This is a genomic window from Mesorhizobium sp. WSM4306 (assembly GCF_007003975.1).
Taxonomy (GTDB): Bacteria; Pseudomonadota; Alphaproteobacteria; order Rhizobiales; family Rhizobiaceae; genus Mesorhizobium.
Genome location: NZ_VFTC01000028.1, coordinates 1 through 54419 on the forward strand (window position 1 = coordinate 1; position 54419 = coordinate 54419).

Annotated in this window: 61 protein-coding genes and 1 tRNA gene (1 of these 62 running past the window's edge); 26 read left to right on the forward strand and 36 right to left on the reverse strand. The window is 61.8% G+C overall.

The annotated features are described in order from the left end of the window. The 4 genes from FJV77_RS33330 to FJV77_RS32500 form a co-directional block, all read right to left on the reverse strand. Positions 1-888, reverse strand: an 888-nt coding sequence (locus FJV77_RS33330; protein WP_281408603.1) for an Ig-like domain-containing protein, incomplete at its 3' end; no start/stop codon positions are given. Between the two features lie 10 nt (positions 889-898). Beyond that, positions 899-1486, reverse strand: coding sequence for a hypothetical protein (locus tag FJV77_RS25875; RefSeq protein ID WP_142869423.1), 588 nt, complete (start codon positions 1484-1486; stop codon positions 899-901). 522 nt (positions 1487-2008) lie between these two features. Continuing rightward, positions 2009-2554 carry a hypothetical protein gene (locus FJV77_RS25880; RefSeq protein ID WP_142869424.1) on the reverse strand — a complete coding sequence of 182 codons (546 nt, stop codon included), beginning with the start codon at positions 2552-2554 and terminating at the stop codon, positions 2009-2011. Continuing rightward, positions 2551-2709, reverse strand: a complete 159-nt coding sequence (locus tag FJV77_RS32500) for a hypothetical protein (protein WP_185970430.1) — start codon at positions 2707-2709, stop codon at positions 2551-2553. The genes FJV77_RS25880 and FJV77_RS32500 overlap by 4 nt, the downstream gene beginning before the upstream one ends. A gap of 817 nt (positions 2710-3526) precedes the next feature. On the opposite strand from FJV77_RS32500, the gene FJV77_RS25885 reads away from it, so the two are divergent. Together FJV77_RS25885 and FJV77_RS25890 are read left to right on the forward strand one after the other, a co-directional pair. Next, a complete protein-coding gene (locus tag FJV77_RS25885; protein WP_142869425.1) occupies positions 3527-4030 on the forward strand; it encodes a hypothetical protein in 504 nt (167 codons plus the stop codon). Positions 4031-4382: 352 nt separating this feature from the next. Then, the gene (locus FJV77_RS25890) at positions 4383-4688 is read left to right on the forward strand and encodes a hypothetical protein (protein ID WP_142869426.1); all 306 of its coding nucleotides are present in this window, start codon (positions 4383-4385) and stop codon (positions 4686-4688) included. A gap of 4 nt (positions 4689-4692) precedes the next feature. On the opposite strand, the gene FJV77_RS25895 is transcribed toward FJV77_RS25890, so the two are convergent. The 10 genes from FJV77_RS25895 to FJV77_RS25935 all read right to left on the reverse strand — a co-directional run bounded on the left by FJV77_RS25895 (position 4693) and on the right by FJV77_RS25935 (position 10737). Further along, on the reverse strand, positions 4693-6027 hold the full coding sequence (locus FJV77_RS25895; protein WP_142869427.1) for a hypothetical protein: 1335 nt from the start codon (positions 6025-6027) through the stop codon (positions 4693-4695). Next, complete coding sequence (locus FJV77_RS25900; RefSeq protein WP_142869428.1) at positions 6017-6247, reverse strand: hypothetical protein; 231 nt, start codon at positions 6245-6247, stop codon at positions 6017-6019. The genes FJV77_RS25895 and FJV77_RS25900 overlap by 11 nt, the downstream gene beginning before the upstream one ends. A 131-nt stretch (positions 6248-6378) precedes the next feature. Next, positions 6379-6597 (reverse strand): hypothetical protein, encoded by a 219-nt coding sequence (locus FJV77_RS25905; protein WP_142869429.1) that lies wholly within the window; start codon positions 6595-6597, stop codon positions 6379-6381. Further along, positions 6581-7837 carry an HK97 family phage prohead protease gene (locus tag FJV77_RS25910; RefSeq protein WP_142869430.1) on the reverse strand — a complete coding sequence of 419 codons (1257 nt, stop codon included), beginning with the start codon at positions 7835-7837 and terminating at the stop codon, positions 6581-6583. Before FJV77_RS25910 ends, FJV77_RS25905 begins: the two co-directional genes overlap by 17 nt. A gap of 12 nt (positions 7838-7849) precedes the next feature. Beyond that, on the reverse strand, positions 7850-8776 hold the full coding sequence (locus FJV77_RS25915) for a phage major capsid protein (RefSeq protein ID WP_185970431.1): 927 nt from the start codon (positions 8774-8776) through the stop codon (positions 7850-7852). Between the two features lie 214 nt (positions 8777-8990). Continuing rightward, positions 8991-9194 carry a hypothetical protein gene (locus FJV77_RS25920; RefSeq protein WP_142869432.1) on the reverse strand — a complete coding sequence of 68 codons (204 nt, stop codon included), beginning with the start codon at positions 9192-9194 and terminating at the stop codon, positions 8991-8993. A 190-nt stretch (positions 9195-9384) separates the two neighbouring features. Then, complete coding sequence (locus FJV77_RS32505) at positions 9385-9558, reverse strand: hypothetical protein (protein ID WP_185970432.1); 174 nt, start codon at positions 9556-9558, stop codon at positions 9385-9387. Next, positions 9555-10340: a hypothetical protein gene (locus tag FJV77_RS25925; protein WP_142869433.1), complete on the reverse strand. Its 786-nt coding sequence runs from the start codon at positions 10338-10340 to the stop codon at positions 9555-9557. The genes FJV77_RS32505 and FJV77_RS25925 overlap by 4 nt, the downstream gene beginning before the upstream one ends. Continuing rightward, positions 10337-10528 (reverse strand): hypothetical protein, encoded by a 192-nt coding sequence (locus FJV77_RS25930; protein ID WP_142869434.1) that lies wholly within the window; start codon positions 10526-10528, stop codon positions 10337-10339. Before FJV77_RS25930 ends, FJV77_RS25925 begins: the two co-directional genes overlap by 4 nt. After that, on the reverse strand, positions 10525-10737 hold the full coding sequence (locus tag FJV77_RS25935) for a DNA-binding protein (protein WP_142869435.1): 213 nt from the start codon (positions 10735-10737) through the stop codon (positions 10525-10527). The genes FJV77_RS25930 and FJV77_RS25935 overlap by 4 nt, the downstream gene beginning before the upstream one ends. Before the next feature lie 245 nt (positions 10738-10982). Between FJV77_RS25935 and FJV77_RS25940 the strand changes: the two genes are divergently transcribed. Further along, entirely contained in the window at positions 10983-12245 is a 1263-nt protein-coding gene (locus tag FJV77_RS25940; protein ID WP_142869436.1) for a site-specific integrase, read from the forward strand. Positions 12246-12313: 68 nt separating this feature from the next. Here FJV77_RS25940 and FJV77_RS25945 read toward each other — a convergent pair. Continuing rightward, a tRNA-Gln gene (locus tag FJV77_RS25945) sits at positions 12314-12387 on the reverse strand. Positions 12388-12522: 135 nt separating this feature from the next. Beyond that, on the reverse strand, positions 12523-13455 hold the full coding sequence (locus FJV77_RS25950) for a lysylphosphatidylglycerol synthase domain-containing protein (RefSeq protein WP_142869437.1): 933 nt from the start codon (positions 13453-13455) through the stop codon (positions 12523-12525). Between the two features lie 287 nt (positions 13456-13742). On the opposite strand from FJV77_RS25950, the gene FJV77_RS25955 reads away from it, so the two are divergent. Together FJV77_RS25955 and FJV77_RS25960 are read left to right on the forward strand one after the other, a co-directional pair. Beyond that, entirely contained in the window at positions 13743-15083 is a 1341-nt protein-coding gene (locus tag FJV77_RS25955) for a Ppx/GppA phosphatase family protein (protein ID WP_142869438.1), read from the forward strand. Next, a complete protein-coding gene (locus FJV77_RS25960) occupies positions 15080-15826 on the forward strand; it encodes an RlmE family RNA methyltransferase (RefSeq protein ID WP_142869439.1) in 747 nt (248 codons plus the stop codon). Before FJV77_RS25955 ends, FJV77_RS25960 begins: the two co-directional genes overlap by 4 nt. 108 nt (positions 15827-15934) lie before the next feature. On the opposite strand, the gene FJV77_RS25965 is transcribed toward FJV77_RS25960, so the two are convergent. Then, the gene (locus FJV77_RS25965; protein ID WP_142869440.1) at positions 15935-17356 is read right to left on the reverse strand and encodes an MFS transporter; all 1422 of its coding nucleotides are present in this window, start codon (positions 17354-17356) and stop codon (positions 15935-15937) included. Between the two features lie 228 nt (positions 17357-17584). Here FJV77_RS25965 and FJV77_RS25970 point away from each other — a divergent pair, with 228 nt between their 5' ends. Next, complete coding sequence (locus FJV77_RS25970) at positions 17585-17830, forward strand: type II toxin-antitoxin system prevent-host-death family antitoxin (protein ID WP_112563531.1); 246 nt, start codon at positions 17585-17587, stop codon at positions 17828-17830. Further along, positions 17827-18282 carry a PIN domain-containing protein gene (locus tag FJV77_RS25975; RefSeq protein ID WP_142869441.1) on the forward strand — a complete coding sequence of 152 codons (456 nt, stop codon included), beginning with the start codon at positions 17827-17829 and terminating at the stop codon, positions 18280-18282. The genes FJV77_RS25970 and FJV77_RS25975 overlap by 4 nt, the downstream gene beginning before the upstream one ends. On the opposite strand, the gene FJV77_RS32510 is transcribed toward FJV77_RS25975, so the two are convergent. Next, on the reverse strand, positions 18252-18440 hold the full coding sequence (locus FJV77_RS32510; RefSeq protein ID WP_142880254.1) for a hypothetical protein: 189 nt from the start codon (positions 18438-18440) through the stop codon (positions 18252-18254). The genes FJV77_RS25975 and FJV77_RS32510 overlap by 31 nt on opposite strands. On the opposite strand from FJV77_RS32510, the gene guaB reads away from it, so the two are divergent. The 3 genes from guaB to FJV77_RS25990 are packed head-to-tail and all read left to right on the forward strand — an operon-like array spanning position 18427 to position 20960. Beyond that, positions 18427-19929, forward strand: coding sequence for an IMP dehydrogenase (guaB, locus tag FJV77_RS25980; RefSeq protein WP_142869442.1), 1503 nt, complete (start codon positions 18427-18429; stop codon positions 19927-19929). The genes FJV77_RS32510 and guaB overlap by 14 nt on opposite strands. Before the next feature lie 19 nt (positions 19930-19948). Then, entirely contained in the window at positions 19949-20518 is a 570-nt protein-coding gene (locus FJV77_RS25985) for a hypothetical protein (RefSeq protein WP_246691388.1), read from the forward strand. Positions 20519-20540: 22 nt separating this feature from the next. After that, complete coding sequence (locus FJV77_RS25990; protein ID WP_142869444.1) at positions 20541-20960, forward strand: MAPEG family protein; 420 nt, start codon at positions 20541-20543, stop codon at positions 20958-20960. 168 nt (positions 20961-21128) lie between these two features. Here the strand turns inward: FJV77_RS25990 and rnd are convergent, their stop codons facing one another. The 3 genes from rnd to FJV77_RS26005 all read right to left on the reverse strand — a co-directional run bounded on the left by rnd (position 21129) and on the right by FJV77_RS26005 (position 24907). Then, entirely contained in the window at positions 21129-22280 is a 1152-nt protein-coding gene (gene rnd / locus FJV77_RS25995) for a ribonuclease D (RefSeq protein ID WP_142869445.1), read from the reverse strand. 75 nt (positions 22281-22355) lie between these two features. Continuing rightward, the gene (locus tag FJV77_RS26000) at positions 22356-23600 is read right to left on the reverse strand and encodes an MFS transporter (protein ID WP_142869446.1); all 1245 of its coding nucleotides are present in this window, start codon (positions 23598-23600) and stop codon (positions 22356-22358) included. A gap of 101 nt (positions 23601-23701) precedes the next feature. Beyond that, positions 23702-24907, reverse strand: coding sequence for an MFS transporter (locus tag FJV77_RS26005; RefSeq protein ID WP_142869447.1), 1206 nt, complete (start codon positions 24905-24907; stop codon positions 23702-23704). 126 nt (positions 24908-25033) lie between these two features. On the opposite strand from FJV77_RS26005, the gene FJV77_RS26010 reads away from it, so the two are divergent. Continuing rightward, on the forward strand, positions 25034-25792 hold the full coding sequence (locus FJV77_RS26010) for a DeoR/GlpR family DNA-binding transcription regulator (RefSeq protein WP_142869448.1): 759 nt from the start codon (positions 25034-25036) through the stop codon (positions 25790-25792). A gap of 130 nt (positions 25793-25922) precedes the next feature. After that, positions 25923-27713: an aspartate--tRNA ligase gene (aspS, locus tag FJV77_RS26015; RefSeq protein WP_185970437.1), complete on the forward strand. Its 1791-nt coding sequence runs from the start codon at positions 25923-25925 to the stop codon at positions 27711-27713. 117 nt (positions 27714-27830) lie between these two features. Here aspS and FJV77_RS26020 read toward each other — a convergent pair whose 3' ends face one another. Beyond that, positions 27831-29021, reverse strand: a complete 1191-nt coding sequence (locus FJV77_RS26020; protein ID WP_142869450.1) for a hypothetical protein — start codon at positions 29019-29021, stop codon at positions 27831-27833. A gap of 404 nt (positions 29022-29425) precedes the next feature. Here FJV77_RS26020 and parC point away from each other — a divergent pair, with 404 nt between their 5' ends. Together parC and FJV77_RS26030 are read left to right on the forward strand one after the other, a co-directional pair. Further along, the gene (gene parC / locus FJV77_RS26025) at positions 29426-31678 is read left to right on the forward strand and encodes a DNA topoisomerase IV subunit A (RefSeq protein ID WP_142869451.1); all 2253 of its coding nucleotides are present in this window, start codon (positions 29426-29428) and stop codon (positions 31676-31678) included. Positions 31679-31955: 277 nt separating this feature from the next. Next, entirely contained in the window at positions 31956-33170 is a 1215-nt protein-coding gene (locus tag FJV77_RS26030) for an AI-2E family transporter (RefSeq protein ID WP_142869452.1), read from the forward strand. On the opposite strand, the gene FJV77_RS26035 is transcribed toward FJV77_RS26030, so the two are convergent. From FJV77_RS26035 to FJV77_RS26050, 4 genes are all read right to left on the reverse strand, one after another. After that, complete coding sequence (locus FJV77_RS26035) at positions 33158-34054, reverse strand: DMT family transporter (RefSeq protein WP_142869453.1); 897 nt, start codon at positions 34052-34054, stop codon at positions 33158-33160. The genes FJV77_RS26030 and FJV77_RS26035 overlap by 13 nt on opposite strands. Before the next feature lie 131 nt (positions 34055-34185). Next, positions 34186-34950, reverse strand: coding sequence for an arginyltransferase (locus tag FJV77_RS26040; RefSeq protein ID WP_142869454.1), 765 nt, complete (start codon positions 34948-34950; stop codon positions 34186-34188). 139 nt (positions 34951-35089) lie between these two features. Continuing rightward, positions 35090-35560, reverse strand: a complete 471-nt coding sequence (locus FJV77_RS26045) for an RDD family protein (RefSeq protein ID WP_142869455.1) — start codon at positions 35558-35560, stop codon at positions 35090-35092. 107 nt (positions 35561-35667) lie between these two features. Then, positions 35668-36360 (reverse strand): isoprenylcysteine carboxylmethyltransferase family protein, encoded by a 693-nt coding sequence (locus tag FJV77_RS26050; RefSeq protein WP_142869456.1) that lies wholly within the window; start codon positions 36358-36360, stop codon positions 35668-35670. Between the two features lie 200 nt (positions 36361-36560). Here FJV77_RS26050 and sthA point away from each other — a divergent pair, with 200 nt between their 5' ends. From sthA to FJV77_RS26065, 3 genes are all read left to right on the forward strand, one after another. Then, positions 36561-37949 (forward strand): Si-specific NAD(P)(+) transhydrogenase, encoded by a 1389-nt coding sequence (gene sthA / locus FJV77_RS26055; protein ID WP_142869457.1) that lies wholly within the window; start codon positions 36561-36563, stop codon positions 37947-37949. A gap of 101 nt (positions 37950-38050) precedes the next feature. After that, positions 38051-38692, forward strand: a complete 642-nt coding sequence (locus tag FJV77_RS26060; RefSeq protein WP_142869458.1) for a DUF47 domain-containing protein — start codon at positions 38051-38053, stop codon at positions 38690-38692. Between the two features lie 3 nt (positions 38693-38695). Then, positions 38696-39700 carry an inorganic phosphate transporter gene (locus FJV77_RS26065; RefSeq protein ID WP_142869459.1) on the forward strand — a complete coding sequence of 335 codons (1005 nt, stop codon included), beginning with the start codon at positions 38696-38698 and terminating at the stop codon, positions 39698-39700. A gap of 120 nt (positions 39701-39820) precedes the next feature. Here FJV77_RS26065 and FJV77_RS26070 read toward each other — a convergent pair whose 3' ends face one another. Together FJV77_RS26070 and FJV77_RS26075 are read right to left on the reverse strand one after the other, a co-directional pair. Beyond that, positions 39821-40006: a hypothetical protein gene (locus tag FJV77_RS26070; RefSeq protein WP_142869460.1), complete on the reverse strand. Its 186-nt coding sequence runs from the start codon at positions 40004-40006 to the stop codon at positions 39821-39823. 190 nt (positions 40007-40196) lie between these two features. After that, the gene (locus FJV77_RS26075) at positions 40197-40853 is read right to left on the reverse strand and encodes an alpha/beta hydrolase (protein ID WP_246691389.1); all 657 of its coding nucleotides are present in this window, start codon (positions 40851-40853) and stop codon (positions 40197-40199) included. A gap of 217 nt (positions 40854-41070) precedes the next feature. Here FJV77_RS26075 and FJV77_RS26080 point away from each other — a divergent pair, with 217 nt between their 5' ends. Continuing rightward, positions 41071-42258 carry an OpgC family protein gene (locus FJV77_RS26080; RefSeq protein WP_142869462.1) on the forward strand — a complete coding sequence of 396 codons (1188 nt, stop codon included), beginning with the start codon at positions 41071-41073 and terminating at the stop codon, positions 42256-42258. 15 nt (positions 42259-42273) lie between these two features. Here FJV77_RS26080 and FJV77_RS26085 read toward each other — a convergent pair whose 3' ends face one another. Further along, positions 42274-43353: a LacI family DNA-binding transcriptional regulator gene (locus FJV77_RS26085; RefSeq protein WP_142869463.1), complete on the reverse strand. Its 1080-nt coding sequence runs from the start codon at positions 43351-43353 to the stop codon at positions 42274-42276. Between the two features lie 146 nt (positions 43354-43499). Here FJV77_RS26085 and FJV77_RS32515 point away from each other — a divergent pair, with 146 nt between their 5' ends. Together FJV77_RS32515 and FJV77_RS32520 are read left to right on the forward strand one after the other, a co-directional pair. Beyond that, entirely contained in the window at positions 43500-43643 is a 144-nt protein-coding gene (locus FJV77_RS32515) for a hypothetical protein (RefSeq protein WP_185970434.1), read from the forward strand. Positions 43644-43707: 64 nt separating this feature from the next. Further along, complete coding sequence (locus tag FJV77_RS32520) at positions 43708-43851, forward strand: hypothetical protein (protein ID WP_185970435.1); 144 nt, start codon at positions 43708-43710, stop codon at positions 43849-43851. A 42-nt stretch (positions 43852-43893) separates the two neighbouring features. Here the strand turns inward: FJV77_RS32520 and FJV77_RS26090 are convergent, their stop codons facing one another. Together FJV77_RS26090 and FJV77_RS26095 are read right to left on the reverse strand one after the other, a co-directional pair. Continuing rightward, positions 43894-44268, reverse strand: a complete 375-nt coding sequence (locus tag FJV77_RS26090) for a DUF423 domain-containing protein (RefSeq protein ID WP_142869464.1) — start codon at positions 44266-44268, stop codon at positions 43894-43896. A 40-nt stretch (positions 44269-44308) separates the two neighbouring features. Next, positions 44309-45565 (reverse strand): multidrug efflux MFS transporter, encoded by a 1257-nt coding sequence (locus tag FJV77_RS26095; RefSeq protein WP_142869465.1) that lies wholly within the window; start codon positions 45563-45565, stop codon positions 44309-44311. Positions 45566-45716: 151 nt separating this feature from the next. Here FJV77_RS26095 and FJV77_RS26100 point away from each other — a divergent pair, with 151 nt between their 5' ends. After that, entirely contained in the window at positions 45717-46382 is a 666-nt protein-coding gene (locus FJV77_RS26100) for a GntR family transcriptional regulator (RefSeq protein ID WP_142869466.1), read from the forward strand. Between the two features lie 109 nt (positions 46383-46491). Further along, positions 46492-46725 (forward strand): DUF982 domain-containing protein, encoded by a 234-nt coding sequence (locus tag FJV77_RS26105; RefSeq protein ID WP_246691390.1) that lies wholly within the window; start codon positions 46492-46494, stop codon positions 46723-46725. 64 nt (positions 46726-46789) lie between these two features. On the opposite strand, the gene FJV77_RS26110 is transcribed toward FJV77_RS26105, so the two are convergent. Beyond that, positions 46790-46948 (reverse strand): hypothetical protein, encoded by a 159-nt coding sequence (locus FJV77_RS26110; RefSeq protein WP_142869467.1) that lies wholly within the window; start codon positions 46946-46948, stop codon positions 46790-46792. A 178-nt stretch (positions 46949-47126) separates the two neighbouring features. Between FJV77_RS26110 and FJV77_RS26115 the strand changes: the two genes are divergently transcribed. Beyond that, positions 47127-48098, forward strand: coding sequence for a glycosyl transferase family 90 (locus FJV77_RS26115; RefSeq protein ID WP_142869468.1), 972 nt, complete (start codon positions 47127-47129; stop codon positions 48096-48098). Positions 48099-48107: 9 nt separating this feature from the next. On the opposite strand, the gene FJV77_RS26120 is transcribed toward FJV77_RS26115, so the two are convergent. Next, a complete protein-coding gene (locus tag FJV77_RS26120) occupies positions 48108-49151 on the reverse strand; it encodes an aldo/keto reductase (RefSeq protein WP_142869469.1) in 1044 nt (347 codons plus the stop codon). A 247-nt stretch (positions 49152-49398) separates the two neighbouring features. On the opposite strand from FJV77_RS26120, the gene ppk2 reads away from it, so the two are divergent. Beyond that, on the forward strand, positions 49399-50319 hold the full coding sequence (gene ppk2, locus FJV77_RS26125; protein ID WP_142869470.1) for a polyphosphate kinase 2: 921 nt from the start codon (positions 49399-49401) through the stop codon (positions 50317-50319). Positions 50320-50504: 185 nt separating this feature from the next. On the opposite strand, the gene FJV77_RS26130 is transcribed toward ppk2, so the two are convergent. Both FJV77_RS26130 and FJV77_RS26135 read right to left on the reverse strand, forming a co-directional pair. Beyond that, complete coding sequence (locus FJV77_RS26130; protein WP_142869471.1) at positions 50505-51149, reverse strand: dihydrofolate reductase family protein; 645 nt, start codon at positions 51147-51149, stop codon at positions 50505-50507. Between the two features lie 425 nt (positions 51150-51574). Next, positions 51575-52270 carry a helix-turn-helix domain-containing protein gene (locus FJV77_RS26135; protein WP_142869472.1) on the reverse strand — a complete coding sequence of 232 codons (696 nt, stop codon included), beginning with the start codon at positions 52268-52270 and terminating at the stop codon, positions 51575-51577. Positions 52271-52446: 176 nt separating this feature from the next. On the opposite strand from FJV77_RS26135, the gene FJV77_RS26140 reads away from it, so the two are divergent. Next, positions 52447-52773, forward strand: a complete 327-nt coding sequence (locus FJV77_RS26140; RefSeq protein ID WP_023693250.1) for a DUF1330 domain-containing protein — start codon at positions 52447-52449, stop codon at positions 52771-52773. A 34-nt stretch (positions 52774-52807) separates the two neighbouring features. On the opposite strand, the gene hemB is transcribed toward FJV77_RS26140, so the two are convergent. Further along, on the reverse strand, positions 52808-53839 hold the full coding sequence (gene hemB, locus FJV77_RS26145) for a porphobilinogen synthase (RefSeq protein WP_142869495.1): 1032 nt from the start codon (positions 53837-53839) through the stop codon (positions 52808-52810). A 359-nt stretch (positions 53840-54198) separates the two neighbouring features. On the opposite strand from hemB, the gene FJV77_RS26150 reads away from it, so the two are divergent. Further along, positions 54199-54419: the start of an enoyl-CoA hydratase/isomerase family protein gene (locus FJV77_RS26150; protein WP_142869473.1), read on the forward strand. 817 nt of this gene lie beyond the right edge of the window; 221 of the gene's 1038 nt are visible here — the first part of the coding sequence; its start codon is at positions 54199-54201; its stop codon lies off the right edge, out of view.

The window sequence follows — 54419 nt, forward strand, 5'->3', positions numbered from 1 at the left end:
GACGACCGAGTTGTTGTCGCCGTCGCTGAGCGAGGCGTCGGCGATGTCGACGGTGACGGTCGGATTCTCGGTGTCGACCGCAACAGTGTCGGAGCCGCCAGCACCAGTGTTGCCGGCAAGGTCGGTGTAGCTGCCAGCCGTCACCGACACCGAGCCGGTGCCGGCGAAGCCGTCTGTTGCTGTAAACTTCGCCGTATAATGCGAAGCATCAACCATCACAAAATCAGTCAGCGTGCCGTGGGTTGTCGTAACGTCGGCTAAAGTGAAACCCGTCACCGGACCAACAAAAGTGAACGTCACGACCGAGTTGTTGTCGCTATCACTTAAGGCGGAATCGACAATATCGACGTATACAGGAACATGCCCGTCACTATCGAGAACGGTAATCCGCTCGATCGCGGAAACCTTGAGATTGATCGTGCTGAACGTAAATTCCGCCTGACCTGCTTGGCCAGTATTCGAGTTCGAATTTGCGGCAATGAAGGCACGAAATTGAGCAATTTCAGCGTTAAACGCCGTCATGAATGACGTATTGGCTAGTTGATCATTGCTTAGATAGATAGCAAGTGTATCGATCTCGGCAGTGCCTTTCGCAGCATTGCCGTTGCCGCCGTCATAGATGTCGTAGCCCGAAAAGGCTGTTTGTCCAGCGGTTGTCCCTGTGCCGTATACCAGGCTACCAAACTTGTACTGATTTTCCCACGCGCGATAGATGAGGGTGTCCGCTCCCGATCCGCCCAGGAGAGTATCGAAACCACTGCCTCCATCGAGCGTATCGGCGCCTGACCCGCCATTCAGGCGATCGCTTCCCGCGCCGCCCAAAAGCACGTCATCTCCGCTACCGCCAACCAGATTGTCGTTGCCGCTTGTGCCAAGTGTCGTCGCCATGCCCAGTCCCCTATCTTGCCAATTGTTCTTGTCGATCAAGAAGTGTCGACATCGACCTGCCGCTCGCAGCGGCGTCGCTCAAAAATTGTGAATCCATGGGGGGAAGTTCGCCTTCGCCGACAAACGGCTTGATCCCAGGCGAGAGCGCCAGATCAAATGAGTTCGCGTTCAGACCAATGACATGTGTACCAATGCCAAACGCCCAAGCCCGCGAGTTCGGCAAACACAGACTGGTGCGTGCTGAACTTTCGCAGGCAACAGCGGATTTCTTCCTATTGGTCGAGGTAGAAAACTCATCATCGATAGAGCAAAGTGCGGTTCCTGCTAAATCCTTGCTCAACACATCGAGAGATACGACGGCAAGGGGAGTGGAAATGAGCATGGTCGCATCTTCGGAAAACCTGTAGGCGCCATCACCGGCCTGTGGCGATTCGCAAAGCGACTTCGCAGTTCCGTCGCCGTCTGTGATTTGAGAAGACGCCATTTCACCCCCACTTACCCATACACAGATGCCCCCACATCCGTTTACCGACCGCACTGAAAGAAAACTGCTCCCTGTCAAAAACTCGTAGACGTCTATTGTCAGCGCATCATCCAAGAAGCCGCCGCGCTACGAGCGGTCCGCTCAGCTGGCCGTTTACAGACGGATGGCGGCTCGATGATGATGATGGCTGCGACGACATTGGTCGTCGCGCTGCGTCTCCCTACCCCTATCGCATTGTCTACTCGTTGGTTGCTGATCACGAGTTTTTATAGAATGCTAAATTAGGAGATTATTAACTCTGCCGAAGAGGAAGCGTCAACGTCCAACTTGGCAAAACAGTTAATAGTGGAGCCAAAATATTCGCGAGCAGCATGGCTGGGGAACCTGGATTCGAACCAGGACTAACGGAGTCAGAGTCCGCAAATTCTACATGCCGAATAGGACAATTTTCGCAGCAAAATCATAGTCATAGAGGCTGCAAAGCCCTAGCTCCATGTCGCATTGTGTTGCGAGCCACTACCATTGATTTACAAGGACTTCGCGCGACTATCGGCAACTCCACGCGACATGGACGCGACATAGAAAAGGCCCGGAAGCAACGAAGCCGCCGGGCCAAATTCGTCAACCAGTTTTCAGTTAATTATGGTCTGGCTGCTCCGGCATGTCTCCGGCGTCCTGCTCGCCGTCCTCAACGTGCCAGTCGTTCTCCGTTTCCTTCATGCTCAGTCGCTGGTCAATGTGTTCTGTCCAGCCCAGCGAAGGCTCCCCCTCGCTGTTCCATGACAGATGCTCCTGCTTCCCTTCGTTCTGCCAGCCGTTGGAATGCTCGTCGTCGCCGCCTTCCTCGTCGTCGCTGTCGTCAAGCTCGCGGTCGTCGTACACGCTTCCCCGGCCTTCGTGGAACGGGGAGTGAAGCGTCTGCGGCCCCCGCGTCGGCCAGCCCAGCCACGGCTCATCGTCGGCGGTTTCCTCAAGGTCCGGGTCCGGTGACAGATCATCGAGCATATCGATCAACGCCTCGATGGAGGTTGCCAGCGACTTGCGGCTGCTGCGGTCGATGATGAGCGTCAACGTCTCTGCCGCAGCGGCAGCGGCGTAGGCCTCGCCTTTCTTGGTGAGGCTGATGTCGTCGGTTGCCGTTGGTTGCGTCTGTGGGCTCGCTGTGGCCTCGTGCGGGGTCATTGGCCCATCTCCTGCTCAACTTGGCGCAGGACACGCGCGCCAGCGTCGTGGAGGGCATTGGACAGGCGGAGGAGTCTGAGGGCGAGATGCAGGCGCACAAAGCGCGTGCGGAGCGCCGCTGCGGCAAGCACCAACAGGATTGCAAGGTAGGTCATGGTCGTTTCTCACGGTTCGAACCGGCTTTCTACGGCCGGCGGAAAGCATTCCCGTGTGGAATACTTTCCATCATCGGCGGGCGGCGCCGTAGCCGGGGGGTAGAAACCAGCCGTGAGACTGGCCGAGACGCTTTTAGGGTTTCCCCCTGGACAGCACGCTCGCCCCCGGCCATAACAGTCGGGCAGAGCCGCGCCGCCAAGCGCGTCTGTCAGCTTTTCCAAGGCGGAAAAGCTAAGTCACCGCCGCCCTACGCCGCCAAGCGTCGGGCAAATTCCTGCCAAGGAATGCGGTCTATCACGGTCCGGGTTTCTACGCCCACGGACACGATGTTCTCATTCGCAGAAATCGTCAAGCCGCTCCCTCTTGCGGGGACAAAGCTGGCATTGCATCCTTCCAGAACAGACGCGAGGGGCATTTGAGGGTGACGGGCGAACCAAGCTCGATAAGCGACTGGTTGGCGCTGTCTAACCGGTACGAACGCACAGCATTGTCCATTGTCGATGACAAGCGGGCGTGTGGGCAGGCCGTATTTAATGCAGCCATCGCTACCGAATGCGCATTAAAGGCCTACATTTGGTACGTTCAGCGCTTCAATCAGTGGCCGTCGAAAGCCTCTCGTCCAGATCTTTATACACACAACCTTCGGGAGCTGAAGGACATAGCCGGAATCGCCATAAAGCGAAGCGACAGAAATGCGCCTTCTTGGCATGTTATGCTACAATGGAATAGAAATCAGGGGTACGACCCAAAACCGATGCCCCGAAAGGTCGCCCGCTCGTATGTTGAGGCAGCGTTTGGGGACGACGGAGTGGTCACATGGATACGCCAGCAATTGACGAACGTTTCCTAATTGCCGGGCAGGAATACGGCGATGCTCTGGCCGAGCTGGGCCTGGATCCGCATGCGCTATTTTGGGCCTACGATCGGGATGAAAAACGCCACGTATTGGTGTTGATCACTGATTTCTTCGACTTCAAAGGGCCGTTGGAAATATCGCGTCAATTGTTCCGGGCTTATAACGCGTCGGCCACTCCGCAAGAGATCGACCCTTTCGTAGTTCGCCTGCACAGCGTCAACCAAATGGTCGGAGGAAGTCTCAATAACTTCGTCTCAGGCGGGTGGACCTTCAACAAGATGGATAAGGTAACCGGGAAGCCAGATGGGTTGCCGATGGAGTTTGAAGCTTTTGCACAGCACGGCCTTGAGATCAAAAAGGGCTGGGTAATTCGCCACCGCAAGATTGGTCCGGCCCGAAAGTCGGTTGAACTAGGTCGCCGGTGGGATCGCTTCACTCGTAACGTTGATAAGGTTGCCGCGTAAAGTGGGCCAAAAGGCAATTGCAGATTAGACATCGCAGAATGTTAATTTGGCTTTTTGCGCATTTTGGATCGGCGAGCGGTCTTTGAAAATCGGCAAACTTGCCGGTTTTGGCCCCCCGGGGCCGGCTTGCGCGCGTGCGTCTTCTTGCGGGTTTACCGGAACGGCGGAGTGTCCCAGCGCGAATATTGTGTTCCGCTAAAATAAGGAACATGCTCCGGTTGCCGGGAGGAACTCCGGCATGGCCCGGTTGCGATCCCTCAAGTTTTCCCACGCAACCGGGCCGCCTCCCGGTCGATCCGCCGGTCCATTAGCATCCTCTTGACTAAGCGACGTGCCGCCCCAGAATCCGAATATGGGCAAGGGCGTCAAGGTGGGCGATGAAGTCGCGATCACGGCAACGGTGCGCCGACGCGTCACCGAAGACCGCATAAGCGTGTCGATCCCATCCTATGGTTTTCCGCATTCAATTGTCGATTCTGCCACAAAGGTGAAGCGCGGACAGGCAATCGAATTGACTGGCGATGTTCTGCGCGTGGATGAGGAGAAAGTGACGATTGATCTTCACCCGCCAGTCACGGTTGATCTCGACAAAGTTCGGCTTGTGACCAGCTATGTCGCACCGAAGCGCAAGCGGCCTCTGGTCGACAAGCCGGCGTAATCGATCATCGAGCGTAGAGGTACAGAGCCCCTCCAGTCAGGTTGCCGCCTGCTGTATTGAACACGCGGATTGCGTTGACGACGGAGGTGCTCGCAGCGAATTTGCTGTAAAGCCCCTGCTGGTTCTGCGCCACCTTGATGGCTCCACTGACGTTCGGGAAGATGCGGAGCGCAATGTCACGAGCCGCCGTTGCCGATGTAGAGTGGGTTCCGATAGCCGTGTTGTTGGTGGTCACCCCGGCCGACGTTATGTCGGCGTAATCACCTGACGTTGAGTAATAGGTCGAACCACCATCGATGCTAAATCTGATTGCCCTGAAGCCGCTGACTGACGTTGTAAGTGCCGTCCCGATGAGAACGAATTCCTGATAGGAGCCAAGGCCGGTAAAGTCGACTTGGGCAACGTCGCTTGCATAGGTCCAGCTTCCGGCCAGGGCGAATCCTGCCGATCCGGTTCCAGGCCCGCTTGCCACCGTTACAGTGACCGCGCCACCGGAGTTGGTTGCGACAATGCCGCTGCCAACGAAGTCGATTGAGGTCATGGCAGCGGTGAGCGTGGAGCCCTCGTCCTTTGCCGTGATAGACGATCCAGAGGTTGTTGGGGCCGAAAAGTTGATTGCTGTCGTGTTCAGCGTGCCGCCCCGATTGGACGTACACAGCCACAGCGTGTCGGCGTTCGTGGTGCCTTCCTCGACGGCGATCAGCGAACCCGGATGCTCATCATAGGTGTCGTAGTTGGACGAGCGGGCCGGCGAGGCACCGACGACGTAGATGCCGTTTTCAGCAGCGCTGGACTGATTTTTGACTAGCACCAGATCACCCGTCGCCAGCGTCACGCCGTCCAGTGCGTCCCCGTTGTTGAGGGCGGTCGAAATCGTGATGTTGGCCGTGGTGGCGACGCGCACGCGGTCGCTCGGTTCCGTGCTGGTGCCAGCGGTCGCCGATTCCATGATGGCACCATAGAGGCCCGGAGAGGCGCCGCTGGTGTAGCCGAAGAATATCTGGCCCGGCAGCACCGCAATCGTCGTGGCTGTTTCGGGTGATGCCCCGTTGGTGCTCTTGAGCGTGACGGTGTAGGAGGCGTCGCTGTTGTGGAAGACGAACGGTCGCTTTACCGCCGGCAGTGTCAGCGTGCGGGCTGCTGCAAGAGCAGCGCTTGGCTTGAAGGTATAAGCCGATCGGTATTGCGTCGAGTTCAGCGTGACATTGCCGGCCGAGAAGTCCACCGAATAGGCGTCGGTCGTGGCATTCGCCAACTGTGTCAAACCGTCATTGCTGGTCTGCCATTGGCCATCGGCCTGACTATCGGCGATTAGGCTTAGGTTCAGATCATTTGCCATTGGCAATCTCGTATGCCTGAGTAAGTGCCGCTTGAACGTCCGGGATGAGGCTTGCCTTGATCCCCAAACTTTTCGTCGCCGGTCCGCCGCCTACCGGGCCAATTGAAAAATTCAGCATGAGCGCGCCGCTGTGCTCGTGTATCCCAAGGCCAATGCGCAACTCGACGTGCGCGTTTTTGGGGATCGCAGCTATCTGGGCAATGTCATCGAGCGTTTCCATCGGTATTCGTCGGTCCAATTGTGGCGAACCTTTTCTGTTTCAAAAAACTTTTTTCTACCGCTTTATGACAACAAAGCTCCGGAGACCGGTCTGGGATTGATGGTCCTGTCGAGGCGACCACCCCCCGGAGGTCACTGGACGGAGCCGTGCGCGCTTGGGTCCATGGCGAAGCGCTTGAACTCTTCGATGCTCTCTGCCTTCCAGTTCGCCAGCGCTACCTTGCGCATGGCAAGCCAGGCCGCCATCTCGACTGGCGTGGCGCCCTTGTCGGTGATCATGATCGCGTCCTTTTCGAGCTGTTCCGCGATCTTGGTATCGAAGGCCATGTTGATCTCAGCGAGCGTTGTCATGTGTTCGTGCCTTTCCGAGCTTGGGAGGATTCGTCGTGCCTTTCGCGGCCAACTGCCACGATGTTGGATTGGTGCCTGGCAGCGTGCCTTCCTGTACGTCTTGCAGGGCCGCCCAGAGCGATCCGTCGTGCGTAACCAGTGCGCCCTTGCTGTATGGCAAGGCACGCTGAAAGACGCCCTTGTAGGCGTCGCGCTGCCCGTTCGCCTCCAGTTCGGCGACGCGCGCCTCTAGCGCCATGCAGCGATGCATCGCCCAAAGATGATTGGCGTAGACGTCACCCTCGACATTCGAGATGAAATCGAGGTGCACAGCCGTGTCAGCCGGCAGATCAGCCTTGCGGAAGTGGTCGGCCAAAGCGGCGCGCCAGTAGTGTTTTGATTCTTCGTAGGCATCCTGGAAAACATCGCCGTTGTCATTGCCGCGCATGACGGCGGGATATTCCGGTGGACCAGCCGCAACAGCCTTCTCGTCAATCTCCCAAGCTCGGCGCTGCCGTGCCGGCTGTGGCGCCTTTGGCTTTTCGATCTCGCCGATCTCGACTTTGAAGCGTTTTTCCTGCGCGTCGTCTGCCTGCTGCCTAAGGGTTGAAAGCTGGGTGCCGAGCCGCTTCTGCAAGTCGGTGTTCTGATCGAGCGCATGCTTTGCCTGGTCGGCCTTAAGAAGCTTCTGCTTTTCATCGATCAGCCGGTTGATCCGGGCGATGTCGGTGTCGACTTTGCTGAGAGCGGCTGCGCGCTGGAGATCCACCTCGATGTGTGTCGAGCGACCATCGCGGAAATCAGCCCGCTTGACCGACAGGATGCTGGCCTCGACGTTGGCCGCGAGTGTAACTGCGCTGAGCTCAAGCCATAGCCACTTAAGATATCGAACGCCGTAGGTTCCGCGAATGGGCTCCGAGTCCAGGCCTTTGAAACCGATACTCAAGCCTTTGACGAGACCGGCGCGAATGGCGCCCCAAGCCTCGTCAACCCGGTCTTTCAACTTGCCCGGATCGGCGATGGTGGCGATCTTGGCGACGATCTCGATTCCGGCGTCGGTGACCTTTGCAGCCGTTACCCAGCCCACGGGAGCATCGTGTTGGTGCTGCCAGAGTAGTGGTATCGGCAGCTTGAAAACGGCGCCGCGAGGTTCCACGACGTCATCTTGCAAATCGGTCGCGGGCGTCGTCGCGATGCCCGTTATCGTGCGCTCGTCTTCCGAGACGCTTTTGATATTTAGGACGGAATAGCCGCGGTTCATTTTTGCATTACCTCACGGCGAATTCGCCGAGCCCCAATCGACCGATGTCAGCTTGTAGACGCTGTTTGCTCGAACGACTTTGGCGCCGGCCCATGTCGACACCTGGATGGCAACTAGGCCGCGCTGGAACAGCGGAATCAGAACTGTGCTCGCGGTCGGCGGTGAATCCGGCGCATCGTCCATTTGAATCGTCGCGTGCTGGAAACGCTCCAGAATTAGCGCGTCGGTGTTGCCGGCGATGCCCGAAGCGTCGAGCGCATAGAACGTGCCGTAGGGGCAAGCATCGCAGGGAATGAGCGGCGTTTTCAGCAGCGTGCCGCCGGTGACAGGGTTGATATCGCCGAAGGCAAAACCGCCGTCGATCGTCATCGTCGCCAGCATTTTGACGGTGTCGGGGTGCGTGATGAAAAACAGCTTCGATTGCCCGCCTAGGTCGAGAGCGGCCAGCGCCGTCTTGAGGTCGTTTTGGATAGCTGCAACCGTAGATCCACCACTGGCCGATGACGTAGCGCCGGCATCGAGGATCGTCAGGAACTGAGCGTCTGCGGTGACAGAGACGGCGCCGCGCAATTCGTGCGCAATGAGCGGGTCAGCCTGGGCGCCGAGCATCAAAAGTTCTTTGGTGACGATGACAAAGCCGACTGCCCGGAAGGCGTCGATATACTCATTTTCCAGGGAGAGCCGCGTCATGCGCTTGGCCGAGCCTTCGCCGAGAACGTAGCCGGTTGCCGATGCTGTCACTGCCGAAAGCTGCGAGCGCAACGGCACGCGCAGCATCGAATCGAGGATGCGGAAAAACGCGCCAGTGTTGCGCAAGCTGTCCATGAAGCCATCGGCAACCACGCCGTACGGCGCCAGTTCCGCGCCCCAGCCCGCGCCATCAATCCGGCCGCTGGTGACTGCCGCCTTCATCTGCATAGCGGCCTTGGCGGCGTCCATGAGGCGCGGCGCCATGATGTCGGCCATGTTGTCGAGATCGCCGGGGTTTTCGTTCCTGGCAAGCATCCGAGCGACGCGGGCGAAATCTAAGCCCCGGTCGGTGTCGGTGTTTGCGATGTGGACTGTGCCTCGCATGGCAGTTTTCCTCAGAAATTAATCGTGCCGAATCTTTCGCACGTTTCTGGGTTTAGGCAGGCCACGTGTTGCCTGGCCTTTATACATCGAACTCAGCGGCTTTGCCGGCGGCGATGTAGCGTTCAAGCGCCTTCTCGATCTCCGCTTTGTCCTCGGCCAGGTTGATCGGCAGTTGCCCGGCGCTGGTCAGCAATGCCGTGACGTGCGCCTCGTCGTGCACGGTCTTCAAAACGATCAAGCCGAGCTTCTTGCGCCGCTTGCTGAGGCAGGAGCGCGTCGTCATGGCAGCGCACCGAGAATGATCGCGGCAATGAGAGCGAAACTGGCTGCAGTCAGCCAGAAAACGAACCTTGGCCCACTTTTCAGAGTTTTGCGACGCGTGGCCCAAAAACTCAGGATTTTGCGGAAACGCGTGTTACGGGACCCAGGCGGTGGGCGATCGGCTACATTTCCAGGCTTGATGGCCCGCCCCCTCATGCGCGCCGCCGCAGTAGCAGGATGCTTGGTGGATTGTTCGGCTGCACCATATGCCGCTCTCGCCACATCCGCTTTGCTAGGCCAGGGATCGCGCTGATCACCTTGGCGGTCGGCCGCTTTTGCGCCCAGACGAACAGGTCGAGTTGAGCCGGATCGTGCTTGGTGCTCATGCAACGCTCCTCTGACCTTCGACTATTGCGCGTGTCAGCCGTCCGGTTGCGAGCAGCGTTCGCATCCGAGCCATGGTGAGCGGACCTAGAGTGAGATCGGAGAAAAGGGTCGACATCATTGCCGCAAGCTCGTCGGCGCTGGACGGAACCGGAAAGGGTATGTGGCGGTCGCCTTCCGGATCGAGCCCGTTTTGAACCTGTGAAGGATTTTCCCCTTCTTCAGAGCTAATACCGTCTAGGTAGTTATCTAGGTAATTGCCTGCATTTGGCTCAATCACGTCCCTGTGGGAACTACAATCACAAGACTGATCCGGGCCTGCATTTGGCTCAATCACAGGATCGGGCTCTGACAACGTTCCGTAACGTTTCTGCCGCTGGCGTTCCTTCCGCTCGGCATCGATGCGCCTGAGGGTTTCCCTAGCGATCAGCATATGGTCGAGCACCATGCTTTCGCGCGCAAATCTCAGCCGGTAGCGATGGGCGCCGGTTCCGGTTTTGCCTGCCGGTTCCAGGTAGCCAAGCTTTACCAGGGCGTTCCGGTTGTCGATGATCGCCCGTGTACTCAGGCCGGTGGCGACCTGTAGATCGATGATCGACACATAGGGCTTGTCTGTATCAAAATCGGTGACGAACCGGAGATAGGCGCGAATAATCTTCAATGCCGGAATCGGGCATTTGGGATCTGCGTTGATCATGTCTTCAAAGTCGAATTTCCGGCTTGCGAGAGAGGTTGCGCCTCTATCCATCGTCGGCGGCGCGGTCGCGATATCGTCCTGGCTCATGCCGACCGAGCCCTCCGCAACGTTGTCTCGCGGATGACGACAATGGCTTGGTGCGCTGTCAGTCCAAACCGCCGCTGTAGTGCCGGCACGATTGGCCGCTCGACGTTGCCGAAGTTGGCGACATAGAACTCAACCGCCTGCTCGATGATGGCGCTGTGCTGGTGTTCTGGAGGAGTGAGGTCAGTCATGCGACCTCCTGCGACAGCAAGTTTTCAAAATACGCGCGCAGGGCGGCGCGTGACGCTACCCATTGCCGTCCAACCTTCCTTGCCGGAAGGAGACCGGTTTCGAGGATGTAGAAAGCCTGGCGCTCGTTCTTGAGGTTCAGCTCCCGCGCAATGGCGGCAGCGCCCCAGACAAGGCCAAGGCCTTGTTGTTCTTCAACGTGTGGATTCACCGACGAGTCCTTTCAGTCCGGCACCGTTAGAACGGTGGCCGTCCAAGGGTTGGATTTAGCAACGGAAACCGCGCCGTCGCGCCCTCAACTGAAACTTTGGTCGATCACCAACTTCTAGTGCATGTTTTGTTCCATTACAAGTCAGAACGGTTAGTTTTCAACAGGTACAAGCCGACGTTGACAAGCGGATTGTTACGCGACACATTGCGACATGATACCAGCGATTACACACAAGGGGATTGGGAATGTCGGTTCGCAAGCGCAAATGGACCACCGCCAAGGGCGCCGAGAAAGAAGCCTGGATCGTTGACTATGTGGACGGCAACGGCACCCGCCGGCTGAAGACCTTCGACAAGAAGAAGGATGCCGATGCCTGGGAGGCAAAGACCACCGTTTCCATAGATGAGGGAACGCACGTGGCCGATCGCGCGACTGTCGCGGTGGATGAGGCAAGCGTTTTCTGGCTTGAGGATGGGACGGCGGCAGCCCTCGAACGCTCGACGCTCGATCAACGCCGCCAACACCTGAACGAGCATATCCTGCCGTTCCTGGGCAAGCTGCGCTTGTCGAAGCTCAGCATCCCTGTCGTGCGCCAATTCCAGGACAGGCTTCGCACCGAGCCGCACGGCACCAAGAAGCAGGTTTGCAGCGCCGACATGATCAAGCGCGTCACCGTAAGCCTGGGCTCATTGCTGGCGGATGCGCAGGAGCGCGGACTGGTTGCCCGCAATGTGGTGCACGACATGTCCAACCGCCGGAAGCGCAAGAAGAACAGCGACCGAAAACCAAAACTGAAGGTTGGCATCGATATTCCGTCACCGGCGGAAATCAGGCTCATTGTGGAGCACAGCAAGGGCTGGCACCGCCCGCTGATCGTCACCGCCATATTCACTGGCCTTCGCTCATCCGAATTGCGCGGCCTGCGGTGGAGCGATGTGGATCTGAAGGCGGCGGAACTTCATGTCCGGCAGCGCGCGGACCGCTACCACGCGAAGAAGTATGTCGATGAAGGCTATAACCCGATTGGCCTGCCGAAATCAGAGGCAGGTGAAGACCGCACGATCCCGCTGGCGCCGATGGTCGTCAACACGTTGCGCGAATGGAAGCTCAAGTGTCCAAAGGGTCCGCTCGATCTGGTTTTCCCGAACGGGGAGGGCAATATCGAGTTTCACGCCAACATCGTTACACGCGGCTTGCATCCGCCGCAGATAGCCGCCGGTCTTACTGTCCCTGCGCTCGACAGGAAGGGGAAGGCAAAGACCGACAAGGAAGGCAATCCAATCATGGCCGCGAAGTACACCGGCCTTCATGCGCTCCGGCATTTCTATGCGAGCTGGCTCATCAATCCAAAAGACGCTGGCGGGCAGGGCAAGGATATCAAGACGGTGCAGGCGCGCATGGGTCATTCGAGCATCGTGATGACAGCCGACACTTACGGCCACTTGTTCCCGAACGCGAATGATCAGGACGAGTTGGCCGCAGCGGAAAAGTCATTGCTCGGAGGCTGAACGCGACACAAACGCAACATGGCGGCCTGATGCGGTCTGATAAATTCTCATAAGTGCTTGATTTTGTTTGGCTGGGGAACCTGGATTCGAACCAGGACTAACGGAGTCAGAGTCCGTGGGTCTACCGTTAACCTATTCCCCAGCAGGCGCTGTCGCGCTGGTGGGCCGCCGAAGCAGCCGCGCGTGCCTTGTAGCCGCCGCCGGAAAATAGTCAAGCCTGCCTTGTGTTTCAATCATGGGCTTTTGGTTTGTTCCGTCGATGCGCGCGGGCAGGGCGCTATTTCTCGCCACGGCTGTATTGCGAATGCTCGAAAAACAGCACCACGCCAAGCGCGATCACCAGCGGGATGATCAGGTAGAACAGGCGGAACACCAAAAGTGCCGCCAGCACGCCGACCGGGTCCATCTGCGACAGACCGGCGAGGAACACGACCTCGAACACGCCGAGCCCGCCCGGCGCGTGCGAGATCTGCGCCACCGAGAACGACACCAGGAACACGCCGAGGATGACGAAATAGCCGGGATTGCCCGCCACGGGCAGGGCAAAGAAGATGATCGCAGCCGCAGCCAGAAGCTCGATCGGGCCGATCAGCAATTGCCGCACCACGATCGGCAGCGCTGGGTAATGCAGCTGGAAGCCGGCGATTTTCAGCGGCTTCAGGTGCAGCCAGCTGCCGAAGATATAGGCGCCGACCAGAATGAGCAAAGCGGTGCCGGCGGCGATCGCCAGCCCGTGATGCGGGGCGCCGGAGAAGCGGCCGATGATCTGCGGCTCGAACACCAGCACCAGGCCGCCGACCAGCAGGCTGGACAGCACGAAGGTGATCCAGCAGATCGCCACCAATATGCCGACATCCTGTCCGGTCAGCCCCCTGGTGCCGTAGGCGCGGTAGCGGATCACAGCGCCCGATAACACCGAGCCGCCAATGTTGTGCGACAGCGCGTAGGTGGTGAAGGAGCAGAACGTGACGAACAGCCACGACACTTTCTTGCCGATATGCAAGAGCGCGATGTGGTCGTAGCCGGCGAGCGAGGCATAGGCGACGACCGAACTCAGAGCCGCCAGCACCCAGCCGCGCGTCGGGATGGCGACGATGCCGTCCCAGACATCGTCGAGCGAGATGCCGCGCAGCTCATGCCACAGCAACAGCAGCGAGAAGATCACCGCTGCAATGCCGATGACCGGCCACAGATAGCGCCTCCAGCTCATGGAGTTCTCGTCATGCGTTGCTGCCCATCGCCCATGCGGGCGCGAAAAAATCCGCGATTCACCAATATTGCCGCCTCATTTCAGAAATGCCTCATTGAAGCCGGCTATTCAACCGGACAAGCCCCGCTATTCAACGCCGCAGGCATTGCCGCTGCGTGATGCCGGCAAAATTTGTCCCACTGCTCTTGGTGATCCGGTCCCGCACTGCTACTCTGGCGGCAACTTAAAACATTTAGGTGCCTGCTGCGTCCGGTTTCCCGGTTCGCGCGGCGCCGGAAGGACCCGAAGTGGAAGACCACGACACCGGCGCAGGCGCGCCGGAAGTGGGCGTGTCCAGGGCTTCGCCGCCGTCAGGCGGGCCAAGCCCATCCGCCGGGCGGCCCCGCCAGGCGGGGCCTCAATCCGGAAACGGACAGGCCGGCGACGCCCAGCAGCAACGAGGCAAAGCGAGAAAGCGGCGCAAGCGCCGGCGCGGACGCAAGGTTTTTGCACGCGATGAGCTGGCGGTATCAGCCCATCTCGTTGCAGCCGGCCCGCCGGCCGTCAGCATCGCCCCGACCCCTGTGGCCGCGCCTCCGGCTGCGCAGCCCAGACCCGAACAGTCTGTGCAGCGGCCGCCGATGCAGGAACTGCCGGTGTTTGCGGCGCTCGATCTCGGCACCAACAATTGCCGGCTTTTGGTCGCGGTGCCGCAGCGCCACGGCCAGTTCCGCGTCATCGATGCCTTTTCACGCATCGTCAGGCTGGGCGAGGGGCTGACCGCCAATGGGCACCTGAGCCGGGCGGCGATGGATCGCGCCGTCGAGGCGCTGAAGATCTGCGGCGACAAATTGCGCAACCGCAAGATCCGCAAAGCCCGGCTGATCGCCACCGAGGCCTGCCGCACCGCTGATAACGGCGTAGAATTCCTGCAGCGTGTCGAGCGCGAGGCCGGCCTGAGACTCGAGATCATCGACCGCCAGACCGAGGCCCGGCTTGCGGTGTCGGGCTGCGGCTCGCTGGTCGAGCGCGACACGCAAGGCGTGGTGTTGTTCGACATTGGCGGCGGCTCGTCCGAAATCGCGCTGATCGACCTCACCGGCCAGCGCTCGCCGCGGCTTGCCAACCACATCGTGTCATGGACGTCGCTGCCGGTCGGCGTCGTCTCGCTCGCCGAGCGCTTTGGCGGCCGCACGGTGACGCGCGAAATCTTTGCCGCCATGGTCGAGGATGTCGCCGTGCGGCTGAGGTCCTTCGACGGCCGCGACCGGCTGAGCCATGTGCTGGCCAGTCCGAAATTCCATCTGCTGGGCACATCCGGAACGGTGACGACGCTGGCCGGGGTTCACCTCGATCTCGAACGCTACGACCGCCGCCGGGTCGACGGGTTGTGGATGGACCGTGACAGCGTCGACCGCATGGTCGAAAAGCTGGTCGGCTGGGATTTCCAGCAGCGCTGCGCCAACCCTTGCATCGGCGCCGACCGCGCCGACCTGGTGTTGGCCGGCTGTGCTATCCTCGAAGCCATCCGCGCGGTGTGGCCGTCGGAGCGGCTGCGCGTCGCCGACCGCGGCCTGCGCGAAGGCATTTTGAGCGAGCTGATGGCCGATGACGGCGTCTGGCGCAACAGTGGGCGTGGCCGAGCATGACCAAGAAACCGGAAAAGCCAGGCTCTGCCAGCATTCGCGTGCTGAAGACCCGGATCAAGAAGAAGTCAGGCCTCAAGGAATCGTCGCGCCGCTGGCTGCAGCGCCACATCAACGATCCCTATGTCCAGAGGTCGAAGGCAGATGGCTACCGCTCGCGCGCGGCCTACAAGCTGATCGAGATCGACGACAAGCATCATCTCTTGAAGCCCGGCATGAAGGTCATCGACCTCGGGGCCGCGCCCGGCGGCTGGTGCCAGGTGGCGGCCGCGAGGACGAAATCGACGGCGGACAATCCGCATGTCATCGGCATCGACTATCTCGAAATGGATGCCGTGCCCGGCGCGCCGGTGCTGCTGATGGATTTCCTCGATCCCGAAGCGCCGCAAAAGCTGGCCGAAGCGCTGGGTGGCGACCCCGATGTCGTGCTGTCGGACATGGCAGCACCCACCACCGGCCACAAGCGAACCGATCACATCCGCACCATGCATCTGTGCGAGGTCGCCGCCGATTTCGCGCTGTCGGTGCTGAAGCCGGGCGGGCACTTTTTGGCCAAGACTTTCCAGGGCGGCGCCGAAAACGAGCTGCTGTCGATGCTGAAGAAGAATTTTCGCTCGGTGCATCACGTCAAGCCGCCGGCGTCGCGCGACGAGTCTGTGGAGCTGTATTTGCTGGCGAAGGACTTCAAAGGGCGGGCTCTGCCTTCTCCCCCTGTGGGAGAAGGTGTCGCCGAAGGCGACGGATGAGGGGTGTTCCAACTGAGTGAGGCGTTGGTGTTCTCTGGAACACCCCTCATCCGTCTCGGCGCTATCGCGCCGATCCACCTTCTCCCACAGCGGGAGAAGGCAAGGGCCTTACTTCCCCGCCGTGCTCACCGGCTCCAGCGTCTTCGGCGTCGTCAGCCGGCCATGGCCTGACACCGCGTTGCCTGCATCCGGCGCCAGCCGCATGAACGATACGGACGCCGCCGCCGACACCGCCGCCACGATGAAGAAGGCGATGTGGAAATCGCCAAGCGTCAGCGGGCCGCCATGGATCGAGGTCGAGACTTCCAGGATGCCGCCGGCCAGCGCCACGCCGAGCGCGATCGACAGCTGCTGGAACACCGCCGTGATCGGCGTCGCCCTGCTGGTGTCTTCGGCCGACACTTCGGCATAGGAAAGCGCGTTGACGCCGGTGAAGAACATCGAGCGGATGAAGCCGCCGACCAGCAACATGGTCAGCATCAGCGCGTAGGGCGTTTCCGGCGTGAACAGGCCGTAGATGGCGATCGATGCAGCCGCGATCAGCGAGCCCCAGATCAAAACGCGGCGGAAGCCGGCTAGCCGGAAGATCAGCGCCGTGACGAACTTCACGCCGATGGCGCCGATGGCCGAGACGAAGGTGATCATGCCCGACTGGAACGGCGTCAGCCCGAAGCCGATCTGGAACATCAGCGGCAACAGGAACGGCACCGCGCCGATGCCGATGCGAAACAGCGAGCCGCCGAGCACCGAGGAGCGGAACACCTGGTTGCGGAACAGCTCCAGCGCCAGCAGCGGGGTTTTGGCGCGCCGTGCATGCAGGAGGTAGAGTGCGCCGGAAATCAGCCCGACCGCCGCGGTGATGAAGCCGATCGCCGGCGGCAGATAGGGTAGGCTGACCACCGACAGGCCGAAGACGACGCCGGAAGCCGCTAACCCGCTCAGCACGAAACCGACAAAATCAAGAGGCGGCGTTTCTGCGGCACCGGTCTGCGGCAGGAAGCGCGTCGCCAGCCAGATGCCGATCAGCCCGATCGGCACGTTGATCAGGAAAATCCAGTGCCAGGTGAAATAGGTGGTGATGAAACCGCCGATCGGTGGTCCCACAAGCGGCCCGACCAGCGCCGGCACCGTCAACCACGACATGGCGGCAACCAACTCGCTTTTCGGCGTCGCGCGCACCAGCACCAGGCGGCCGACCGGCGTCATCATGGCGCCGCCTATGCCTTGCAGGAAGCGCGAGACGACGAAGGCCGGCAGCGAATTGGAGATGGCGCAGGCGACCGAGCCCAGGATGAACACACCGATCGCCGCCCGAAACACGTTCTTGGCGCCAAACCGGTCGGCCATCCAGCCGCTGATCGGAATGAAGATCGCCAGCGACACCAGATAGGCGGTCAGCGCCAGCTTAAGCGCGATCGGGCTGGTGTGGATGTCTACGGCGATCGCCGGCAGCGATGTCGCGATAACGGTCGAATCCATGTTTTCCATGAAGAGAGCGACCGCCAGTATGAGCGGAATGATGCGGTTCAACGAACGCGTCCGAACTGGGCAAAAGGTGCGTGCCGACCGGGGCAAGCCGACACGAAAGGGCGGTTATCACGCCTTTACCCGGATGTCGCATTAATTTGCTGTCACTTTTGTGCGACCGCCTGCTCGCGCGGGCATGGCAGCGTTCCAAGGCAAGCAGAGAGAATAGCTCTTGCGAAAGGCGACGCGGCGCATTATTGTAGTGAATATAACTACTATATGGGCTTTATCATGGAAGAGGCCGTTTCGGCAGCCGATGCCAACCGCAAATTCTCGCTCCTCCTGCGCGGTGTTCGGGAAGGGCAAAGCTATGTCGTAACCAGCCATGGACGACCCGTTGCGCGGATCGTGCCCGCAGGGCAGCCCGACGCCGTGGCTTCCCGCTCGCGCACCGCGCTGCTGTCGCGCCTCGAACGCCAGCCTGTATTAGAGGCCGGGCGCTGGACCCGCGACGAGCTTTACGAGGACGAGCGGTGAAGGTCGCGCTTGATACCAACATCCTTGTCTATGCGGAGGGGATCAACGGGGCCGAGAAGCGCGACATCGTTTTCGATCTGCTGCGCGACATGGCGCAGGAGGCCGCCATCATTCCGGTCCAGGTGCTCGGCGAGCTGTTCACCGTTCTGACACGTAAGGCCGGAAGGTCGCGCGCGGAAGCCCGTGACGCCTTGTTGAGCTGGCGCGACGCGTTTCCGGTTGTCGGCACCACACCGGAGGTGATGACGGTGGCGGCCGATCTCGCGACCGATCACCATTTCGGCATCTGGGACGCAACTGTCCTGTCCGTTGCCTCGCAAACCGGTTGCCGGCTGCTGCTGTCGGAAGACCTGCAGGACGGCTTCACCTGGGGCGGCGTAACGGTTGTCAATCCTTTCGCATCGCCGCGCCATGCCCTGCTCTATGCTCTGCTGGGCAAGTCCGCCGAATAGGCAATCACCCGCTTTTCATAGGCGCCGCGACGTGTTACCAGCCAGCGCCAATCCTGAAAGGGAAGAAACGAGTCGGCGCTGTCCATTGCGGTCCAGCGCTTTTTTGTATTCTCCCAGCGCTTTTTCGTATTCGAAGGACTGGCCATGGCAAAAATCATCGAAACGTCCACCGGCGCGCTGGCGCTGACCTTTGACGACGTGCTGCTGCAGCCCGGTCATTCCGAGGTCATGCCCGGTGAGACCGACATCCGCACCCGCATCGCCACCGACATCGACCTCAATGTACCGATCCTGTCGGCCGCCATGGACACCGTCACCGAGGCGCGACTTGCCATTGCCATGGCGCAGGCCGGCGGCATCGGCGTCATCCATCGCAATTTCTCGCCGGCCGAACAGGCCGAGCAGGTGCGCCAGGTCAAGAAATTCGAATCCGGGATGGTCATCAATCCGGTCACCATCGGCCCCGACGCGACGCTGGCCGACGCGCTGGCGCTGATGCGCACCTACTCCATCTCGGGCATTCCGGTGGTTGAGAATGGCGGTACCGGCGGCCAGAAGATCGGTCGCCTGGTCGGCATCCTGACCAACCGCGATGTCCGCTTCGCCTCGGACCCGGGGCAAAAAGTCTTCGAATTGATGACCCGTGAGAACCTGATCACGGTCAAGGAGAATGTCGACCAGGACGAAGCCAAGCGGCTCCTGCACCAGCACCGCATCGAAAAGCTCGTCGTCGTCGACAAGCAAGGCAATTGCGTCGGCCTGATCACCGTCAAGGACATCGAGAAGTCGCAGCTCAACCCGCACGCTACCAAGGATGCGCAGGGCCGCCTTCGCGCGGCGGCCGCCACCAGCGTCGGCGATGACGGCTTCGAGCGCGCCGAGCGGTTGATCGATGCCGGTGTCGACCTGCTAGTCATCGACACCGCGCATGGCCATTCGCAGCGCGTGCTGGATGCGGTAACGCGGGCCAAGAAGCTTTCCAACTCCGTGCGCATCCTGGCCGGCAACGTCGCCACCGCCGAAGGCACGCAGGCATTGATCGATGCCGGCGCCGACGCGGTCAAGGTCGGCATCGGCCCGGGCTCGATCTGCACCACGCGCATCGTCGCCGGCGTCGGCGTGCCGCAGCTTTCGGCGATCATGTCGGCGGTCGAGACGGCGCACAAATCCGGCGTGTCGGTCATTGCTGACGGCGGCATCAAATATTCGGGCGACTTGGCCAAGGCGCTCGCTGCCGGCGCCAGTGCTGCCATGATCGGCTCGCTGCTCGCCGGCACGGACGAAAGCCCGGGCGAGGTCTATTTGCACCAGGGCCGCTCCTTCAAGGCCTATCGCGGCATGGGTTCGGTCGGCGCCATGGCGCGCGGCTCGGCCGATCGCTACTTCCAGGCCGAGGTGCGCGACACGCTGAAACTGGTTCCGGAAGGCATTGAAGGGCAGGTGCCTTACAAAGGACCTGTGTCTGGCGTGCTGCACCAGCTTGCAGGCGGGCTAAAAGCCGCTATGGGTTATGTCGGCGGCCGCGATCTTGCCGATTTCCGCGAGCGCGCCACCTTTGTGCGCATATCCAACGCCGGACTTCGTGAAAGCCACGCCCATGACGTCACGATTACCCGCGAAAGCCCGAACTATCCCGGCGGAGCCTGACCAGCAGCCAGAGCGGCACATGCTCTGGCGCAATCAGGCGACGATCGTGCTGCGGCTGGCGCGCCATGCCGGCGCGCTTTGCTTTGCCTCCGCGGCGGTTTTCATCGCCATGACGCTGCTGGAATTCTTCTATTTCCGCCAGTTGAGCGGTGGCCTGTCGTCGCTCGATGTACGCTTTGAAGGGTTCACGCCGGATGAGGGCATGGCCTGGCTGACGGCACTCGGCCGGCGCGGCAGCGAGATCATCCTGGTCTGGCACTACCTGACCTTCGACCTTCTGTTCCCGGCGCTGCTGTCATTGACCATGGTCAGCATGATCCTTGCCACAGGGCGGCGGCTGAAGCTCTTTCGCACCCTGCCGGTGCAGTTTCAGTCGCTGTTGGCGCTGGTCGTGGTGCTGCCCTACACCTGCGCCGATTATGCCCAGAACATTGCGGTGGCGCGGCTTTTGTCCGATGCGCTGTCGGCCAATCCGGATTCGCTGTCCTTCGCCTCGTCGCTGATCGTCACCAAATTCGCGCTTCTGGCGATACCTGTCGCCGTCATCGCGGCTTTCATCGTCGCCAGCCAGCGACGTCCGCAGGCATGAACAACAAGGCAGGGGCAACGCCATGAGCCAGACCGCAATCTTCTGGCCGATGCTGGCGCAGGTGCTGCTCGTCTATATCGTCTATGTGGTGATGGGCCAGCGCCGCTACGGTGCGGTGAAAACAGGCGAGGCCAAGGTTGGCCAATACAAGATCCGCACGACCGAGCCTGCGTCCAGCGTCACGGTCGCCAACAATCTCATCAACCAGTTCGAATTGCCGGTGCTTTTCTACGTGCTGTGCCTGGCCCTGCACGCGACCAATGGCGTCAATTATCTGACCTTGGCCTTGATGTGGATTTTCGTGATTTCCCGCTATGGCCATGCCTGGGTCCACCTGACCAGCAACAATCTGCGGTTTCGCAGCCGCGCCTTCTACATGGGCGCGGTCATTCTCTTGCTGGCATGGATTCTGTTCGCGCTGCACCTGCTCGGCCTGGTTTGAGCAGGCGCTGACTTTCCCTTCTCCCCTGTGGGAGAAGGTGGCCGAGCGAAGCTCGGTCGGATGAGGGGTGTTCCAGCTTAGCGGGGATGGCGATCCGTCACGCACCCCTCAACCGTCTCGGCGCTGCGCGCCGATCCACCTTCTCCCACAAGGGAGAAGGGAAGATCTCTACAAATCGAACACCGCAATCTTGCGCTTGTCGAACTTGATGCCGATTTCGCCGCGCACCAGCTTCAACGCAGCCTCGCCAAACACGGCGCGCCGCCATCCCTGCAGCGCCGGCACGTCGGCGGCTTCGCCTTCGGCAGCGATGCGGTCGATGTCGTCGCTGGACGCCAGCACTTTCGAGGCGACGCCTTCCTTCTCGGCGACGATTCGCAACAGCACTTTCAGCAGCTCTGCAGCCGCGCCTGAACCCTCGGGCGGCTGAAAGCTCTTGGGCAGCTTCGGCATCTCTTCCCGGGGCAGAGCGAGCGCCGTGTTGACCGCGCCGAGCAATGCGGTTGCCGTCGATGACCGTTCCCAGCCTTTCGGCGTGGTGCGCAGCTTGCTCAACGCGGCCGCATCGCGCGGCGCCTGCTGGGCGACCTCGTATATGGCGTCGTCCTTGAGCACCCGGCCGCGCGGCACGTCGCGCTCGCGCGCCTCGCGCTCGCGCCATGCCGCCACCGTCTGCACGATCGCCAGCTCCTGCGGCTTGCGCAGCCGCATCTTCAACCGCTTCCAGGCATCCTCGGGGTGCGGATCGTAGGTCTCGCGCGAGGTCAGCACCTCCATTTCCTCGTTCAGCCAATGGGCGCGGTTTTCCCGCTCCAGTTCGGCGCTGAGATGCTTGTAGACATCGATCAGATGGGTGACGTCGGCCAGCGCGTAATCGAGCTGCTTGTCGGATAGCGGCCGGTGGCGCCAGTCGGTGAAACGCGATGATTTGTCGAGCCGGGCGCCGGTGATGCGCTGCACCAGCTGGTCGTAAGAGACGCTGTCGCCGAAGCCGCAGACCATGGCCGCGACCTGGGTGTCGAACACCGGATGCGGCACCAGATCGCCGAGATGGACGATGATTTCGATGTCCTGGCGCGCGGCGTGGAACACCTTGACCACCGCTTCATTGGCCATCAGCCGGAAGAACGGGGCGAGGTTGATATCGGGCGATAGCGGATCGATCAGCGCGGTGACGCCGGGCGCCGCCATCTGGATCAGGCACAGGATCGGCCAGAACGTCGTTTCGCGGATGAATTCGGTATCGACGGTGACGAAATCCGACTTTTCAAAAGCGGCGAGAACGGACTCGAGCTCATTTTGGGTGGTGATGACGTGCATCAAATCGCTTTTTAGTAACGGGTAAGGTTCTCTTTCAATTTCAGCCGTGGGCGCTTTCGTCAAGCCGCCCTTCGGTCAAGTATGCGTCGATCCGTCGGAATCGCCATTCCTGCGCGCCAGCCGCGCGAAGACAGTCGATGTGCGCAGCAGCGCCGTGAAGCGGCTGCGCTTGCCCGCCGGCACGCCGCCACGCACCTGCATGCGGTAGAGGATGACGGCGATGAGGATGGCGTAGACCACAGCGCTGAAGACAAACAGGGCGCCCGGTCCGAAATATTGCATCACCGTCGACGCCGCGAAGGGGCCGCTGATGGCGCCAAAGGAATAGAACAGCATCAAAGCAGCATTGATCAGCACGAACTCGCCCTTGTCGGCGCGGTCGTTGGAATGCGCAGCCGACAGCGAATAGAGCGGCATGGCGAAGCTGCCGAAGATGAAGACGATGATCAGGTTGAGCGTCGGATTGGCGCCGGCGATGAAGGCCAGCGCCAGCGCTGCAAGCAAGGCGCCGCATGTCGTTGCCAAAAGCACCGCGCGCCGGTCCCAGCGGTCGGAGAGATAGCCCACCGGATACTGGATGAGGGCGCCGCCGAAAATGCCGACGCTGACGAAGGTGACGACGTCGGCCACCGACATGCCGATCTGCTCGGCATAGACCGGCGACAGCGTGCGGAAGGCGCTGTTGGTGACGCCGACGCAGATGCAGCCGAAGCAGCCGAGCGGCGAGATCCGCCAGACGCGCGCCAGATCCAGCTTGACGTCTTCCGGCGGCGTCGGGTTGGAACGGTCGCCAAGCGACACCGGCACCAGCGACAGCGTGATCATCATCGACATGATGGCGAAAATGGCAAAGCCGCCGGGGCCGAAGATCGGGATCAGGAACTGCGCGCCGGTCACCGAGCCGATATCGACCATGCGGTAGATGGCGAGTACACGCGCGCGGTCCTTGTTTTCGACGCCGGAATTCAGCCAGGCTTCCATGACGGTGAACAGGCCGGCAAAGCAGAAGCCGCCGGCAAAGCGGATCGCGCACCACATCACCGGATCGATGACCAGCACCAGAAGCAGTGTCCCCGCCGACGCGGTGGCTGCGAGCGCCGAAAACGTCCTGACATGTCCGACCGCCTTCAGGATGCGGGTGACGGCGAGGCAGCCGAGCAGAAAGCCGGCGAAATAGAATGTGCCCATCAGGCCGATGTCGGAGGCCGAGAATCCTTCCTGCGCGCCGCGCAGCGCGATCAGCGTGCCCTGCAGCCCGTTGCCGCCAAGCAGGATGCCGGCGGCGATGAGGAGCGGGATCAAAGGGCGGATGGAGGACATGAAGGAAATCGCTTGGTCGGCTTCCTTCTTGAACCATCATATCAGCCAATGCCAGTGGCAATTCTGCTAGCCAACAGGCGCGTGCCCTACAAGATCGCCGTTCAAGCTTCGTAAGCCCTCGCCAACGCTTCGCCCGCTGCCGGCGCGACAGGGTTGACCGCCCTTCGGCCAAGCGAGCCGGCGGTCAGCAGGCTGAGGATTATAAACGGGATGCCGATGCCGAAGGCCGAACGGATACCCCAATGGTCGGAGACGAAGCCGAGCAGCGGCGGGCCGAGCAGGAAAGCGACGAAGGAGATCTGCGACAGCGCCGCGACATTGATTGCCGCCGAGCGGTCCGTCCGCTGGGCGGCCGCCGAGATCGCCAGCGGAAAGATCGCACTGCTGCCGATGCCCAGCAAGGCAAAGCCCAGCATCGATACGAGTGGGGCAGGCGAGAAGAAGACGAGCAGCACGCCCACCGCCATCGTTGCCAGCAGCACCCGCGCCACGCCGCTCGGCGAGTGGCGGTCGACAAAGCTGTCGGCAAAGAAGCGCGTGCTCGCTTGCGAGAATGCAAACAGCGCCACCGTGAAGCCGGCGACGAACGGGCCGGCATCGAACACGGTGCGCATGTAGATCGCCGACCAGTCGATGCTGGCGCCTTCCATCAGCATCGCCGACAGCGTCACCGCGACGAGCACGAGGATCGGCAGCGTCGGCCGCGCCAGCCTTGGCGCCGTCTCGTCATTGCCGGCGAAGCGGCTCGGCGCCGGTTCGTAACCGCCGAGAAACAGCGCTATTCCTATCGCCACCATCGGCACGACGATGGCCAGGTGCAGGTGCGGCGATATGCCGAGATGGGCAAGTGCGGCGCCGAACAGGCCGGCGCCGAAAAAGCCTATGCTCCAGAATGAATGCGCCCGGTTCATGATCCGGCGCTTGAGCAGGAATTCGGTCCTGTCGGCCTCGACATTGAGGATGATCTCGACGCTGCCGATCATCAGGCCGACCGGAATGAGCATCAGGAACAGCGCGAGCGGTCCAGGCGCATGCACGGCAATGGCATAGGCAACCGACAAAAGCGGAACCAGCCCGAGCAAGGCGCGGCGGAAGCCGACGCGCTCCAGGATCGGCGCTGCGAGCGTCAGTGCGGTCAAGGTGCCGATCGGCGTCCCGATCAGGCTGAGCCCGAGCGTGCCGTCCTCGATGCCCATGGCATGCTTGATGTCGGGCAGGCGCGGAAAGATGTTGCCCATGCCGAACGAGTAGATCGCAAACCCGGCATAGACCCGGTGTTGCGGAGCGAGGCTGAGGCCGAAGGTCATTGCGGCGCTTTCAAGACAGGGGAGGCTTTCAAGAGGAGAGCGGGTTTCCGTCGCCTGGATGTGCCCCACATCTTGCATAAACATGCAAATCATGCAAGAATGTGCACAAAGAAACAGGATCATGCAATGCTGACCGATGAGCGGCATCAAATCATCCGCGATCGCCTGGCCGTCGAGGGAAGGGTGCTGGCCGGCGAGCTGGCAAGCCGCTTCGGCGTTTCGGAAGACACGGTCCGCCGCGACCTCAGGGAGCTCGCCAAGGCCGGGCAATGCCGCCGCGTTTATGGCGGCGCGGTCGCAGCCGCACCGTTCGCCGCCACGCCTGTCGGCCTGCGCGCCGGCCATGCGGTTGAAGAGAAGACGCGGCTTGCCCGCGCGACCGTGTCATTGCTGTCGCGCGGACAGACCCTATTCATCGACAGTGGCTCGACAAATGCCGCGATCGCCCGGGCTATCCCGCGCGACCTCGATCTGACCGTCGCCACCAATTCGCTCGAAGTTGCCACGGCGCTGTCAGAGCACGCTTTGATCGAGCTGATTGTGCTGGGCGGCCGGTTCGACCGCCATCTCGGCGCCTGCGTCGGCGCCGACACGCTCGCCGCCGTCGCGCAGCTTGGCGCGGACCTGTTTGTTCTGGGATCCTGCGGTCTTGATGCCTCGCGCGGCGTGACGGCCTTCGATTCGGCGGAGGCCGAGGTGAAGCGGGCCATGGCCAAGAACAGCGCAGGCATCGTCATCGCTGTCACCAATGACAAGCTGGCCACCGCCGCACCCTACCGGATCGCCCGGCCCGAGGCGATCCGCCACCTTGTGGTCGAAAAGACAGCGCCGGCCGCGATTCTCGGCGACTTCGAGCGTCAGGGCGCTGAGATCCATTTGGCCTGAACAACCGGCCTGCGCCCGATCACCCCGCTTGCCTTGACAAATCCGACCTCCCATGCGCTTTTCGCGCAAATTTTGGACCGGGCTTTGACGCTCGGGCCACAACCCAGCACCCCGGACTTTTGACATGACAATGCATCGTTACCGCAGCCACACCTGTGCCCAGTTGAGAAAGAGCGACGTCGGCTCTCCCGTTCGCCTGTCGGGCTGGGTGCATCGCGTGCGCGACCATGGCGGCCTGCTGTTTATCGATCTGCGTGACCATTACGGCCTGACCCAGATTGTCGCCGATCCGGATTCGCCCGCCTTCAAGGTCGCCGAGACGGTGCGTGGCGAATGGGTGATCCGCGTCGACGGCGAGGTCAAGGCGCGCCTGCCGGACACCACCAATGCCAACCTGCCGACCGGCGAGATCGAGATTTTTGCCCGCGAGATCGAAGTGCTGTCGGCGGCCAAGGAATTGCCGCTGCCGGTGTTCGGCGAGCCCGACTATCCCGAGGATATCCGCCTGAAATACCGCTTCCTCGACCTGCGCCGCGAGACGCTGCACAGGAACATCGTGGCGCGCACCAAGATCATCGCCGAGATGCGCAAGCGCATGACCGATGTCGGCTTCACCGAATTCGCGACGCCGATCCTGACGGCCTCTTCGCCGGAAGGGGCACGCGACTTCCTGGTGCCGTCGCGCATCCATCCCGGCACTTTCTACGCGCTGCCGCAGGCGCCGCAGCAGTACAAGCAGCTGATCATGGTCTCCGGCTTCGACCGCTATTTCCAGATCGCGCCTTGCTTCCGCGACGAAGACCCGCGCGCCGACCGCCTGCCCGGCGAATTCTACCAGCTCGACCTCGAAATGAGCTTCGTCGAGCAGGACGACGTGCTGTCGACCATGGAACCGGTGATGCGCGGCGTCTTTGAGACCTTCGCCAACGGCAAGCCTGTGACGCAGAAATTCCAGCGCATTCCCTATGATGTCGCGATGCGCAAATACGGTTCCGACAAGCCGGACCTGCGCAACCCGATTGAGATGCAGGCCGTCTCCGATCATTTCCGCGATTCCGGCTTCAAGGTGTTCGCCAACATCCTGGCCAACGATCCCAAGGCCGAAGTGTGGGGTATTCCGGCAAAGACCGGCGGCAGCCGAGCCTTCTGCGACCGTATGAACTCCTGGGCGCAAGGCGAGGGCCAGCCGGGGCTGGGTTACATCTTCTGGCGCAAGGAAGGCGACAAGCTGGAAGGCGCCGGTCCGCTGGCCAAGAACATTGGCGAGGAGCGCACCGAGGCGATCCGCCAGCAGCTTGGCCTTGCCGATGGCGACGCCGCCTTCTTCGTTGCCGGCGATCCGAAGAAGTTCGTCACCTTCGCGGGTGCAGCACGCACGCGCGCCGGTGAGGAGCTGAACCTCGTCGACCGCGAGCGCTTCGAACTGTGCTGGATCGTCGACTTCCCGTTCTTCGAATGGAACGAGGAGGAGAAGAAGATCGACTTCGCCCACAACCCGTTCTCGATGCCCCAGGGTGGTATCGAGGCGCTCGGTGGCGAGGACCTGCTCGGCATCAAGGCCTTCCAGTACGACATGGTCTGCAACGGCTTCGAGATCGCCTCAGGCGGCATCCGCAACCATCTGCCCGAGACCATGGTCAAGGCGTTCGAGACGGTCGGGCTGGATCGCTCCACGGTCGAGGAGCGCTTCGGCGGCCTCTACCGAGCCTTCCAGTATGGCGCGCCGCCGCATGGCGGCATGGCGGCCGGTGTCGACCGTGTCGTCATGCTTCTGGTCGGCGCCAAGAACCTGCGCGAGATCACCATGTTCCCGATGAACCAGCAGGCCCACGACCTGTTGATGAATGCGCCTTCGCAAGCCAGTCCCCAGCAGCTGCGCGAGCTCTCTCTGCGCGTCGCGGCGGTGAAGAAAGACGCCTGATCGCGAAGTTCCTGCGATTCTTTAACAAACCGCGGGAACCAACTCTTTCAGATAGGCAATCCAACAGAAAAGCCCGGCATCGCTGCCGGGCTTTTCGCCTTTGAGCGTTTCGCTCGATCAGTCTTCGTTGGCCTTCACGTGGACGCCGAGCGTCTTCGGCAGGTCGAGCGGGTTGGACATCGCACCCGCCATGATCAGCGCGAACGGCACCGCTGCCGGCGGCTCGGCCGAAATCTCCAGGCTCTTCGGGTCGTCGAGGTATTTGCTCACAGCGGTCGTCACTTCGGCGGTCAATTCCGGATTGTTGAGCTGTGCCATGCCGAACGGCACGATCGCCTTGGCCTGGTTGGCGATATCCTTGCCCGAAATGCCCTGCTGTTTGCCGACATACTCAAGCACCTTGCCGGTCAGGGAATCGTCGTCGAAGCGGACCGAGGCGCTGTTGAAGGAAAGCTGCTGCAACAGGCCGAGCATGGCCATGCCTTGCGCCGAATTGTCGGCCCCTTCGGGTTGCGCCGCCAGCTTCTTCTGCATCTCCTGCATCGACTTGACGAAGTCGACCGTGTAGCCGCCGAGGCCGAAGGTCATGCCGAGCGTGCCGGCATTCTCGACCGAGATGTCGTATTTCGACAGGTCCATCTTGCCGTCGCTCGGCTGCCAGGTGCCGCCGATTTCGATGTTGCCCGAGATGTTCTGGTAGCCGAGGGCCTCGATGGCTTCCTTGGATTTCGCATCGTCGACCAGGGTCAGGTCGGCGTTGAACTTTTCCGTGGTGGCGGAAAATTCCATCGCCTTGCCGTCGGCCGGAGGCGTGATCTGGACAGCAACGCCATCCACCGAGAAGGCGGTTTTGTCGGCGACCTTGACTGTCAGGTTTTCGAGTTCGGCGGACTTGTACATCATCATCGAGCCGAGCGGGCCTGTAGCGCCTTCGGCCGGGATGTTGGCGTCATGAATGACGAAGGGAGTGAGGTTAAGCGTTACACCGTCCTTGCTGCGCTCGAAGGCCGAAGTCGTGATGGTCGCGACATCAAAACCGCCATTGGCCTCGGTCACGCCTTCAAGCTTGACGTCGCCGATCGGCAGCGCTTCCTTTTCGGCCGCCGGTTTGACCGACACGCCCTGCAGCACCATGCTGGAATTGTCGCCGGTAACCCCGGTCCAGGTGATATCGACGCCCTGGACGGCAAGTGCGGCCTTCAGCCGGTCGGCAACCGCCGCGTCCTGCGCAAAGGCGGCATTGAGCGGCAGAGTCAGCAAGAAGGTCGAAAAAGCGAGTTTCTTGAGTATCGAGCGTTGGATTGTCATCGCGAGTTCCCTGAGAGAGTCCTGAAAAGTGTTTTCTTGAGTTCTGCGCCATCACCATTCCGTGACGAACTGGACGGGAAAAAGGCGCTTTCCCGCAGATTTGTCGAAAATCACGGTGAAAGGCAAACCGGAGCGGGAGCCTTCGTTCGATGCGGTGAATATGTCATGAAGGTCGGGCTCCCCTGAGTACCGTCTCCTGCCTTAGAGAGGGCGTGTAACAGATTGATGTTGGTTGGCAACAGCACTGCTACCGGTGCTGTTGCACAGGGACGGCAAGCTGGAACATGAAGTCCGTCACATCCGTCGTCGGATACTGAGCCGCCTTTCACAGCCCGGAGGCCGCAAATTGCGGATTTCCGCGCCTCCGCCTTGCCGCGAATCACCCGCTCGGCTAGTCCACCCGCATGGGAAAAAGGCTTTTGCCGCCTGACGATGGCGGCGGTGACCACATCGAACCGGTTGATCTGAAGAAGGCGCTGGAAGAGCGCTATCTCGCCTATGCGCTGTCGACCATCATGCACCGCGCGCTGCCGGACGTACGCGACGGGCTGAAGCCCGTGCACCGCCGCATCATGCACGCCATGCGGCTGCTGAGGCTCAACCCCGACCAGGGCTTTGCCAAATGCGCCCGCATCGTCGGCGAGGTGATGGGCAAGTTCCATCCGCATGGCGACCAGTCGATCTACGACGCGCTGGTGCGCCTGGCGCAGGACTTTTCCATGCGCTATCCGCTGGTCGACGGGCAGGGCAATTTCGGCAATATCGACGGCGATAACGCCGCCGCCATGCGCTACACCGAGGCGCGCATGACCGACGTGGCGACGGAACTGCTTTCCGGCATCACCGAGGACGCGGTCGACTATCGGCCGACCTACAATGAGGAGGACGAGGAGCCGGTAGTGCTGCCTGGCGCCTTCCCGAACCTGCTCGCCAACGGTTCGTCCGGCATTGCGGTCGGCATGGCGACCTCGATCCCGCCGCACAATGCCGCCGAGCTTTGCGATGCGGCGCTTCACCTGATCGAGGATCCGAGCGCGCCGGTGGCGAAGCTCATGGATTTCGTCCAGGGTCCGGATTTCCCGACCGGCGGCATCATCGTCGACAGCCGCGCCTCGATCCTCGAAGCCTATGAGAGCGGCCGCGGCGGTTTCCGCGTCCGCGCCAAATGGAGCCAGGAAGACCAGGGCAGGGGCACCTGGAGCATCGTCGTCACCGAAATCCCTTATGGCGTGCAGAAGGCGCGGTTGATCGAGAAGATCGCCGAGCTGTTGATCGCGCGCAAATTGCCGTTGCTCGAAGATATCAGGGACGAAAGCGCCGAGGACATTCGCGTCGTGCTGGTGCCGAAGAGCCGTTCGGTCGATCCCGGCATCCTGATGGAATCGCTGTTCAAACTGACCGAGCTCGAAAGCCGCTTTCCGCTCAACATGAACGTGCTGTCGCGCGGCAAGGTGCCCAACGTGCTGTCGCTCAAAGGCGTGCTGCAGGAGTGGCTGGAGCATCGGCGCGATGTGCTGATCCGCCGCTCGAAGCATCGCCTGGGCGAGATCGAAAGGCGCCTCGAGATCCTCGCCGGCTACCTGATCGCCTATCTCAACATCGACGAGGTGATTAAGATCATCCGCGAGGAGGACGAGCCCAAGCAGGTGATGATGGCCCGCTGGTCGATCACCGACACCCAGGCTGAAGCCATCCTCAACATGCGGCTGCGCGCCTTGCGCAAGCTGGAAGAGTTCGAGATCCGCAAGGAGTTCGATGGCCTCACCACCGAGAAGAAGCAGATCGAGGCGCTGCTGGCGTCGAATGCCAAGCAATGGTCGACGATCAAGTGGGAAGTCGCCAGCATCCGCGACAAGTTCGGCCCCGAGACCGAACTCGGCAAGCGCCGCACCCAGTTCGCCGACGCGCCGGAACACGATCTGACTGACATTGCGCACGCCATGATCGAGCGCGAGCCGGTCACCGTGGTGGTCTCGGAAAAGGGCTGGCTGCGGGCCATGAAAGGCCATCTGGCCGATCATTCGACCTTGACCTTCAAGGAAGGCGACAGCCTCAAGCTCGCCTTCCATGCCCAGACCACCGACAAGATCCTGGTCTTCACCACCGGCGGCAAATTCTACACCATCGGCGCCGACCGGCTGCCGGGCGGCCGCGGCCATGGCGAACCGATCCGCATCATCGTCGACATGGACAACGACCAGGACATCGTCACCGCCTTCGTCCACGACCCCAAGCGCAAGCTGCTGCTCGTCTCCTATGATGCCAACGGCTTCATCGTGCCGGAGGAAGAGGTCGTCGCCAACACCCGCAAGGGTAAGCAGGTGATGAACGTCAAGGCGCCCGACGAGGCCAAGGCCTGTGTCCCGCTTTCAGGCGATCACCTCGCCATTGTCGGCGAGAACCGCAAGATGCTGGTCTTCGCACTGTCCGAAATCCCCGAAATGGGCCGCGGCAAGGGCGTTCGCCTGCAGAAATACAAGGATGGCGGTCTGCTCGACCTCAAACCCTTCACGCTGGCGAGCGGCTTGTCATGGCAGGATTCGGCCGACCGCACATTTGTCAGGTCGCGCGAGGAATTGGCCGAGTGGATCGGCGCCAGGGCCTCGGCCGGACGGATGGTGCCGAAGGGATTCCCGCGGACGGGGAAGTTTGGCTGAAGCTGCTGATCTCCCCCCTTGTGGGGGAGATGTCCGGCAGGACAGAGGGGGCACTGTCCCGCCAGCGTATCAAATAGTCATGGCTGCCCACACCTTCCCATTCTTGGGTCTTTAGCGCGCGCCAGGTTGGCGATCCTTCACGCCCCCCTCTGTCCTGCCGGACATCTCCCCCACGAGGGGGGAGATTGGCAGCTTCACCAACCCATTTGGACTATCGTCACGATTGCGGCACTATAACAGTGCATAAACGCTTGGTATGCCGGGGAGAGATGGGCGTTTGAAGGAAGCGAAGATCCAGAAGCCGGAGCGTCAGCAGCGTCTGTTCGGCCTGTCGACGCCGTTGAGGGCCGCCGTCATTCCGCCGCTGTCGGCGGCGCGCTGGCTCTTGGTGCTGATCGTCGCCGCCGGCGTCTATTTCTTCCACGGCTTCCTGTTTCCGGTGCTGGCAGCGCTTGTCATCGCCTTCGCCAGCTGGCCGCTCTATCGCCGGCTGCTTGCCGGCGTCGGCGGCAACCGCACGATTGCCGCGACCTTTGCCATCCTGTTCATCCTGACCTTCCTGGTGGTGCCGATCGCGCTCGCCGGCACCTATGCCATCAACGAGGTCCGCGAATGGGTCGGCTGGGCGATCGAGACCAACCGCCATGGCGCGGTCACGCCGCATTGGATCACGACGCTGCCAGTGATCGGCGAGTGGCTGAACGAACAGTGGGTCGACAATTTCGGCCATCCCGGCGGCATTGGCGAACTGATCCAGCTGGTCAGCGGCGCCAATATAGGCAGCATCTATCGCGGCGTGCTGGCGGCAGGCGGCAGCGCCTTCGGCCTGTTGCTGACGTTGCTGTTCATGATGATTGCCCTGTTCTTCGCCTACCGCGACGGCGAGCAGTTCGCGGCCCAGATCGACCGTCTCGGCGAACGCATCCTGCCGACGCGCTGGGAGCGGATTTCGCGCGTCGTGCCGGCAACCATCTCGTCCACCGTCACCGGCATGACCGTGATCGCCATCGGCGAGGGGCTGGTTCTGGGCGTCGCCTACTGGCTGGCCGGCGTGCCGTCGCCAGTGACGCTCGGCGCACTCACCGGCGTGATGGCGCTGATCCCCGGCGGCGCACCGCTGTCCTTTACCCTGGTGTCGATCTACCTCGCCGCCAGCGGCTCGCCGATGGCGGGACTGGCGCTGTTCATCTGGGGCGCGGTGGAGCTGTTCATCGTCGACAAGACCTTGCGCCCGAAACTGGTCGGCGGGCCGATCAAATTGCCATTCCTGCCGACCTTTTTCGGACTGATCGGCGGCGTCAAGACCATGGGCTTTCTCGGCCTGTTCATCGGCCCCGTGCTGATGGCGCTGCTTGTGGCGATCTGGCGCGAATGGCTGCGCGAGGTGGAACTGGCCGAGGATGCCGTTCCCGAGGCAGTGGCAGGGCTCGAAGGCGGACCGCCGCAGATCGAGATTGTCGCCGGCCCGGCGAAGAAAAGTCAGACCGGGTAGGCAACCGCGAGCGCTGCCCGACGCTTGCGCCCCTCATGCAACTGCCACAGGGAATGCGCGACCAGCGTGACGATGAGGATGGCGCCGCCGATCAGGCTGTTGCGCGACGGCGTCTCGGCAAAGATCATCCACACCCAGACCGGCGCCAGCACGGTTTCCAGGAGATAGAACATCGCCACTTCCGGACCTGAAATGTATTTCGGCCCGTTAGCGAGGCAGAAGAAGGCGAACGGCATGACGACGGCGCCGTTGAGGATGATCCACCATGGCGCCTCCACTTGAAAACCGGTCCTGGAGACCATGAAGACCGCCAACCCAAAAGGCAGGAGGACACCGGTCAAAGCGGTGAAACCCATATCCTTGCCGCTGGCGCGCGAGATGGTGATGGCGCAGGCAATTGCGAAGGCCGAACACAACGCCATCACGTCGCCGAACAGGTGTCCGGTGCCGATGGAATCGCCGACGATGATGGCGATGCCGACGATCATCAACGCCATTGCCGCAAGCGTCAGCGGCCGCGGCCGTTCGTTCAAAAAGAGCCATGACAGCAGCGCCGAAAACATGGTGGAGAAGGCCAGGATGAAAACCAGATTGGCGGTCGAGGTGTTGTAGACGCCGGTGATGAAGGCGACCGCGCCGAGCCCGTAGATCACGGCGACAATCAGCCCCGACCAGCCGGGTATGAGCTGCGGCGCATTCTTGCTGAACGAGCGCCAGACGGCCCATACGATCAGCGCCGCCACGAAGGTGCAGCCGGTGCGCAGCAAAAGGATCGTCCACGCATCGCCATGAGCGAGCCGGATCAGCGGGATGTCGACGGTCAGCATCAGCCCGCCAAGCGCGGTGAGCAGAAGTCCTTTGGTGTGAGCGTTGTGAGATGACATGCAATGACTTTCGCAATGGACGAGAGGCAGGATGACCGGTCGGCGCAATCGCGCACTCTCCGCCAACAGCAGAAAGACCGGCATCGTCCCCGTTGAAAATGTTCAGGCCCGGATTTGGGAAAGAAGAAAGATCAGCGCGTGACCGCTTCGTGGTCGTAGCGTTCCCAGCCCTTCGGGCCGAGATGCTCCTGCGGCATGAAGCGCATCTTATAGTTCATCTTGCGCGAGCCGTTGACCCAGTAGCCGAGATAGACATGGGGCAGGCCCATGGCCCTGGCGCGGGCGATATGGTCGAGGATCATGAAGGTGCCGAGCGAACGGTCCTCGAACTCGGGATTGAAGTAGGAATAGACCATCGACAGGCCGTCGGCCATCTTGTCGGTCAGCGCCACGGCGATCAGCTCGCCCTGGCCCTTGCCGGTGATGAAAGTGTCGGGGCCGCGCTTGCGGTATTCGATGACCTTGGTGTCGACATGGGTGTCCTCGACCATCATGGCGTAGTCGAGCACCGTCATGTCGGACATGCCGCCGCGACGGTGGCGAGCGTCGAGATAGCCGCGGAACAGCGAATACTGCTCGGTTGACGGCTGCGCGTCATGCATGGCGCCGATGAGATCGGAATTGCGCTGGATCACCCGCTTCATGTTGCGGCTGGCGGTGAACTCCTGCGCCAGGATGCGCACCGAGACGCAGGCGCGGCAGGTCTCGCAGGCCGGCCGGTAGGCGATATTCTGCGAGCGCCGGAAGCCGCCTTGCGTCAGCAGGTCGTTCATCTCCGGCGCCTTGTCGCCGACCAGATGCGTAAACACCTTGCGCTCGAACTGGCCCTCAAGATACGGGCACGGCGATGGCGCGGTCAGGAAGAACTGCGGCGACTGGGTCGGATGCTGCGTCATCGAACCTTGGAAACACTCCTGCGAATCGCTCTACCTTTGGCCTCGCCGGCGAAAAATTCAACAGGATTCCGAAGGCGTGTGTGAAAGGACGCCTTCACATTTGTGCGCCGATGGTGGTCGGGAGGAGCTGAAAGCCGGTTCAACGGTCGCTGCGGCTGACAACCGTGCCAAGCAGCAGGTCGTGCAGCGTGCGCTTGCGATCGGAAAACAGCGTCACCAGGAGGATGAGCGGCGTCAGGATGACAGTGCTGGCCCAAAACAGCACCGAATGGACAACAGCGGTGAGCCCGTCGATGCGGCTGCCGTCGAGACGATCGAGCCGAATGCCCATCATCCTCATGCCTGAAGTGGCCTGGTTGCGACCGCCCAGCGTGTTCCAGATGTAGAGAATGGCGACCGCCGGCACGAGGATGGAATAAAGCGCCCAGCCAAGACCGAAGGTCAAAAGGCCAAGCACGGCCACCAGGATCGCGAACGGAATGGTGAGCAGCGCCACGATGCAATAGTCGATGATGAAGGCGAAGATGCGCCGCGTGCGCACACCGTCATAAGCCCTGACGTCGTCGAGCCTGCTGGTGATGATTTCGCCGTCAAGTACGCCCGCGTTCATGTCACGTCCTCGTCACGGCATCCAATGGGGATACCCGTCGCCCTTTCAAATGGTGAGGGCGACGGCGAATTCAAGAAACGGACACTGCGGCGTTCGGCTGGCCGTTCCTAGAAGATGCCGGGCACAAGGCGATAGCGGACCCTGTCCATATACTCGCGATATTCCTGCGTCCTTGCCAGGATAGCTTCCTCCCGCAGGATGCGATGGATCTGGAAAACCGTGATGATGGCATAGACGGTGAAGTTATAGATCGAGAAGCTCGACAGCAGGAACAGGATGTGTCCTACCAAATAGCCGGCATAGATTGGATGCCGCACGAACCGGTAGGCGCCGCCGGTCACGACGCCGCGATTGGCGGGCAGGATGGCGAAGGAGCGGCCAAGCGACACCTTGCCCCAGATGACAACCCAAAGCCCGATGAACTGGATCGGCGCCGCGATATAGAGCGGGATGATTGGAGCGCCGACCTCCATCGAGACGAAGCCTGCCCCGAAACCGGCTGCCAGAGCGATGAAGACGGTCAAGGGGTTCCAGTCGCGCACCAAGGGTCGCCGCGCCGTCAGCAACCAGATGAAAGTCAACGAGTCGGAGATCATGAGCAGCAACAGGTTGAGACGAGCTGGATTGACGACCAGATGCTGGATGCCCCGATAGACAAAGAGCGCGGCGACAGCCAGCGCTATGAAACGGAACAGTCCCTCGCGCAGATCGACGAGGACCTCGCGGCTGCGCAGGCTGGACCAGAAACCCGCCTGCACCCCAGACAGCGGCTCACTTTTGGAAATAGCCAAATCAGTCACCCGGTGATCCCCTCGAGGGTGACCATTGCACGCAAGCGTTGCCGTCCCGTTAAGCTCTCTCGAGCAGTTCTCCCATTACGCCGAAAGATTCATCACAGTTGCGCCGAACCGCACGAGTTTGCGGTCTGGGCAGTTGAACATGACACTCTTCCCAGTTTAGCTTGCTGCGGCGCAACAAGACGCCGAGGGGACGGGGAAATATGGATTACGACATGCTGGTCATCGGCAGCGGCCCGTCCGGCCGCCGCGCTGCGGTGCAATCGGCCAAGCTCGGCAAATCGGTGCTGGTGGTCGACAGGGGCCGGCGCCTCGGTGGCGTCTCGGTGCACACCGGCACCATCCCGTCGAAGACGCTGCGCGAGACGGTGCTCAACCTCTCCGGCTGGCGTGAGCGCGGCTTTTACGGCCGCGGCTACCGGGTCAAGCAGGACATTTCGATCGGCGATCTTGTCGATCGCCTACACAAGACGCTCGACCACGAGGTCGAGGTGCTGCAGCACCAGTTCATGCGCAATGCGGTCAAGAGTGCACGCGCCACGGCGAAATTCCTCGGCCCCAACAAGATCAGCCTGACCGCCGACAATGGCGACTACTCGGAGGTCGGCTTCGCCAATGCGCTGATCGCGGTCGGCACCAGGCCGCACCGGCCGCGCGACGTGCCCTTCGACAAGGTCCGCGTCTTCGACAGCGACGAGATGCTGGAACTCGACCGTTTGCCGCGCACACTGACGGTGATCGGCGCCGGCGTCATCGGCGTCGAATATGCCACCATCTTTTCGGCCCTCGACGTGCCGGTGACGCTGGTCGAGCCGCGCAACACCATTCTCGATTTCGTCGACCGCGAGATCGTCGACGACTTCATCCACCAGATGCGCGACCGCGGCATGACCATTCGCCTCGGCAGTACGGTCAAGGAAATCGTCTCTAAGCCGGACTATGCCGAAGTGACGCTGGCCGACGGCCGCACCATCCGCTCCGAGGTCGTGCTTTACGCCGCCGGCCGCAGCGGCAATCTCGGCAGCCTTGGCCTCGACGTGGTCGGCATCGATGCCGACTCCAGGGGCCGCATCAAGGTCGATCCGCAGACGTTCCAGACCGCCGTGCCCAACATTTATGCCACCGGCGACGTCATCGGCTTTCCGAGCCTTGCCTCGACTTCAATGGAGCAGGGCAGGGTGGCCGCCTGCCACGCCTTCGGCGTGCAGCTGCCGCCGCCGCCGGAAACCTTCCCCTATGGCATCTACGCCGTGCCGGAAATCTCCACTGTCGGCCAGTCGGAGGAACAGGTGCGCGAGAGCGGCGCCGCCTATGAGGTCGGCGTGGCGCGTTTTCGCGAAACCTCGCGCGGCCACATCATGGGCGTCAACACCGGCTTCCTGAAGCTGCTGTTTTCGGTCGAAACACGCCGGCTGCTCGGTGCCCACATCGTCGGCGAGGGCGCCACCGAACTGATCCATATCGGCCAGGCGGTGATCAATCTCGGCGGCACCGTCGACTTCTTCGTCAACAACACCTTCAACTACCCAACGCTGGCCGAAGCCTACAAGATCGCCGGGCTCGATGCCTGGAACCGGATGGGGCGGGGGTAGGCGCGTCCGCATCCACATCTTTCAGCCGGCTTACTGTTTTCAGTGGCTCGCTGCAGCGTTATGTGAGTTGATGGGGTGGACGGGCGCGACAGGAGATCGAGATGCTGGGCTGGTTCCGCAAGCTGCTGCCGCGCGAAGATCGCTTCTTCGATCTGTTTGAACGGCATTCCCGTACCGTAGTTGGTGGCGCCGAGGCGCTGGAGCAGCTTCTCCAAGGCAAGGATATCGAGCGCTGGTGCCAGAAAATCATCGATCTCGAGGACGAGGCCGATCACATCACCGCCGAAGTCCTGCTGGCGGTGCGGCGCTCCTTCATCACGCCCTTCGATCGCGGCGACATCAAGGATCTTATTCAGTCGATGGATGATGCCATCGACATGATGCACAAGACCGTCAAGACGGTGAAGCTGTTCGAAAAGAAGGAATTCGACCCGCTGATGCAGGAAATGGGTGGCGTCATCGTTGCCGCTTCCAGGCTGGTTGCCGAGGCGATCCCGCTGCTTAGCAAAGTCGGCACGCACACCGTGCGCCTCAACGCCATCGCAGAAGAAGTCATGCGCGTCGAAAGCCGCGCCGACGATTTGCATGAGCAAGGATTGAAGGACCTATTCCAGCGGCATGGCCGTAGCGATCCGATGGCCTACCTGATCGGCAGCGAGATTTATGGCCAGCTGGAGAAAGTGGTCGACCGCTTCGAGGACGTCGCCAACGAGATCAGCGGCATCGTCATCGAGAACGTTTAGGCAATGGAAGCCACCATCGCCTTTCCCGTGCTGGCCGGCCTTGTAGCCGTCGCGCTGTTTTTCGATTTTCTCAATGGCCTGCATGATGCCGCCAACTCCATTGCTACCATCGTCTCCACCCGCGTGCTGAGGCCTCAATATGCGGTGCTATGGGCGGCTTTCTTCAATTTCATCGCCTTCATGTTCTTCGGCCTCCATGTCGCCGAGACCGTGGGAAAAGGCATAGTCGACGTCACCATTGTCACGCCGGCGGTGATCTTTTCGGCACTAGTCGGCGCTATTGTCTGGAACATCGTCACCTGGATTGCCGGCATCCCATCGAGCAGTTCGCATGCGCTGATCGGTGGGTTGGTCGGCGCGGGTATTGCGAAGGCCGGCGTTGGCGCCATCGTCTGGACGGGGCTTGGCAAGACGGTCGCCGCAATCGTCGTGTCGCCGGCGACCGGGTTTGTTCTGGCGCTGGTCCTGATCCTGGCCGTTTCCTGGCTGGTCGTGCGCCAGACACCATTCGCCGTCGATGGCAGCTTCCGCATCATGCAGTTCTTTTCGGCCTCGCTCTATTCGCTCGGGCACGGCGGCAACGACGCCCAGAAAACCATGGGCATCATCGCCGTACTGCTCTACTCACAAGGCATCCTAGGCGCCAATTTCTACGTGCCACTATGGGTCGTCCTCACCTGTCAGTCGGCGCTGGCGCTGGGGACGTTGCTCGGTGGCTGGCGCATCGTTCACACAATGGGCTCGAAAATCACCCGGCTGAATCCGATGCAGGGCTTCTGCGCCGAAACCGGCGGCGCCATCACTCTGTTCGCGGCCACCTGGCTCGGCGTTCCCGTATCGACCACCCACACGATCACCGGGGCCATCATCGGCGTCGGCGCTGCCCGCCGCGTCTCAGCCGTGCGCTGGGGCATTGCCGGCAACATCGTCATCGCGTGGATTGTCACCTTGCCGGCCACGGGGGCAATTTCGGCACTCACCTATTTTGTCACGCGCCTCGGCGGCTGACGCGGAGCGGGCGCCAAAATCTGAGTATGGGCGATGAAGCGTCCATACAGATCTGACGCAAAAGCCTAGCCCTGAAGTTCGTTTGATCTTCTCGCCAAAAACCGTGTCGCCCCAGCCACCTTATCGGGTTTTTGCCGGATTTCTGCTGGGCAGCAGTTCCACGACGCCGGCCTCTTTGAGGGTTTTGAGCGCTTCCTCTTTGGTGAGGCCAAACTTGCGGGCAAAGTAGGCGGCTTCGATCGCCATTTCGCGATCTGCCTGGGGTTCGATTTTCTGCTTTGCCTTCTTGCCCACGACAAGAATCATAGCACATTCCACTAGATAGATCCAAAGAGGCTCGTCCACCGGGCTTTGTACACGGGCTGCGGCCAGTGGGCTCCCGGCTTACTTAGCCTAGATCGCGGCGCGGTCGCGAACGTCGATAGCTCTCTCAATCCGGGCCACTTTCGGAGGGATGGCCACATTGCCGGCACGACCCGGTAGTAGTGATGATTTGCTATGCAGCAATCGGCGCAGCAAGCCATTGCCTGGCGATCGCGGCGTCAGGGTCGCCGATGTCATGACCTGAGGCGACGATCCGGGCATCGACGTCGGCGCCGCGTTTGGTGAACAGCGTCACCAGTGCTGGCGCAAACGGCCCGTAGGTCGCGTCGCCGGCGCCGGCAATAATCAGAACCCGCGTCCCCCCGAGGTCGGTTGACGGCGTATCGTCAAGCACGGGCATCGCTCTCAGCAACGCTGCTTGTCGTACGAGGCCGGGGTGGAGCAGCATCAGGCTGGAAACCAGATTGGCGCCGTTGGAATAGCCGAGGAATGTCGCCCGGGCGAGATCAAGCCGGTGCCGCCTTGCGGCCTCGCTTGCAAACGCCGCGAAGGCGGATGTCTCGGCGCGGATGCTTGCCTGCTCGAAGCGGGTCGGGGTGATCCGCTCGAACCAGCGGAAGCCGTCCTCCTGCGGGATGCGGCCCCGCACCGCGACCAGCGTGGCATTGGGGGCGATCTGCGTCGCAATCGGCAGCATCGTCGTTTCGTCGACGCCCGATCCGTGCAGCAAAAACAGGCACTCGCCGCTTGCATTTACCGGCTCGAGGAACCGGTAACGGAAGGCCAGATCCTGGTGCAGAACGTCATGCTTTTCGGTATATTCAGGCACGCTCATATCTCTTTGATTTCGTGATTGTTTTGTTCGTTTGCCGGCTTCAAAACGGAATATTTTCACGCTCCGCGAAATGTGATTGAACCAGGCCCATTTCAGACCGTTTCTGCGCCGATATGCTTCCCGCGGGAGGAATCGAAGCGGTGTGCGCCGATGGTCGCATCCCGGCATGAACAACACGAGCACCTTGCTCTCGCTTTGAGGCCTTTTGTCGATGACTATGCAACTCCCGCCGGATCGCGCCGAACGCGACACCCGCATTGACGTGTTCCGCGCGCTCGCTCTCTTGACCATCTATATCGACCATGTGCCGGGCACCGTCTTTGAAACGCTGACCTACAAGAATCTCGGATTCTCGGACGCGGCGGAAGCCTTCGTGCTGATCTCCGGCATGTCCGTGGCGCTCGCCTACGGCAGCAAGTTCCAGACCGGTGGTCGGCTATGGGCGACGTTGAAGATGTGGCGCCGCGCCGGCGTCCTCTACACCGCCCACATCGTCACCACCATGGTGGTGATGGCGATGTTCTGCGCGGCGGCGGTCTTCGCCCACCGGCCCGAGCTGCTGAAACTGATAAACATCGAACCGCTGATGAAGAACACGCCCGAAGTGATGGTCGGCATCGTCACGCTCGGCCACCAGCTTGGCTACAACAACATCCTGCCGGTCTATGCGGCGCTGCTGTTGATGGCGCCGGTCTTCCTGCTCTTCATCAGCTACAGGCCGCTGCCGGCACTGGTCTTTTCCGGCGCGCTGTGGCTTGTCGCCGGCATCTGGCAGATCGCGCCGCCGAACTATCCCGAGCCGGGCTTCTGGTTCCTCAACCCACTGTCCTGGCAGTTCCTGTTCAACATTGGTCTCGCCGGCATGCTGCATGTCCGGCGCGGCGGTACGATTCCCGTCAATCGCTGGCTGGTGGGCGCAGCGGCGACCTATGTCGCGGCAGCGCTGGTCTGGGTTCACAGCCCGCTCTGGGGCCAGATCACCTGGTTCGATCTGCCTGTGGTGATCGGCGGCTTCGACAAGACCTTCCTGTCGCTGCCGCGGTTGCTGCACATTCTGGCAGTGAGCTATCTGGTTGTGGCCCTGCCGGCATTCTCGAACCTGTTCCGCCTCAGTCGCGACCATCCGCTCGCTCTGCTCGGCAAGCGGTCGCTGCCGGTGTTCCTTGCCGGCACAGTGATCGCCATGGTGGCGCAGGTAATGAGGGTGATCAATCCGGGCGGCCTTGCCTATGACGCCTTGCTGATATCGGCCGGCATCGCCATGCAGTTCGCGCTCGCCTTCTATCTCGAATGGCTGTCGACCATCGGCTGGTCGGGCAAGAAGCCGGTTCGCACCGAAGCTCCGGCCGCTCGCCAGCCTTTCGGCATGGCGCCCGTGGTGGCAAGGCTGAGTAGGTAATCCAGTCGGCCTGATCTAGCCAGGCGAGGGGCCGGATGAAGCTCGCACCACAAGATCGACTGGCAGCAATAGCCGTTGGTGCGAGCCGTCGTTCTCCAGGATCGCCTTGACGGCGAGCCGGCCCATCTCGGCAATCGGCTGGGCGACGGTGGTCAGCGGCGGCTTGGAAACGGCACCCTCCGGCACGCCATCGAAGCCGACGATAGACACGTCGCCCGGCACGGCGATGTCGCGCTCGCGCAGCCAGTCGAGCGCATGCAGCGCCATCCTGTCCGACATGGCCAGGATTGCCGTCGGCCGCTGCGGCAGCGCGAAAATATGCTCGAGACCGGCCCGTACGGTCTCTTCGTCATTCAGGGTTTCGTAGATAGGCACCAGCGACACATCGATTCCGAAGCGGGAGAGCTCGGCGAAGTAGCCGCGCAGACGGTCGCGCGTGCCGGAATAGAGGGACGACGTCTCGACCTGCTCTTGCGTGACCGGACCAAAGCCGGCGTCGGCAGATTCCAGGGCCAGAATGGCGAAGCGGCGATGGCCGAGCTCTGCCAGATGGCGCGCGGCAAGGCTGCCGCCGGCGATGTTGTCGATGCCGATTGCCGCGACCGCCTCATTCTCCGAATCGAGGTCGAGCGCCACGAAAGGCAGTTTGCGTTCGCGCGCCAGTTCGACCAACCGCGAACCGCCTTCGATGCAAAACACGATAAAACCGTCGACCAGTGCGCTCTGGATGTTCCAGGCGAGCTGTTCGTTGTTGGCGGCGGATACCAGCGAAATCCCCGCACCGGTGGCATCGCAGGCCTGTGAGATGCTCGCCATCATGACGCGGGCAAAAGGATCGTCGAAGAAATACGACAAGGGTTCCGCCGTGGCGACGCCGATAGCGTTGACCTTGCCGGCGCGCAGCAGCCGGCCCTTGGGGTCGGGGCCGGCATAGCCCATTGCCTCAGCTGCCGCCTTGACGCGTTCGCGCACCTCTTCACGCACGATCTCGGGTCGAGCGAACACGTTGGACGCCGTGCCGTGCGAGACGCCGGCTGCCTTGGCAATGTCGGCCAGCCGCACTGGTCTCGTCTTCCCGGAAGTCAATGCCGTCATCTTCGTCTCCTCAACCGGCTCTATCTAACACTTTCGTTGGATCGGTTCAAATTTTCCCTTGATCGGAGGGCGGGGAAGGTCTATGTTTGAATCGATCCAAAGAAGTTTACCGGCTATCTGTTGGATCGGTTCAAGAGGAGGGTGCCATGCATCCCATGAATTATCTGTTCGAAGACATCTACGGCAATGACTGGGGCATCGCCTCGGATGCCGCCAACCGCAAGCGCCGTGGCCGGACTGGCCCGTGGAAGCGCGACCTGCATTTCCTTGTGGAGCGCAAGCGGAGCTGATCGGCAAGGCATTTTCGTGCCGGCTAATTGGATCGATTCAAATTCTCTAAGAGGAGACCGAACCATGCACCCCGTGAAGCATCTGTTCGAAGACATCTATCGCAACTACTGGGGCATCTCGCCGGCTGCGGAGCGCCCGGAACGGCAGCGGCTGACCAAGCCTGCCAAGCGCAAGCGCGACCTGCTGCCGGAACGCCGGCAGGATTGAGCCCCGTGTGAGAAATTCTGATGGGGCAGGGTTATTGCCCCGTCAGGGGCGCTGGCGCACCAGCGCCGAGGCCGCGATCGCGAGCCAGCCGGCGATCAGCAAGCTGCCACCGATCGGCGCCGACATCGGGAAAAGCCGCGATCCCACGAAAGCGCGCGCCAGCAGATCGCCACAGAACAGCACCAGCCCGATGAGGAGCACCAGGCTGCCGATCCGCAGGATCCGGTTTGCGCGGGCGAGGCCAACGGCCAGAAACACCGGCGCATGCATGATCAGGAAGGATGCGGCGGTGCCGACAAAGGCGCCGCCCAGATGCGCCGATGCCGCCGACAGCGCCACGCCGGCTGCGCCGCACAGGCCGCCGGCGAAGACCAGGATGCGGGCGCTGCCTTCTGCCGGATGGTCGGCGATGCTCATGTCTCAGGCTCCTGTGATTGGCGATAGGCGGCGCAACCTGTCAGGATTTGCCTGATACCGCCAGCATGTCACGCGTGCGGCGTGACTGGATCAGCCAGTTGTATGCAGCGCCGCCGGCCATTAGCACGGACGTACCGAGAAACACCGCGCGCATGCCGAAATGACCGCCGACGAAGCCGCCGAGCAGCGGGCCTGCGACCTGGCCGACATATTGCGCCGAGATCGCCAGGCCCAGCACATTGCCGCCGACGCCATCGGGAACATTGTGGCGGATGACGCTGGTAATGCAGGGCAACAGCCCGCCCAGCACCAGGCCCATCAGGAACCGCAGGCCGACAAGCTGCCAGCTGTCGGTGACGAAGGCTTGTGGGATGAGCAGCAGCGCCGAGACGGCTAGCGATGCGACGATGACGTTCCAGTGGCCGATGCGGTCGGCGAGCTTGCCCAGCCGTGACGCCGACAGGATTGCGCCGAGTGCGGCCGCCGACATGACGACACCCGAGATCAGCGTCACCCGACTGGCATCCGCGACCAGTTGCTGGACATAGACAGTGATGATCGGCTCGATCGACATGTTGGCGAAGGTGAACAGCATGCCGGTCGCCAACATGGCGACGACAGGCCGCTTGTCGGGGATCTGCGCCCAGCCACCCTTAGGCTTCTCCTTCGGTTTTGCCTGCATTGGCGGACGAGGCATCTCCTTGATCAGGAACGTCGTCGCCAATGCCGCCAGGAAAATGACGCCGCCGGCGATCAGGAAGGTGGAGCGGATGCCGATCAGCGGCGGCAGCGCGCCGCCGAGCAGCGGACCGACCAGGGAGCCTGCGGTGATGCCGGCCGACAGCACGCCAAGCGCCCAGCCGGAGCGTTCCTTCGGCGTCTGCATGGCGACCAAAATGGTCGAGCCCGAGGAATAGCCGCCGGCAAAACCGATCAACAGGCGCAGCAGCACCAACTGCCAGACGGTCTGCACCATGCCGGTCAGCGACATGCAGATCGCCATGCCGAAACTGGCGCGCACCAGCATCACCTTGCGGCCGTAACGGTCGCCTAGCCGTCCCCAGAGCGGCGCGACGAGGGCCGCGGCAAAGAAGGTTGCGCCGAAAGCGATGCCCGACCATTGCACGATCGCTGCGTGGCCCACGGCGCCCAGCTGCTCGACATAGAGCGGCAGGAACGGCAAGAGCAGCGTCATCGCCACAAGCGTGCTGAACGATCCGGCAAAACACACGAACAGGTTGCGCCGCCAGTGCACATTGTAGGTCGAGGGCGCTTGCACTGCACTGTCCTGCGGCATGTCATGTCCTGTCCGCTTGCTGCGGATACCATTTTGGGATACCAAGTTGGTATCCGTCTTGAACGCAAGCTTTGCCGCTGTCAATGCGGCGCTCTCAAACGTGATCGGCCAGACCTCAATACGAGGCCGATCGCCGGCAACGGAACCAAAGATGTCGCAGATGCAAACCGTCGAAAAAGCGCTTCGCGAGATGATCCTCGGCCTCGAGGTCGGGCCTGGCGAAAGGCTGACGGAACGCTGGATCGAGAGCCGCTTCGGGGCCTCTCGCACGCCGGTCAGGGCAGCGCTACTGCGGCTTGAGACGGAGGGCCTGATCTGCCGCGACGGGCGCGGCTGGACGGTATCGCCGATCAACCTTGCCGAACTGGAACAGATCGCGGTCTATCGCGAGGCGGTCGAGGTTGCGGCCGTCAGGCTGACTTCGGCGCTGGCCGAGAGGAACGCCGTCGATGTCATCGAGGCGATGCTGGACTCCTGCGACACCACTACGCCGCGCGAGGAATGGCACCGCGTCGGCATGGATTTCCACATCGAACTGGCGCGGCTCTCCGGCAACGAGTTCCTGTTCCGGGCGGTGCGCGATGCCATGACGCGGCTGTCGCGGGCGCGCTGGTTGGAGGTGCGTGACGAGGCAGCACTCGGCCGCGCCTGGAGCGAGCATCACGCCATCCTGGCGGCGGTGCGGGCGGGTGACGCCGATGCGGCGGCAGAACGGCTTTCCGCCCATATTGTCGGCAGCCGCGACCGCCTGGTGACGTCGCTGCACAATGACCGGCGCGGTCTGCGCGCCAGGGGATTTGCCGTCGTCGCCGCTTGATATCGGTCACGAAGGTGACAGAACGCCGGCGCCATCCGCTTTCGGCCTCGCTTCATGAGCGCCGATGGCGTAAGGAGCAGCCATGGAAAACAACCGATTTGAAACACCCGTGACCGTCAAGGCAGCCGCGGGGGGAGAAAACCAGCTCCTGCGCACGGCCCGCGAGGCCTCCGATTACCTGCTCAACAGCTGGCCCGGCAAGCGCAGCCCCAAGCATCGCGAAGCGCTGCAGGCCTGTCATGATGCGCTGGCCGGCGACAAGCCGGCGATGATCGCAAGGCGCGCCTTCATCGCCGCGGCGCGCGAAGTGAACGTTTTCGTCAGCGACAAAGCGACGGCCTGACCCCAGCAGCATCGCCGGAATCCGGCCCGCTTCGCGGCCGGACATCGCGCAATCCTGTCTTGCCTTATTTCGCCGTTTCGGTCTTGGTTTCGGACCCGGCCTTGTTCTCAGGCTCGGAGCGCTCCTTGGCCGCAACCTTGGCGGCCAGCTTCTCCGCCTTCTTGGCGGCCTTCTGCCGGTCGCGCTCCTTGCGTTCCTGACCGTAGTTCGGTGGTCGCGCCATATCGTTTCCTTTCGCTGTACCTGATCCTGCCTAGAAGCATTGGCCGGCAAACACAACAGCGCGGGGAGGGCATATGCCAGCGGTTCGGGACTTGCGTGATGGCTAACACAATGGTTTAGAAAAGGCTGCGGGACAGTTACTGGAGCCGCCGCCGACCGATTTCGAATCAAAACGACCGATGGCCACGCTTCAAAGAAACGCACAGAAGCTCGTCTATTATGCGCGCAACGCCATGCGCGACATCGCGCCGCCGGTCCTTTTCCGGCGCCAGCTCGGCCGTCTGCTCGCTCAGGCCAGGCTTTCCGATGCATCGGTCCGTGAGCGGCTCAATTATTACAACACGCTGCGGGAGCCCTTTACACCAAGCCCCGAGGCCGTGCCGGTCAGTCGGCTGCCGACGGACCGCAGCATGTACTATTATGATCTGAAGGAATTCACCCGCTATTTCGATCCGGGTCTGCGCATCGACCTGGAATTCGGCGACGTCATCGAGGTGCCGAAGATGCCGTCGATCGTCAAGGACCGGCCGCTCGTCGGCGACAACGGCAACGGCGTCCTGTTCAAGCTGAACAAGTTCCGTCATTTCCACATGCCGGTCGACGATGTCGCCTTCGCCGACAAGCATCCGCTCGTCGTCTGGCGCGGCGAGCTCAACAATCCGATCCGCACCTTGCTGCTGGAGGCCGCCCGCGATCTGCCGATCTGCGATGTCGGCACGCCAAGGGCAACGGCGCCGGCGGAATACCGAAAACCCTATCTCACCATCGATCAGCAGCGGCGCTACCGCTACATCATTTCCCTCGAAGGCAACGATGTCGCGACCAATCTGAAATGGATCATGAGCTCGAATTCATTGTGCCTCATGCCGCCGCCGACCTACGAGACCTGGTTCGCCGAGGGGCAGCTCGAGCCCGATGTCCACTATGTGCCGCTGGCGGCCGATTTCAGCGATCTGGCCGAGCGGGTGCACCACCTCGAGAAGCACCCGGCCGAAGCCCAGCGCATCGTCGCGGCGGCCAACGCCTATTGCCGCAAATTTGCCGACGAGCGGGCCGAGCAGGCGATCAGCCTGCTCGTGCTCTACAAATATTTCGTGCTCAGCGGCCAGATCGAGCCTGATCCGGAAGTCTGGCGGTTTATCTCGGGCTAGCTGTTTGCCTCAGATAGCGCTGCGGTCGAGAACCAGATCGGCCGGGCCGAACCGGTCCTTCGCCGTTAACTGCTGGTGCCAGTAGGGGTAGAGCACCGGCGGCCGGCTGACGGCATCGAGACGGTCGCGTTGCTCAGCGGTGAGGGCGAGCGCTGCGGCGGCAAGATTGTCCTTCAACTGGGTCTCGTTGCGAGCGCCGATCACCAGCGAGCTGACAGCCGGCCGGCCGAGCAGCCAGGCAAGCGCGACCTGCGCCGCCGAGACGCCGCGTTCCGCACCGATGTCGACGAGAACATCGACGATCCGCCACAGCCGGTCTTCATCGCGGATCGGCGGTTCCGACCAGCCGGCGAGCTGGCGCGCGGTCGGGCTGTCGCGCCTGTATTTGCCCGATAAGAGGCCGCCGGCGAGCGGGCTCCACACCAGCACGCCAAGGCCCTGGTCAACCGAGATCGGCAAGAGTTCATATTCAGCCTCGCGCGCTTCCAGCGTGTAGTGGATCTGCTGGGTGATGAAGCGCGGCTGGCGCTGGCTGTCGCTGATGCCGAGCGCCTTCATCACCTGCCAGCCGGAATAGTTGGAGCAGCCGATATAGCGGATCTTGCCCTGGGCAACCAGCGTGTCGAGCGCGGCAAGGGTTTCCTCGAGCGGCGTCGCACCGTCCCATTCGTGCAGGAAATAGATGTCGATGACATCGGTCCTGAGGCGCTTCAGGCTCTTCTCGCATTCGCGGATCAGATGATGGCGCGACAGGCCTTCGTCATTGGGACCTTTGCCGATCCGCATGCGCGCCTTTGAGGCGATCAGCACATCGTTCTTGCGCTTGCCGCCGAGCGCCTCGCCGATGATCTCTTCCGACAGGCCATTCGAATAGACATTGGCGGTGTCGATGAGATTGATGCCGGCATCGATGCAGGTGTCGATGATGCGTGATGCCTCAGCGACATCGGAATTGCCGACGGCGGCGAAAGGTCCGCTGCCGCCGAAGGTCATGGTGCCCAGCGTCAGCGTCGAAACTTTCAAGCCGGAACGGCCAAGCGTGCGATATTCCATGTCAGATCCTCGCAATTTTGGTGGGGTGGGGCGGTTTTGGTCGAGAAGGGCGGGGGCAGCCCGAATGGGTCAGCCATTTGTAGGACAATTTAAGCGGTTTGTCGCCATGCCCCGGCAATGGATCGACCAAACCCCGCCGATTTGCGGCGATGATCGACCGGCCGGCGGCTTGCAATAAAACCGTCATTGCCGGCCTATATCAAGTCGGCTCAGGGTTTCATGTCAGCCGGCAAGCGGAGCAGTAGATATGACTGAGTTAAAGCACAACACTCCGGCCAGGGATTGGCTTGAGGCCGAACTCGCCGACACGCTCGACGAAGACTATGAGCTGGAAATGTCGGAGCCGGCGCTGTCGCTGGAGATCGCCAAGATCTACAAGAACGCCCATCCGCCATCGATCGACCGCATGCAGTATTTTCGCGACCTGATCAGCCTGCAGTCGGAACTGATCAAGCTGCAGTCCTGGGTCGCCTACCACAAGAAGAAGCTGGTGGTGATTTTCGAGGGCCGCGACTCCGCCGGCAAGGGCGGCGTCATCAAGCGTATTACGCAGCGCCTCAACCCGCGCATCGCTCGTGTCGTGGCGCTGCCGGCGCCGACCGAGCGTGAGAAATCGCAATGGTATTTCCAGCGTTACGTGCCGCATCTGCCGGCCGGCGGCGAGATCGTGCTGTTCGACCGCTCCTGGTACAACCGCTCAGGCGTCGAGCGGGTGATGGGCTTTGCCGACCAGGATCAGGTCGAGCAATTCTTCCACGACGTGCCGGAGTTCGAGCGCATGCTGGTCCGTTCCGGCGTCACGCTGGTCAAATACTGGTTCTCGATCACCGACGAGGAACAGCAAATGCGCTTCATGATGCGCATCCACGATCCGATGAAGCAGTGGAAGCTGTCGCCGATGGATCTGCAGTCGCGCGTGCGCTGGGAGCAGTACACCAAGGCCAAGGAAGAGACGTTTGCCCGCACCAACATTCCCGAGGCACCGTGGTACATCGTCGAAGGCAACGACAAGAAGCGGGCGCGGCTGAACTGCATCGATCACCTGCTCAAGCAGATGCCCTATGAGGAGGTGCCGCACGAAGAGATCACGCTGCCCGAGCGGGTGTTCAATCCGGAATACGAACGACAGGTGTTGCCGCGGGAGCTTTACGTGCCGGAGAAGTATTGAGGCACCTTTTTCCTTCTCCCCTGTTCACGGGGAGAAGGTGCCCGAAGGGCGGATGAGGGGCGGCGCTAGCGTTGAATGTTGACGCTGGCCAGGCCCTGCCCATTCGGTAGGCTATTTCTGCGTCGTCAGCGCCGCCCCTCATTGCCCTGCCGGGCATTTCTCCCCGTAGAACGGGGAGAAAGAGCCTAATCCCGCTTGATCGTCACATGCGTGGCAAGCGCCGTTGCCACCTGCTCGGTGCATTGATAGCCGAGCTTGAGCATATCCAGGCCTGCAAACAGATTCTCACCCCTCCCGAGCAGCACCGGCGAGATCGCCAGGTGCAGCTCGTCGATGAGCCCGTCCTTGAGATACTGTCGGATGGTGGCCACACCACCGCCGACCCGCACATCCTTGCCGCCGGCCGCGGCCTTCGCCTGGTCGAGCGCCGAATGAATGCCGTCAGTAACGAAATAGAAGGTGGTGCCGCCTTCCATTTCGATCGGATCGCGCTTGTAGTGCGTCAGCACGAAGACCGGCACATGATAGGGTGGGTTGGTGCCCCACCAGCCCTTCCATCTATCGTCCGGCCATTCGCCGCGGATTGGCCCGAACATGTTGCGGCCGAGGATCCAGGCGCCGACATTGTCGAAGCTGCGGACGGTAAACCGGTCGTCCACATCGGTGGTGCCGCCATCCTTGCCGACCATCTCGTGGAAGGTGCGGGTGCCGGTCATCCATTTGTGTAGCTCCTCGCCCCCAACGCCCAGCGGGTTTTGCAGGGTCTGGTCAGGACCGGCGCCGAAACCGTCTAGCGACAGGGTGAATGCATTGACACGCAGCTTGGACATGAAAGCCTCCGAGGTAACCGGTTGTTATTTGCAAGTGGTTATCTTGTAGCAAACCGATTGCGAATTGCAAGTGGTTTTTTTAAAATCACAAAGATTTAGAATATTCTAATGCTTGACGGAAAAAGCCGCCGCGTTACCTTCGGGAGGCCCTGAGTCGGGAGCGCACGAGATGAAGGCATATCGCGTCGAGAGGATGGACGGAGAGGTCGTCCAGGAGAGTCAGGAGACCCAGGCCAGCACACCGTTTGGAGCAGCCGAAAAGGTGATCGGCCGGAAGGTCACCTTGCGAGGCGACGCCTGTAAATGGATCCGCGTGGTAGACCTGACAGACAAGGTCCCGACGCGGCGTCGCCCCAGCATTTACGAGTATAGAGCGCTGGCGGGATAGGTCAGCAAATTTGCAGCGCCTATGACGGCAACTGGCCTCAAGCCGCGGCACGCTTCGGCATCACCGCAAATGGGCTGAGGCCAAGCCAGACCTGCATTTTGCCGGCGACATCGAGATCGCCGGTCAGGCTGATCTTGTCGCGTTCCTTGTGAACCGTGGTTAGCCCCATCCAGATCGACGTCATGGTGCACAGGTCCGTCGAGACATAGAGATCGACGTCAAAGCCCGGATCGTACCAGCACAGATCGACATCGCCGTGCTTTTCGACGATCAACCACCACGAGCGTTTTGACGCCGGCAGGTCATGGTACAGGAATTGTATCACGGTGCGCCCGTCCGGCAGCGGACTGGGGTTCAGATTGCGACGCATGTCCCACATCAGCAGCGACGGATCGAGGTTTTTGAGCGACAGCCTGGCCTCCACCCATTTCTGGCCCCAGAAGCCCATCGCCTCGACCACCGGGCGCAAATCCCGGCCCGCCTCGGTCAGCCTGTATTCGAACACGCCCTTTTCGGATTCGATCTCGGTGCGCTCGACAATGCCGCCCCCTTCAAGGTCCTTCAGCCGTTGCGACAGAAGGGTTGGCGACATTTTCGGCACGCCGCGGCGCAAATCGTTGAAGCGGGTCGATCCCGCCACCAGTTCGCGCAGCAGCACCATGGTCCAGCGTGTGCACAAAAGCTCCGCTGCCATCGAGAGCGGGCAGAACTGCTTATATCCGGCTTGCGTCATGTGGCGATCTCCAAAAGATGTTGCCGGACCTTATTCAGAAAACCTGAGATCAGCCAGTACAGAAGCTGTACTGGTCCCCCTGGTACAGTTTGGTGACTGGAGGGGCCCGGCGCCGTCATGCGAGGCAGCGGTCACGTCGCCGGGCAGTCCGGCGCCGATCCATTAGGAGTAAGACAATGACCGCTTACGTGATCGCAGACATCAAGGTGAAGGACGACAAATGGGTGCCGGCCTATGCCGCTTCGGTGCACGACCTCGTGCACAAGCATGGCGGCAAGTACCTGGCCCGCAGCGGCAACGTGAAGACGCTCGAGGGCAAGCCGCTCGACACCAGCCTGATCGCCATCATGGCGTTTCCGTCGGCAAAGGCAGCCGAAGCCTTCACCAACGATCCGCAATACGCCCCGTTTGTGGCGGAGCGCCAGAAGGGCAGCGACAGCCGCTTCCAGCTGATCGACGATACCGATCTGGCTGGAACGATTCCCTATTTGCCCAAGGCGTGAGAAAAAGCCGGAACCCGGATTTTCCGGGTTCCGGCTATCCCTTCAGCATCTGCGCCACTTCAGGCGCGAAATAAGTCAGAATGCCGTCGCAGCCGGCGCGCTTGAAGGCAAGCAGGCTCTCCAGCATCGCCTTCTCGCCGTCGATCCAGCCATTGGCCGCTGCCGCCTTGATCATCGAATATTCGCCCGACACCTGGTAGGCGAAGGTCGGCATCTGGAACTCGTCCTTCAGCCGGCGGATGATGTCGAGATAGGGCAGGCCGGGCTTGACCATCAGCATGTCGGCGCCCTCGGCGATGTCCTGCTCGGCCTCGCGCACCGCTTCGTCGGAATTGGCGTGGTCGATATAATAGGTCTTCTTGTCGCCCTTGAGCAGGCCGGCGGTGCCGACCGCCTCGCGATAGGGGCCGTAGAAGGCGGAAGCGAATTTCGTCGCGTAGGACATGATCGCCACGTCTGAAAACCCATTGGCATCGAGCGCGTCGCGGATGGCGCCGATGCGGCCATCCATCATGTCCGACGGCGCAATGATGTCGGCGCCGGCCGCCGCCTGGATGACGGCCGCGGCCGTCACCTGTTCCACCGTCTCGTCATTGACGATGATGCCGTCGCGCAAAATGCCGTCATGGCCATGCGAGGTGAAGGGGTCGAGCGCGGCATCGGTGATGATGCCGATCTCCGGCACCGCGTCCTTGATGGCGCGGGTGGCGCGGTTGATGATGTTTTGCGGGTCGAGAATGTGCGATCCGGTCTGGTCGCGCAAAGCGAGTTCCACATTGGGGAAGGTGGCGATCGCCGGAATGCCGAGCTTTGCCGCACGCTCCGCCTCCTTGACGGCAAGGTCGAGCGACAGGCGGAAGACGCCCGGCATGGCGGCGATCGGCTCGCGCGTGTTCTTGCCGTCGATGACAAAGATCGGCCAGATCAGGTCGTCGACCGACAGCCGGTTCTCCTGCACCAGGCGGCGCGACCAGTCGGCCTTGCGCATGCGCCGCAAGCGGCGGCTGCCGGTGATCTGATCGACGCTGCGCGCGCCGGCGGGCTTTGCCGGCGCGATTTTGTTCATCGTCGCGGGGGTGAATTTGTTCATCGCCATAACTCCGGATCGCGCGGCTTTTACCACGAGCCCCGCCGCCATTTGAGGCGGCTTTTACCACGAGCCTCTGCCGCTGACCAATGCGACACGATTGTGCCAGCCGATCTCGCCGCCATGCCGTCGGCGGCCACGCCAGCTCCGGCCCCCCGGGTCACAAGACAGGCTGTTACCGAGATGGTGTTTCGTCGGGACTTTTGCGCGCATTTTTGCCTGGGGCAAAGCACGGTCGCGTTCCCTTGCGAAAATCCAAACCACCTCCGCCGGTTGACGCACCTATGCGCCACCTTTAGCAATTCAGTCCCGCAGGCGCGGGGAGGGAATCTCTGACGATGGATTTTGGCGGCGGCGACGAGATCCGCTTCGAACGGTTGGGCAAGGCAGGCGTCGTCACGCTGACGCGGCCGCAGGCGCTCAATGCGCTGACGCATCGCATGATCAAGGCGCTGGACAAGGCGCTCGGCGCTTTTGAGCGCGATGCCGGCGTCGATGTCGTCGCCGTCAAGGCCGAGGGCAGGGCGTTTTCAGCCGGCGGTGACATCATGCATGTCTA

Excerpts from the sequence above, each read along its gene's own strand:
- FJV77_RS26065 (WP_142869459.1), top strand. The coding sequence starts at position 38,696 with ATGGAAGCCACCATCGCCTTTCCCGTGCTGGCCGGCCTTGTAGCCGTC.
- FJV77_RS32520 (WP_185970435.1), top strand. The coding sequence starts at position 43,708 with ATGCACCCCGTGAAGCATCTGTTCGAAGACATCTATCGCAACTACTGG.
- FJV77_RS26080 (WP_142869462.1), top strand. The coding sequence starts at position 41,071 with ATGACTATGCAACTCCCGCCGGATCGCGCCGAACGCGACACCCGCATT.
- FJV77_RS25940 (WP_142869436.1), top strand. The coding sequence starts at position 10,983 with ATGTCGGTTCGCAAGCGCAAATGGACCACCGCCAAGGGCGCCGAGAAA.
- FJV77_RS26085 (WP_142869463.1), bottom strand. The coding sequence starts at position 43,353 with ATGACGGCATTGACTTCCGGGAAGACGAGACCAGTGCGGCTGGCCGAC.
- sthA (WP_142869457.1), top strand. The coding sequence starts at position 36,561 with ATGGATTACGACATGCTGGTCATCGGCAGCGGCCCGTCCGGCCGCCGC.
- FJV77_RS25905 (WP_142869429.1), bottom strand. The coding sequence starts at position 6,597 with ATGACAACGCTCGCTGAGATCAACATGGCCTTCGATACCAAGATCGCG.
- FJV77_RS32515 (WP_185970434.1), top strand. The coding sequence starts at position 43,500 with ATGCATCCCATGAATTATCTGTTCGAAGACATCTACGGCAATGACTGG.
- FJV77_RS26010 (WP_142869448.1), top strand. The coding sequence starts at position 25,034 with ATGCTGACCGATGAGCGGCATCAAATCATCCGCGATCGCCTGGCCGTC.
- FJV77_RS25900 (WP_142869428.1), bottom strand. The coding sequence starts at position 6,247 with ATGGAAACGCTCGATGACATTGCCCAGATAGCTGCGATCCCCAAAAAC.
- ppk2 (WP_142869470.1), top strand. The coding sequence starts at position 49,399 with ATGACTGAGTTAAAGCACAACACTCCGGCCAGGGATTGGCTTGAGGCC.
- FJV77_RS25890 (WP_142869426.1), top strand. The coding sequence starts at position 4,383 with ATGGGCAAGGGCGTCAAGGTGGGCGATGAAGTCGCGATCACGGCAACG.
- FJV77_RS32500 (WP_185970430.1), bottom strand. The coding sequence starts at position 2,709 with ATGACCTACCTTGCAATCCTGTTGGTGCTTGCCGCAGCGGCGCTCCGC.
- FJV77_RS25885 (WP_142869425.1), top strand. The coding sequence starts at position 3,527 with ATGGATACGCCAGCAATTGACGAACGTTTCCTAATTGCCGGGCAGGAA.
- FJV77_RS25910 (WP_142869430.1), bottom strand. The coding sequence starts at position 7,837 with ATGAACCGCGGCTATTCCGTCCTAAATATCAAAAGCGTCTCGGAAGAC.
- FJV77_RS25880 (WP_142869424.1), bottom strand. The coding sequence starts at position 2,554 with ATGACCCCGCACGAGGCCACAGCGAGCCCACAGACGCAACCAACGGCA.
- FJV77_RS26060 (WP_142869458.1), top strand. The coding sequence starts at position 38,051 with ATGCTGGGCTGGTTCCGCAAGCTGCTGCCGCGCGAAGATCGCTTCTTC.
- guaB (WP_142869442.1), top strand. The coding sequence starts at position 18,427 with ATGGCAAAAATCATCGAAACGTCCACCGGCGCGCTGGCGCTGACCTTT.
- FJV77_RS26005 (WP_142869447.1), bottom strand. The coding sequence starts at position 24,907 with ATGACCTTCGGCCTCAGCCTCGCTCCGCAACACCGGGTCTATGCCGGG.
- FJV77_RS26110 (WP_142869467.1), bottom strand. The coding sequence starts at position 46,948 with ATGGCGCGACCACCGAACTACGGTCAGGAACGCAAGGAGCGCGACCGG.
- FJV77_RS26090 (WP_142869464.1), bottom strand. The coding sequence starts at position 44,268 with ATGAGCATCGCCGACCATCCGGCAGAAGGCAGCGCCCGCATCCTGGTC.
- FJV77_RS26020 (WP_142869450.1), bottom strand. The coding sequence starts at position 29,021 with ATGACAATCCAACGCTCGATACTCAAGAAACTCGCTTTTTCGACCTTC.
- FJV77_RS26000 (WP_142869446.1), bottom strand. The coding sequence starts at position 23,600 with ATGTCCTCCATCCGCCCTTTGATCCCGCTCCTCATCGCCGCCGGCATC.
- FJV77_RS26045 (WP_142869455.1), bottom strand. The coding sequence starts at position 35,560 with ATGAACGCGGGCGTACTTGACGGCGAAATCATCACCAGCAGGCTCGAC.
- FJV77_RS25895 (WP_142869427.1), bottom strand. The coding sequence starts at position 6,027 with ATGGCAAATGATCTGAACCTAAGCCTAATCGCCGATAGTCAGGCCGAT.
- FJV77_RS26130 (WP_142869471.1), bottom strand. The coding sequence starts at position 51,149 with ATGTCCAAGCTGCGTGTCAATGCATTCACCCTGTCGCTAGACGGTTTC.
- FJV77_RS26100 (WP_142869466.1), top strand. The coding sequence starts at position 45,717 with ATGTCGCAGATGCAAACCGTCGAAAAAGCGCTTCGCGAGATGATCCTC.
- FJV77_RS25915 (WP_185970431.1), bottom strand. The coding sequence starts at position 8,776 with ATGGACGCCGCCAAGGCCGCTATGCAGATGAAGGCGGCAGTCACCAGC.
- FJV77_RS26120 (WP_142869469.1), bottom strand. The coding sequence starts at position 49,151 with ATGGAATATCGCACGCTTGGCCGTTCCGGCTTGAAAGTTTCGACGCTG.
- FJV77_RS25990 (WP_142869444.1), top strand. The coding sequence starts at position 20,541 with ATGAGCCAGACCGCAATCTTCTGGCCGATGCTGGCGCAGGTGCTGCTC.
- FJV77_RS25930 (WP_142869434.1), bottom strand. The coding sequence starts at position 10,528 with ATGACTGACCTCACTCCTCCAGAACACCAGCACAGCGCCATCATCGAG.
- FJV77_RS25985 (WP_246691388.1), top strand. The coding sequence starts at position 19,949 with ATGCTCTGGCGCAATCAGGCGACGATCGTGCTGCGGCTGGCGCGCCAT.
- hemB (WP_142869495.1), bottom strand. The coding sequence starts at position 53,839 with ATGAACAAAATCGCGCCGGCAAAGCCCGCCGGCGCGCGCAGCGTCGAT.
- FJV77_RS26040 (WP_142869454.1), bottom strand. The coding sequence starts at position 34,950 with ATGACGCAGCATCCGACCCAGTCGCCGCAGTTCTTCCTGACCGCGCCA.
- rnd (WP_142869445.1), bottom strand. The coding sequence starts at position 22,280 with ATGCACGTCATCACCACCCAAAATGAGCTCGAGTCCGTTCTCGCCGCT.
- aspS (WP_185970437.1), top strand. The coding sequence starts at position 25,923 with ATGCATCGTTACCGCAGCCACACCTGTGCCCAGTTGAGAAAGAGCGAC.
- FJV77_RS26140 (WP_023693250.1), top strand. The coding sequence starts at position 52,447 with ATGACCGCTTACGTGATCGCAGACATCAAGGTGAAGGACGACAAATGG.
- FJV77_RS32505 (WP_185970432.1), bottom strand. The coding sequence starts at position 9,558 with ATGAGCACCAAGCACGATCCGGCTCAACTCGACCTGTTCGTCTGGGCG.
- FJV77_RS26070 (WP_142869460.1), bottom strand. The coding sequence starts at position 40,006 with ATGATTCTTGTCGTGGGCAAGAAGGCAAAGCAGAAAATCGAACCCCAG.
- FJV77_RS25960 (WP_142869439.1), top strand. The coding sequence starts at position 15,080 with ATGACCAAGAAACCGGAAAAGCCAGGCTCTGCCAGCATTCGCGTGCTG.
- FJV77_RS25925 (WP_142869433.1), bottom strand. The coding sequence starts at position 10,340 with ATGAGCCAGGACGATATCGCGACCGCGCCGCCGACGATGGATAGAGGC.
- parC (WP_142869451.1), top strand. The coding sequence starts at position 29,426 with ATGGGAAAAAGGCTTTTGCCGCCTGACGATGGCGGCGGTGACCACATC.
- FJV77_RS26035 (WP_142869453.1), bottom strand. The coding sequence starts at position 34,054 with ATGTCATCTCACAACGCTCACACCAAAGGACTTCTGCTCACCGCGCTT.
- FJV77_RS25970 (WP_112563531.1), top strand. The coding sequence starts at position 17,585 with ATGGAAGAGGCCGTTTCGGCAGCCGATGCCAACCGCAAATTCTCGCTC.
- FJV77_RS26135 (WP_142869472.1), bottom strand. The coding sequence starts at position 52,270 with ATGACGCAAGCCGGATATAAGCAGTTCTGCCCGCTCTCGATGGCAGCG.
- FJV77_RS25920 (WP_142869432.1), bottom strand. The coding sequence starts at position 9,194 with ATGACGACGCGCTCCTGCCTCAGCAAGCGGCGCAAGAAGCTCGGCTTG.
- FJV77_RS25950 (WP_142869437.1), bottom strand. The coding sequence starts at position 13,455 with ATGAGCTGGAGGCGCTATCTGTGGCCGGTCATCGGCATTGCAGCGGTG.
- FJV77_RS26115 (WP_142869468.1), top strand. The coding sequence starts at position 47,127 with ATGGCCACGCTTCAAAGAAACGCACAGAAGCTCGTCTATTATGCGCGC.
- FJV77_RS32510 (WP_142880254.1), bottom strand. The coding sequence starts at position 18,440 with ATGATTTTTGCCATGGCCAGTCCTTCGAATACGAAAAAGCGCTGGGAG.
- FJV77_RS26095 (WP_142869465.1), bottom strand. The coding sequence starts at position 45,565 with ATGCCGCAGGACAGTGCAGTGCAAGCGCCCTCGACCTACAATGTGCAC.